Source organism: Streptomyces sp. NPDC001443 (assembly GCF_053597355.1).
Window position 1 is genome coordinate 1 of sequence record NZ_JBSFIA010000046.1, and the last position, 55734, is coordinate 55734.

Annotated in this window: 51 protein-coding genes and 2 pseudogenes (1 of these 53 only partly in view); 27 read left to right on the forward strand and 26 right to left on the reverse strand. The window is 72.3% G+C overall.

The window, feature by feature from the left end; genetic code table 11:
* Positions 1-94: 94 nt before the first annotated feature.
* On the reverse strand, positions 95-742 hold the full coding sequence (locus tag ACWC24_RS34980; RefSeq protein WP_450666927.1) for a TetR family transcriptional regulator: 648 nt from the start codon (positions 740-742) through the stop codon (positions 95-97).
* A 121-nt stretch (positions 743-863) separates the two neighbouring features.
* On the opposite strand from ACWC24_RS34980, the gene ACWC24_RS34985 reads away from it, so the two are divergent.
* Both ACWC24_RS34985 and ACWC24_RS34990 read left to right on the forward strand, forming a co-directional pair.
* Entirely contained in the window at positions 864-1598 is a 735-nt protein-coding gene (locus ACWC24_RS34985) for a VOC family protein (RefSeq protein ID WP_450666928.1), read from the forward strand.
* 188 nt (positions 1599-1786) lie between these two features.
* Entirely contained in the window at positions 1787-4129 is a 2343-nt protein-coding gene (locus tag ACWC24_RS34990; RefSeq protein ID WP_450666929.1) for an outer membrane protein assembly factor BamB family protein, read from the forward strand.
* Positions 4130-4231: 102 nt separating this feature from the next.
* On the opposite strand, the gene ACWC24_RS34995 is transcribed toward ACWC24_RS34990, so the two are convergent.
* The 3 genes from ACWC24_RS34995 to ACWC24_RS35005 are packed head-to-tail and all read right to left on the reverse strand — an operon-like array spanning position 4232 to position 6602.
* On the reverse strand, positions 4232-5005 hold the full coding sequence (locus tag ACWC24_RS34995; protein ID WP_450666930.1) for an enoyl-CoA hydratase/isomerase family protein: 774 nt from the start codon (positions 5003-5005) through the stop codon (positions 4232-4234).
* On the reverse strand, positions 5002-5418 hold the full coding sequence (locus ACWC24_RS35000; RefSeq protein WP_450666931.1) for a Zn-ribbon domain-containing OB-fold protein: 417 nt from the start codon (positions 5416-5418) through the stop codon (positions 5002-5004). The genes ACWC24_RS34995 and ACWC24_RS35000 overlap by 4 nt, the downstream gene beginning before the upstream one ends.
* 5 nt (positions 5419-5423) lie before the next feature.
* On the reverse strand, positions 5424-6602 hold the full coding sequence (locus tag ACWC24_RS35005) for a lipid-transfer protein (RefSeq protein ID WP_450666932.1): 1179 nt from the start codon (positions 6600-6602) through the stop codon (positions 5424-5426).
* A 117-nt stretch (positions 6603-6719) separates the two neighbouring features.
* Here ACWC24_RS35005 and ACWC24_RS35010 point away from each other — a divergent pair, with 117 nt between their 5' ends.
* On the forward strand, positions 6720-8306 hold the full coding sequence (locus ACWC24_RS35010; protein ID WP_450666991.1) for a FadD3 family acyl-CoA ligase: 1587 nt from the start codon (positions 6720-6722) through the stop codon (positions 8304-8306).
* Positions 8307-8320: 14 nt separating this feature from the next.
* Here ACWC24_RS35010 and ACWC24_RS35015 read toward each other — a convergent pair whose 3' ends face one another.
* From ACWC24_RS35015 to ACWC24_RS35030, 4 genes are all read right to left on the reverse strand, one after another.
* Entirely contained in the window at positions 8321-8590 is a 270-nt protein-coding gene (locus ACWC24_RS35015; RefSeq protein ID WP_450666933.1) for a hypothetical protein, read from the reverse strand.
* Positions 8583-8942, reverse strand: a complete 360-nt coding sequence (locus ACWC24_RS35020) for a DUF6247 family protein (RefSeq protein ID WP_450666934.1) — start codon at positions 8940-8942, stop codon at positions 8583-8585. Before ACWC24_RS35020 ends, ACWC24_RS35015 begins: the two co-directional genes overlap by 8 nt.
* 308 nt (positions 8943-9250) lie before the next feature.
* The gene (locus ACWC24_RS35025) at positions 9251-9442 is read right to left on the reverse strand and encodes a sigma-like protein (RefSeq protein ID WP_450666935.1); all 192 of its coding nucleotides are present in this window, start codon (positions 9440-9442) and stop codon (positions 9251-9253) included.
* Between the two features lie 199 nt (positions 9443-9641).
* Positions 9642-12593 carry a BTAD domain-containing putative transcriptional regulator gene (locus ACWC24_RS35030; RefSeq protein WP_450666936.1) on the reverse strand — a complete coding sequence of 984 codons (2952 nt, stop codon included), beginning with the start codon at positions 12591-12593 and terminating at the stop codon, positions 9642-9644.
* A 209-nt stretch (positions 12594-12802) separates the two neighbouring features.
* Here ACWC24_RS35030 and ACWC24_RS35035 point away from each other — a divergent pair, with 209 nt between their 5' ends.
* The 6 genes from ACWC24_RS35035 to ACWC24_RS35060 all read left to right on the forward strand — a co-directional run bounded on the left by ACWC24_RS35035 (position 12803) and on the right by ACWC24_RS35060 (position 20325).
* On the forward strand, positions 12803-14047 hold the full coding sequence (locus ACWC24_RS35035; protein ID WP_450666937.1) for an amidohydrolase family protein: 1245 nt from the start codon (positions 12803-12805) through the stop codon (positions 14045-14047).
* The gene (locus tag ACWC24_RS35040) at positions 14044-15006 is read left to right on the forward strand and encodes a TIGR03619 family F420-dependent LLM class oxidoreductase (protein ID WP_450666938.1); all 963 of its coding nucleotides are present in this window, start codon (positions 14044-14046) and stop codon (positions 15004-15006) included. The genes ACWC24_RS35035 and ACWC24_RS35040 overlap by 4 nt, the downstream gene beginning before the upstream one ends.
* A 12-nt stretch (positions 15007-15018) precedes the next feature.
* Positions 15019-15789, forward strand: coding sequence for an SDR family NAD(P)-dependent oxidoreductase (locus tag ACWC24_RS35045; protein ID WP_450666939.1), 771 nt, complete (start codon positions 15019-15021; stop codon positions 15787-15789).
* Between the two features lie 98 nt (positions 15790-15887).
* Positions 15888-17006, forward strand: coding sequence for an LLM class flavin-dependent oxidoreductase (locus ACWC24_RS35050; RefSeq protein ID WP_450666940.1), 1119 nt, complete (start codon positions 15888-15890; stop codon positions 17004-17006).
* Between the two features lie 119 nt (positions 17007-17125).
* Positions 17126-18856 (forward strand): N-acyl-D-amino-acid deacylase family protein, encoded by a 1731-nt coding sequence (locus tag ACWC24_RS35055; protein WP_450666941.1) that lies wholly within the window; start codon positions 17126-17128, stop codon positions 18854-18856.
* The gene (locus ACWC24_RS35060) at positions 18853-20325 is read left to right on the forward strand and encodes an aldehyde dehydrogenase family protein (protein WP_450666942.1); all 1473 of its coding nucleotides are present in this window, start codon (positions 18853-18855) and stop codon (positions 20323-20325) included. The genes ACWC24_RS35055 and ACWC24_RS35060 overlap by 4 nt, the downstream gene beginning before the upstream one ends.
* A 13-nt stretch (positions 20326-20338) precedes the next feature.
* Here ACWC24_RS35060 and ACWC24_RS35065 read toward each other — a convergent pair whose 3' ends face one another.
* On the reverse strand, positions 20339-20743 hold the full coding sequence (locus tag ACWC24_RS35065) for a nitroreductase/quinone reductase family protein (RefSeq protein WP_450666943.1): 405 nt from the start codon (positions 20741-20743) through the stop codon (positions 20339-20341).
* 92 nt (positions 20744-20835) lie between these two features.
* On the opposite strand from ACWC24_RS35065, the gene ACWC24_RS35070 reads away from it, so the two are divergent.
* Positions 20836-21681: an endonuclease/exonuclease/phosphatase family protein gene (locus tag ACWC24_RS35070; RefSeq protein ID WP_450666944.1), complete on the forward strand. Its 846-nt coding sequence runs from the start codon at positions 20836-20838 to the stop codon at positions 21679-21681.
* Here the strand turns inward: ACWC24_RS35070 and ACWC24_RS35075 are convergent.
* On the reverse strand, positions 21678-23180 hold the full coding sequence (locus ACWC24_RS35075; protein WP_450666945.1) for a CehA/McbA family metallohydrolase: 1503 nt from the start codon (positions 23178-23180) through the stop codon (positions 21678-21680). The genes ACWC24_RS35070 and ACWC24_RS35075 overlap by 4 nt on opposite strands.
* Positions 23181-23507: 327 nt before the next feature.
* Here ACWC24_RS35075 and ACWC24_RS35080 point away from each other — a divergent pair, with 327 nt between their 5' ends.
* The 3 genes from ACWC24_RS35080 to ACWC24_RS35090 all read left to right on the forward strand — a co-directional run bounded on the left by ACWC24_RS35080 (position 23508) and on the right by ACWC24_RS35090 (position 28112).
* Complete coding sequence (locus ACWC24_RS35080) at positions 23508-26102, forward strand: bifunctional FO biosynthesis protein CofGH (protein WP_450666946.1); 2595 nt, start codon at positions 23508-23510, stop codon at positions 26100-26102.
* A gap of 133 nt (positions 26103-26235) precedes the next feature.
* Positions 26236-26823: a hypothetical protein gene (locus ACWC24_RS35085; protein ID WP_450666947.1), complete on the forward strand. Its 588-nt coding sequence runs from the start codon at positions 26236-26238 to the stop codon at positions 26821-26823.
* A 170-nt stretch (positions 26824-26993) separates the two neighbouring features.
* The gene (locus ACWC24_RS35090) at positions 26994-28112 is read left to right on the forward strand and encodes an ADP-ribosylglycohydrolase family protein (protein ID WP_450666948.1); all 1119 of its coding nucleotides are present in this window, start codon (positions 26994-26996) and stop codon (positions 28110-28112) included.
* Between the two features lie 58 nt (positions 28113-28170).
* Here ACWC24_RS35090 and ACWC24_RS35095 read toward each other — a convergent pair whose 3' ends face one another.
* Positions 28171-29751: a sodium:solute symporter family protein gene (locus ACWC24_RS35095; RefSeq protein WP_450666949.1), complete on the reverse strand. Its 1581-nt coding sequence runs from the start codon at positions 29749-29751 to the stop codon at positions 28171-28173.
* Positions 29752-29968: 217 nt separating this feature from the next.
* Entirely contained in the window at positions 29969-30760 is a 792-nt protein-coding gene (locus ACWC24_RS35100; RefSeq protein ID WP_450666950.1) for an SDR family oxidoreductase, read from the reverse strand.
* Between the two features lie 120 nt (positions 30761-30880).
* Between ACWC24_RS35100 and ACWC24_RS35105 the strand changes: the two genes are divergently transcribed.
* Positions 30881-31726, forward strand: a complete 846-nt coding sequence (locus ACWC24_RS35105; RefSeq protein WP_450666951.1) for a hypothetical protein — start codon at positions 30881-30883, stop codon at positions 31724-31726.
* A 38-nt stretch (positions 31727-31764) separates the two neighbouring features.
* Here the strand turns inward: ACWC24_RS35105 and ACWC24_RS35110 are convergent, their stop codons facing one another.
* Together ACWC24_RS35110 and ACWC24_RS35115 are read right to left on the reverse strand one after the other, a co-directional pair.
* A complete protein-coding gene (locus ACWC24_RS35110) occupies positions 31765-33627 on the reverse strand; it encodes an MFS transporter (RefSeq protein ID WP_450666952.1) in 1863 nt (620 codons plus the stop codon).
* Positions 33628-33829: 202 nt separating this feature from the next.
* Complete coding sequence (locus ACWC24_RS35115; RefSeq protein WP_450666953.1) at positions 33830-36481, reverse strand: D-alanyl-D-alanine carboxypeptidase; 2652 nt, start codon at positions 36479-36481, stop codon at positions 33830-33832.
* Positions 36482-36719: 238 nt separating this feature from the next.
* Between ACWC24_RS35115 and ACWC24_RS35120 the strand changes: the two genes are divergently transcribed.
* The 3 genes from ACWC24_RS35120 to ACWC24_RS35130 all read left to right on the forward strand — a co-directional run bounded on the left by ACWC24_RS35120 (position 36720) and on the right by ACWC24_RS35130 (position 38995).
* A complete protein-coding gene (locus ACWC24_RS35120; protein ID WP_450666954.1) occupies positions 36720-37478 on the forward strand; it encodes a GOLPH3/VPS74 family protein in 759 nt (252 codons plus the stop codon).
* A gap of 230 nt (positions 37479-37708) precedes the next feature.
* Positions 37709-38566, forward strand: coding sequence for a Scr1 family TA system antitoxin-like transcriptional regulator (locus tag ACWC24_RS35125; protein WP_162470114.1), 858 nt, complete (start codon positions 37709-37711; stop codon positions 38564-38566).
* A 219-nt stretch (positions 38567-38785) separates the two neighbouring features.
* Positions 38786-38995 carry a DUF397 domain-containing protein gene (locus ACWC24_RS35130; RefSeq protein ID WP_450666955.1) on the forward strand — a complete coding sequence of 70 codons (210 nt, stop codon included), beginning with the start codon at positions 38786-38788 and terminating at the stop codon, positions 38993-38995.
* 116 nt (positions 38996-39111) lie between these two features.
* On the opposite strand, the gene ACWC24_RS35135 is transcribed toward ACWC24_RS35130, so the two are convergent.
* Both ACWC24_RS35135 and ACWC24_RS35140 read right to left on the reverse strand, forming a co-directional pair.
* Positions 39112-39672, reverse strand: coding sequence for a glutathione peroxidase (locus ACWC24_RS35135; protein WP_450666956.1), 561 nt, complete (start codon positions 39670-39672; stop codon positions 39112-39114).
* 106 nt (positions 39673-39778) lie between these two features.
* Positions 39779-40744 carry a helix-turn-helix domain-containing protein gene (locus ACWC24_RS35140; RefSeq protein ID WP_450666992.1) on the reverse strand — a complete coding sequence of 322 codons (966 nt, stop codon included), beginning with the start codon at positions 40742-40744 and terminating at the stop codon, positions 39779-39781.
* 93 nt (positions 40745-40837) lie between these two features.
* On the opposite strand from ACWC24_RS35140, the pseudogene ACWC24_RS35145 reads away from it, so the two are divergent.
* Together ACWC24_RS35145 and ACWC24_RS35150 are read left to right on the forward strand one after the other, a co-directional pair.
* A pseudogene (locus ACWC24_RS35145) lies at positions 40838-42019 on the forward strand (MFS transporter); the annotation flags it as partial.
* 136 nt (positions 42020-42155) lie between these two features.
* The gene (locus ACWC24_RS35150; RefSeq protein WP_450666957.1) at positions 42156-42827 is read left to right on the forward strand and encodes a hypothetical protein; all 672 of its coding nucleotides are present in this window, start codon (positions 42156-42158) and stop codon (positions 42825-42827) included.
* 10 nt (positions 42828-42837) lie between these two features.
* On the opposite strand, the gene ACWC24_RS35155 is transcribed toward ACWC24_RS35150, so the two are convergent.
* From ACWC24_RS35155 to ACWC24_RS35165, 3 genes are all read right to left on the reverse strand, one after another.
* Positions 42838-43767 (reverse strand): N-acetylmuramoyl-L-alanine amidase, encoded by a 930-nt coding sequence (locus tag ACWC24_RS35155; RefSeq protein WP_450666958.1) that lies wholly within the window; start codon positions 43765-43767, stop codon positions 42838-42840.
* 296 nt (positions 43768-44063) lie between these two features.
* Positions 44064-44708, reverse strand: coding sequence for a DUF4232 domain-containing protein (locus ACWC24_RS35160; protein ID WP_450666959.1), 645 nt, complete (start codon positions 44706-44708; stop codon positions 44064-44066).
* Positions 44709-44911: 203 nt separating this feature from the next.
* Entirely contained in the window at positions 44912-45178 is a 267-nt protein-coding gene (locus ACWC24_RS35165) for a hypothetical protein (RefSeq protein WP_450666960.1), read from the reverse strand.
* A gap of 288 nt (positions 45179-45466) precedes the next feature.
* Here ACWC24_RS35165 and ACWC24_RS35170 point away from each other — a divergent pair, with 288 nt between their 5' ends.
* Positions 45467-45967, forward strand: coding sequence for a CAP domain-containing protein (locus ACWC24_RS35170; protein WP_450666961.1), 501 nt, complete (start codon positions 45467-45469; stop codon positions 45965-45967).
* Positions 45968-46115: 148 nt separating this feature from the next.
* Positions 46116-46565, forward strand: coding sequence for a DUF7144 family membrane protein (locus ACWC24_RS35175; protein ID WP_450666962.1), 450 nt, complete (start codon positions 46116-46118; stop codon positions 46563-46565).
* A 38-nt stretch (positions 46566-46603) separates the two neighbouring features.
* Here the strand turns inward: ACWC24_RS35175 and ACWC24_RS35180 are convergent, their stop codons facing one another.
* Complete coding sequence (locus tag ACWC24_RS35180; RefSeq protein ID WP_450666963.1) at positions 46604-46921, reverse strand: GYD domain-containing protein; 318 nt, start codon at positions 46919-46921, stop codon at positions 46604-46606.
* 206 nt (positions 46922-47127) lie between these two features.
* Here ACWC24_RS35180 and ACWC24_RS35185 point away from each other — a divergent pair, with 206 nt between their 5' ends.
* Together ACWC24_RS35185 and ACWC24_RS35190 are read left to right on the forward strand one after the other, a co-directional pair.
* Positions 47128-47871, forward strand: coding sequence for a rhomboid family intramembrane serine protease (locus ACWC24_RS35185; RefSeq protein WP_450666964.1), 744 nt, complete (start codon positions 47128-47130; stop codon positions 47869-47871).
* Positions 47872-48203: 332 nt separating this feature from the next.
* Positions 48204-49613, forward strand: coding sequence for a phosphatase PAP2 family protein (locus tag ACWC24_RS35190; protein ID WP_450666965.1), 1410 nt, complete (start codon positions 48204-48206; stop codon positions 49611-49613).
* A 127-nt stretch (positions 49614-49740) separates the two neighbouring features.
* Here ACWC24_RS35190 and ACWC24_RS35195 read toward each other — a convergent pair whose 3' ends face one another.
* A complete protein-coding gene (locus ACWC24_RS35195) occupies positions 49741-50067 on the reverse strand; it encodes a plasmid stabilization protein (protein ID WP_450666966.1) in 327 nt (108 codons plus the stop codon).
* An 83-nt stretch (positions 50068-50150) separates the two neighbouring features.
* Positions 50151-50515: pseudogene (locus ACWC24_RS35200) on the reverse strand (aldehyde dehydrogenase); the annotation flags it as partial.
* Between the two features lie 276 nt (positions 50516-50791).
* Here ACWC24_RS35200 and ACWC24_RS35205 point away from each other — a divergent pair.
* From ACWC24_RS35205 to ACWC24_RS35215, 3 genes are read left to right on the forward strand one after another with little or no spacing between them, the layout of a single operon-like run.
* The gene (locus tag ACWC24_RS35205) at positions 50792-51478 is read left to right on the forward strand and encodes a HemK2/MTQ2 family protein methyltransferase (RefSeq protein ID WP_450666967.1); all 687 of its coding nucleotides are present in this window, start codon (positions 50792-50794) and stop codon (positions 51476-51478) included.
* On the forward strand, positions 51462-51674 hold the full coding sequence (locus ACWC24_RS35210) for a CDGSH iron-sulfur domain-containing protein (RefSeq protein ID WP_450666968.1): 213 nt from the start codon (positions 51462-51464) through the stop codon (positions 51672-51674). Before ACWC24_RS35205 ends, ACWC24_RS35210 begins: the two co-directional genes overlap by 17 nt.
* Complete coding sequence (locus ACWC24_RS35215; RefSeq protein ID WP_450666969.1) at positions 51671-52696, forward strand: iron-containing redox enzyme family protein; 1026 nt, start codon at positions 51671-51673, stop codon at positions 52694-52696. The genes ACWC24_RS35210 and ACWC24_RS35215 overlap by 4 nt, the downstream gene beginning before the upstream one ends.
* Here the strand turns inward: ACWC24_RS35215 and ACWC24_RS35220 are convergent.
* The 4 genes from ACWC24_RS35220 to ACWC24_RS35235 form a co-directional block, all read right to left on the reverse strand.
* Positions 52693-53883, reverse strand: coding sequence for a flotillin family protein (locus ACWC24_RS35220; protein WP_450666970.1), 1191 nt, complete (start codon positions 53881-53883; stop codon positions 52693-52695). The genes ACWC24_RS35215 and ACWC24_RS35220 overlap by 4 nt on opposite strands.
* Before the next feature lie 11 nt (positions 53884-53894).
* The gene (locus ACWC24_RS35225; protein WP_450666971.1) at positions 53895-54146 is read right to left on the reverse strand and encodes a hypothetical protein; all 252 of its coding nucleotides are present in this window, start codon (positions 54144-54146) and stop codon (positions 53895-53897) included.
* Positions 54147-54267: 121 nt separating this feature from the next.
* Complete coding sequence (locus ACWC24_RS35230; protein ID WP_450666972.1) at positions 54268-54450, reverse strand: hypothetical protein; 183 nt, start codon at positions 54448-54450, stop codon at positions 54268-54270.
* A gap of 116 nt (positions 54451-54566) precedes the next feature.
* Positions 54567-54713, reverse strand: a complete 147-nt coding sequence (locus ACWC24_RS35235; RefSeq protein WP_450666973.1) for a hypothetical protein — start codon at positions 54711-54713, stop codon at positions 54567-54569.
* Positions 54714-54817: 104 nt separating this feature from the next.
* Here ACWC24_RS35235 and ACWC24_RS35240 point away from each other — a divergent pair, with 104 nt between their 5' ends.
* A protein-coding gene (locus ACWC24_RS35240; protein WP_450666974.1) for a hypothetical protein crosses the window boundary here: on the forward strand, positions 54818-55734 show its 5' portion. It continues 22 nt past the right edge of the window; 917 of the gene's 939 nt are visible here — the first part of the coding sequence; its start codon is at positions 54818-54820; the stop codon falls past the right edge of the window.

The window sequence follows — 55734 nt, forward strand, 5'->3', positions numbered from 1 at the left end:
TACAGATCTCGCGCGCCCGGCCCCGCCCCCCCGGGGTGGGCCGTCGCCTGCCTGACAGGACTCGGTACCTGGAAACCGGAAAAAGGGACCGGGGCTATTTCGTCGGCTTCTTGCCGGTCACGCCCAGGTGTACCAACAGTGCGAGATTGGGCTTGAGTTCGGCCTGCTTGACGCCCCAGGACGTGAAGCCCTTCTGGTGGGAGGCGACCGCCGCGAGCATCGCGACCAGCGAACCGGCGACCGCGGCCGGATTGACGTCCTTGTCGACCTTGCCCTTGGACTGGAGCTCGGCGACCGCGTCGGACAGGGAGTTGTTCACCGAGTTCAGGATCTTCATCCGGAGCTTGTAGAACCGTTTGTCCCCCTCGGCCGCCCCGAGGTCGACGACCCTGAGGATCGCGTCGTTGCGGCGCCAGAACTCCAGGAAACCGTCGACGAGTTCCTGCGAGCTCTGCCAGCCCGCCTTGCCGACCCAGGAGCGTCCGGCGACCAGCTCGGCCAACTCGGCGCCTTCGGCGGCCATTTGCTCGGCGATCTCCAGGACGGCGCCTTCGACGTCCGGGAAGTACTGGTAGAAGGTGGCGGGCGAAGTGCCCGCCTTCCGGGCGACATCAATGACTTTGACGTCCCGGTAAGGGGAGGAGCTGAGCATCTCGCTGAGGCAGTCGAGCAGCTTCTGCCGGGTCGCCTGCCCACGCCGACCGGCCACGCGGCCGTCGACGGTACGCACTTGTCCTGTCATGCCGTCAGCTTACCGAGGGGTGATCGGAGCGCGATTCGGCCGACTGCAAATGGGGTGCACGAGGGTATGGGGGCTGATGTGCTGGTCTGCGGGGTGCGTGCGGCCCGGTTACTTTGGCGGTATGGCCGAAAACTGGGCACCGGGGTACGGAGGGGGCGTCCGGGAGGGTGTTCCCTGCTGGGTGGACGCGCAGCTTCCCGACGTGGAGGCGGGCAAGCGGTTCTACGGCGAGCTCTTCGGGTGGACGTACGAGGACGCGTACGGCTCCTCGGTGTGGGCCCGCAAGGACGGCGAGCCCGTCGCCGCGCTGTCGCACAAGTCGGACGGCCGGATGCCCACGGTGTGGACGGTGCACTTCTCGACCCCGGACGTGCGGGCGCTGCTGGGGCGGGTGGAGCAGGCCGGCGGGCAGGCCGTCAGGGCGCCGCTGCCGGACGGTGACCTGGGCGTCGCCGCGCTCGCCGCCGACCCCGAGGGCGCGGTCTTCGGTCTGTGGCAGCCCGGCACCTACCCGGGTTTCGGCACCCGCGGCACCCCCGGCACCTTCGCCTGGGTCCAGCTCTACGCCCGCGACACCGCCGCCGCGAACGCCTTCTACGGCGCTCTCTTCCACGAGGCCCTGTTCGGTACCGGGGCCGAGCCCGAGTTCGGCCGGGCCGCGGTGGCCGACGTCTTCCCGGCCGAGATGCCGCCGCACTTCCTCGTCCACTTCCGGGCCGAGGACTGCGCGGCCGCCACCGGCACCGTCCAGGGGCTCGGCGGCCGGGTCCAGGCGGGACCGTTCGACACCTCGTACGGGACGGTGGCCGTCGTCAGCGACAATCAGGGGGCGTCCTTCGCGCTGTTGGAACGCTGAACGCCTGAGGTTTGCCCTGATATCCCCCAATAACATGGCGGACATCCCGATTGTCCCCGGGTTCGCAACCTGTGGCCGGGCCAGGAAGAATCAGGGTGCGTGCCGCCACGGCGGTGCGGTGGTGAGACGCTGCACGGGGTCGCTGCACACGTGGGTGGTGCGGCCCGTACGGGGAGGTGGCAGGGCAAGTGGTGGATCAGCTGACGCAGCACGATCCGCGGCGTATCGGGCCGTTCGAGGTGCTGGGACGGCTGGGTGCCGGCGGCATGGGGCTGGTCTATCTCGCGCGCTCGGCGTCCGGCCGGCGCGTGGCGATCAAGACGGTCCGCACCGAGCTCGCCGAGGACCAGCTCTTCCGGGTCCGCTTCACCCGCGAGGTGGAGGCGGCACGGGCCGTCTCCGGCTTCTACACGGCCGCGGTCGTGGACGCCGATCCGCGCGCCGCGGTGCCGTGGCTGGCCACCGCGTACGTCCCCGCGCCCTCGCTCGAGGAGATAGTGAACGACTGCGGGCCGCTCCCGGCCCAGGCGGTGCGCTGGCTCGCCGCGGGCGTCGCGGAGGCGCTCCAGTCCATCCACGGCGCCGGGCTGGTCCACCGTGACCTCAAGCCCTCGAACGTCCTCGTGGTCGAGGACGGCCCCCGGGTGATCGACTTCGGCATCGCCTCCGGCGTTTCGAACACCCGTCTGACGATGACGAACGTGGCGGTCGGCACGCCCGCCTACATGTCCCCCGAGCAGGCGAAGGACTCCCGCAGCGTCACCGGCGCCAGCGACGTGTTCTCGCTGGGCTCGATGCTGGTCTTCGCCGCCACCGGACATCCGCCCTTCCACGGCGCGAACCCGGTCGAGACGGTCTTCATGCTGCTGCGCGAGGGCCCGGACCTCGAAGGACTCCCCGACGAGCTGCGTCCGCTCATCGAGTCCTGTATGCAGATGGAGGCCACCGGCCGCCCCAACCCGGCCGACCTCCAGGCCCAGCTCGCCCCCCACCTCTTCGGCTCCGGCTCCGACGACAGCGGCACCGCGTCCGCCTGGCTGCCCGAGAAGGCGGTGACCCTGATCGAGACCCGGCGCGGCGGCCGCCCGCCGGTGAAGCAGACGGTGAGCGGCCCCCGCAGCGCGGGCCGCGCCCCGGTGCCGCCGCCGCCCTCGCGCGACCCGGCCGTCCCGGCGCTGCCGCCCGGCCCCGCCCCCGTGGGCACCCCCGACAACGGTCCGGTCCGGCTGGCCGGGGCCGCGGTGCCGATCGGGCCCGGACCGCGCGTCGCCGACGCCCGTGCCGCCGCGGTCAAGGCGCCCCCGCCGGAGGCCGGCCTGGTCGCGTCCTGGGCCAGACCCCGCCCCGGCGTCAACGGCGCCGACCTCGTCGTACCCGCGCCGCCCGCGCCCCCGGAGGCGGCCGGCTGGCGCCCCTGGCGGTTCCGCATGTCCAACGACGTGTGGGGCACCCCGGAGGTCTCCGGCGACCTGGTCTACGTCACCTCCTTCGAGGTGCACGCCCTGGACGTGGCGACCGGCAGACGCCGCTTCAAGACCCGGGACGTGGCCTGGTCGATGGCGGTCGCCGACGGCCGCGTGCACGCTTCCGACGGCCCCACCCTGTTCGCCCTGGACGCCCGCGAGGGCGGCGACCTGTGGCGGCTGTCCACGGACGCCTGGGTGTACTCCCTGAAGGCCGAGCGGGGCACGGTCGTCACCGGCACGCGCGGCGGCGGGGTGCAGGCCTGGGAGGCCTCCACCGGACAGCGGCTGTGGGAGATCAACGGCTGCCAGAGCGACTTCGAGTCGCCGGAGGCGGGCCCCGCGCTGCACGACGGCACGGTGTACGTCTGGCAGGACGCCCGGCTGCGCGCCCTGGACGCGCGCACCGGCGAGGAGCGCTGGTCGTACCCGATCGGCGACGCCGCCTCCTGCGGCGGAGTGCCGGTGCGCCTCGCCCCCGCCCCCGACGGCCATGTGTACCTCTGCGCCGGCACCCGGGTGCTGGCCGTCGAGGTGGCCACCGGAAGGGTGCGCTGGCACTTCGAGGCCCCGGCCGCGTTCCTCTCGCCGCCCGCCTTCGTGCCCGGCCCCGCGGTCACCGGCGGCGGGGTGTACCTGGCCGACTACCTCGGCACGGTCTACGCGCTCGACGCCACCGACGGCCGCGACCGCTGGCGCATCGCCACCGAGGCCCGGTCCTCGATCGATCCGGTCCTGGTGGCCGCGGGCCATGTCCACGTCGGCAGCGGCAAGGGCCTCTACACCCTGGACGCGGTCACCGGCACGCCCAAGTGGCGCTTCCAGGCGGGCGGCGACATCGTGGGCGCCCCCGCCGTGGCCGAGGGCCGTATCCACTTCGGCTCCACCGACCACCTGCTCTACACCCTGAAGGCCGACGACGGCCGGCTGCGCTGGAAGCTCGCCACGGGCGGCGAGATCACCGGCTCGCCGGTGGTGAAGGACGGCGTGGTGTACGCGTGCAGCAAGGACCGCTGCGTGTACGCGCTGGACGCGGAGAAGGGCACGGGCACGGCCCGCACGAGCTGACCCGGTCCGGCACCGCCCACCCCGGGCGGGCCGCGCCGGACCGGGCCCGGGCGCCGGCTTCGGTGGCTCGGGCGACGGCGGTGGCTCCGACGGCTCGGGTGCTCAGCGGGTCCGGTGCGTGCGCCGCCGGGCCCGGAACAGCCCCTTCTGCCGCTCGGCCGGCAGGTTCCCGAGCGCGATCAGGTGCGGCGCCTGGGCGAACCCCTGCGTCCGGGCGGCCTCCTTGGCCGCCCACAGCGCCCGCACCGTCCCCTGCACCCCCTCCGTCGGGAACCCGGCGATGACGCCCGCGCAGCGCACGGCCGCCGCCAACGCCTGCCCCGGCGGGGTGAGTTCGCTGACCAGCCCGATCTCGTACGCCCGTCGCGCCCCGATCCGTTCGGCGTTCCCCATCAGCGCCATCCGGGCGACCTCCCCGTACGGCATCCGCTGTGCCATGAGGACGGACTCGTAGGCGCTGACCATGCCGTACGCGGTGTGCGGGTCGAAGAACGCGGCGGTCGTGTCGGCGACCACGAACTCGCTCTCCCCGAGCAGGTAGAAGGCCCCGCCGCAGGCCATCCCGCGCACCGCGGCGACGACCGGCTTCCACAGGTCGTTGGCCTTCGGCCCGATCCGCAGCAGCGGATCGTCCTGCATGTACGGCGACCCGGGCTGCGGCACGACCGCGTCCCGGTCCAGCCCCGTGCAGAACGCCCGCTCGCCGGCCCCGGTGAGCACGATCGCCCGTACGGTGTCGTCGTACCGGAACTCCTGCCACACGGCGGCGAGTCCGGCGGCCATGCCGAGGTCGACGGCGTTCAGCCGGTCGGGCCGGTCGAGGGTGACGACGGCGACGCCGGTGTCCTTGTCCGCGCCGACCCGCACCCCGCTCACGGCCGCTCCAGGACCCACTGCGGAAGCCCGTCGTCGCGGAAGACGACCTGTACCCGTGCGCCGATGCGGACCCGGTCGGCGGGGAGGGAGTCCAGCGGCGCGCCCGCCCGGGCGACCAGGTTGCCGACCAGCCGGATCCGGGGGGCGTCGGCCAGTTCGACGAGGACGACGTTGTACGGCGCCTGCTCGGCGTAGCCGGGCAGCAGCGGCGGATGGGCGACGACGTAGGACCAGATCCGCCCGCGTCCCGGGACCTCGCGCCAGAGCGTGCCGAAGGACTGGCAGTGGGGGCAGCAGGGGCGGGGCGGGAAGCGGAGCTCGCCGCAGTCGGCGCAGGCCTGGACCCGCAGCTCGCCCTGGGCCGCGTGGCGCCAGAAGGGGGCGCCGTCGGGGTCGATGACGGGAGACAGCATGTCGGTCAGCTCCTCAGCAGCAACGCGGACGTGGGGACTCCCTCGCCGGCGGTGACCAGGCAGGTGGCGGCGCCCGGGACCTGTGCGGTACTGGTGCCGCGCAGCTGCTTGACGCCCTCGTTGATCAGGTTGAAGCCGTGCACGTACGCCTCGCTGAGCCCGCCGCCACCGGTGTTCAGCGGCAGCCGCCCGCCGGTCTCCAGGGCGCCGCCTTCCGTGAACGCCCCGCCCTCGCCGCGCCCGCAGAAGCCGTACCCCTCCAGGGAGAGCAGCACGAGCGGGGTGAACGCGTCGTAGATCTGGGCGACGTCCACGTCCTGCGGGGTGAGGTCGGCGTTCTTCCACAGATGCCGGGCGGCGGTCCAGGCGGGACCGGTGAGCGGGTCGTCGTTCCAGTAGTTGACCATGCCGTGGTGCTGGGCGGGCAGGCCCTGGGCGGCGGAGTGGACGTAGACGGGCTTGCGGCGGCAGTCGCGGGCCCGCTCGCGCGAGACGACCACGCAGGCCAGCGCGCCGTCCGTCTCCAGGCAGTTGTCGTAGAGGCAGAGCGGTTCGCTGATCCACCGGGAGGTCATGTACATCTCGCGGGTGAGCGGGCGGTCGTACATGATCGCGGCCGGGTTCTGGTTGGCCCGGTTGCGGCAGGCGAGGGCGACGTTGAAGAGGTGGTCGCGGCCGGCCCCGTACTCGTGCAGATAGCGGCGGGCCAGCATGGCTATCTCGTCGACGGGCCGCAGCAGCCCGAAGGGCCGGGTCCACTGGGCCGGGGTGGGGAGCTGGACGGTCGTGTTCCGCCAGGGCCGGGGCCCGGAGCCGCGTTTGCGCGAGCGCCAGGCCACCCCGACGCTCGCCTGTCCGCAGGCGATCGCGGCGGCGAGGTGGGCGACGGTGGCGCACGAACCCCCGCCGCCGAAGCCGACCTTGCTGAAGAAGGTGAGGTCGCCGAACCCGACCGCCTTGGCCAGCTCCACCTCGTCGGTCTCCTCCATGGTGTAGGAGGCGAGCGCGTCGACCTCGCCGGGGGCGATCCCGGCGTCGTCGAGGGCGGCGAGCACCGCACGGCAGGCGAGGGTCCGCTCGTCCTCCGGGAGCTGTCTGGCGAAGGCGGTCTCACCGATCCCGACGATCGCGGTGGCGTCCTTGAGCCCGGCCCCCGCCCCGCCCGGCCTGCCTCTTCCCGTCATGCCGCACGCACCTCCGCACCGGGACCGACCTGCTGACAGAGCGTCAGGTTACAACTAATCTGACGGGTAGTCAGCTACGCGGCTCGGGTGGGGAGGACGGTCGTGACGCACGACGAGGTGGAGTGGGGCAGCATCCCGGGCCTGGTCCGCACGGCGGCCGAACGGTACGCGGACACCGAGGCGGTGGTCGACGGCCGGACGAGGATCTCGTACGCCGAACTGGGCGCCCGCGTCGAACGGGCCGCGGCCGCTTGCGTGGCGAACGGCGTCCGCGCCGGCGACCGGGTGGCCGTCTGGGCCCCCAACTCCCTCGACTGGATCGTCTCGGCGCTGGGCGCGGTGTCGGCGGGCGGGGTCCTGGTCCCGCTGAACACCCGCTTCAAGGGTGCCGAGGCGGCGGACGTGCTGCGGCGCAGCGGCGCGCGGCTGCTGTTCGTCACCGGGACGTTCCTGGGCACCTCGTACGTGGCGTCGCTGCGCGGGGCGGCGGGGGCGGGTCCGGGTCCCGGGCCGCTGGGCGGGCTGCCCGCCCTGGGGCAGGTGGTGGTGCTCGCGGACGACGCCCCGGCCGACTTCCGCACCTGGAAGGACTTCCTGGCGGACGGGGAGGGCGTCGGGGCGGCCGAGGTGCGGGCCAGGGCGGACGCGGTGACCCCCGTCACGCCCTCCGACATCGTCTTCACCTCCGGCACCACGGGCCGCTCCAAGGGCGTGGTGATCACCCACGCGCAGACGCTTCGGGGCTACGAGATCTGGGCCGACCTGGCGGGCCTGCGCCGCGACGACCGCTATCTGATCGTGAACCCGTTCTTCCACACCTTCGGCTACAAGGCGGGCGTGATCGCCTGCCTGACCCGGGGTGCGACGATGGTCCCCCAACCGGTGTTCGACGTGGACACGGTCCTGGCGAACATCGCCGCGGAACGGATCTCGGTCCTCCCCGGCCCGCCGACCCTGCACCAGTCCCTCCTGGACCACGCCTCCCGCGACGCCCACGACCTGTCCGCGCTGCGGCTCGTGGTGACCGGCGCGGCGGTGGTGCCGCTGCGCCTGGTGGAACGGCTGCGGGGCGAGCTCGGCGTGGACACGGTCCTGACCGCGTACGGGCTGTCCGAGGCCAGCGGCATCGTCACCATGTGCCGCCGCGGCGACGAGCCGTCGGTGATCGCGTCGACGTCGGGCCGGGCGATACCCGGCACGGAGGTCCGGATCGCCGACGGGGCGGGGACGCCGCTGGGGCCGGGAGCGCCGGGCGAGGTGCTGGTCCGCGGCTTCAACGTGATGCGCGGCTACTACGAGGACGAGGCCGCGACCGCGGAGGTCCTCACGGCGGACGGCTGGCTGCGCACCGGTGACGTGGGCGTCCTGGACGAGGCGGGCAACCTGCGCATCACCGACCGCCTCAAGGACATGTTCGTCGTCGGCGGCTTCAACGCCTACCCGGCGGAGATCGAGCAACTGCTGGGCCTGCACCCCGAGATCGCGGACGTCGCGGTGATCGGCGTCCCGGACACCCGGCTGGGCGAGGTAGGCAAGGCCTTCGTGGTCCGCCGCCCCGACACACACCTCACGGCCGACGACCTGATCGCCTGGTCCCGCCGCGAGATGGCGAACTACAAGGTCCCGAGATCGGTCGAATTCGTCCCCCACCTGCCCCGCAACGCGAGCGGCAAGGTGGTGAAGGGGGAGCTGCGGGGGCGGTGACGGACCGGAGGTGGTCAGGCGGGCCAGACGGTGACCTGGAGGATGTGGACGCACTCGTGCCGGGGGACGGTCAAGTAGAGGAACATCCCGCCGGGAACGTATGCGGTCTGTACGCCTTCGCCCGCGCCTTGATAGCCGGTTCCGTCGAGGTGCAGTGCCTCTGCCGCGCGGACCAGTTCGTCGGCACGCTTCTCGACCTCCGCGACGAACGCAGGCTGCGCGGGCGTCTCACCGCCTACGACATGGGATTCGTCCGGGTCGTACTCCCAACGCCAGTCAGTCACGGGCGAGCGACTCCCGGGCCCAGACATGGAGGGTGTGGATCTCGTCCATGGCGTCGCGCCAGGCCGGGTCGTCCCGGTCCACGCTCTGCGCGGTGTACTCCGCCGCGCGCAGTCGTGCGACAGCCGAGGGGGTCCTCGCGATCTCGATCGCGACGGCCCATGTCTCAAGGAACTGGGTGATCGGTCCGAGGCTGCCGGTCCGCGCCGCCAGGGCGATGGCCTCGTCCTTCTGCCGTTCCATGGCGGGCAGTCGGTGAGGGGCCACTTGCGCGAGCGCGACGCGCAGGGCGACGGGCGTCCGCTCGGGTCGAGGGACGACCGGGCCGCCGGGTTCGATGCGCTGTGCGGTCATCCTGCTCCCTCCGCGGACCGTGCCATGGCTACGGGTACGACAGGGGCTGGTGATTACGCAGGGTGTTCGGAAACGGCGTGCTGGTGAGCGGAAGGGAAGTCGGCCGGGATCCGGCGGGCCCACCCTTCGGCCCGGAGGGCTCGGCTCAGCCGACGTGGAGACCAGCCGGCGCTGGGGCTGCTGACCGTGCCGCCTGTGGATGACCCCCGAAAAACGGCTTGGATCATCCTTCGGCCCCGGACGTACCTCGGCTGCGGCGGCTTCCCCTCCGCGCCGCCGCAGCCGATCCCCCCGTGAGACGGGTTCTGCTACTTGCCGTCCAGGTCCAGCGCCGGAGGGGCGGGCATGTGGCTGTCCATGGTGGTGACGGTGCCTTCGGCGGGCGGTGCCGGCATGTGGCTGTCCATCGTGGTGACGATGCCATCGGCGGGCGGTACCGGCATGTGGCTGTCGAGGGTCGTGATGTCCTCGGCGATCTCGGCCTTCTCGGTGTCGCTCATGTCTGTGAACTCCCCTGTGATGGTGCTTGATCGGCAGTGCCCGCCCGGCAACTCCCCCGTGGGTTGCCGACCGGGCGCGCCAGGGCGTTCACCCTATCCGGGTGATCCACCCGATCCGCCCCTCCCCCGAGACGGCGGATCGATGACCTGAGACTGACAGCCGGTCATAAACGTTCGATGAACGCCCCGCTCGGCCGTGTCAGGCCACCGCGGCCGGAGCCAGGAGGTGGCGCAGTTCGGCGGCTTCGGGCGCACCCGCCCCTTCGTGGATGGTGAGCGCCTCGCGCCAGCACGCGCGCGCCCGGTCCAGCTGGCCCAGCCCCTGGAGGGAGCGCCCGAGCAGCGTCAGGATGTTGGCGCGCATCCACTCCCCGCCGATGCACCCGGTCGTCAGCGCCTGCTCCGCGAGCTGCGCGGCCTGGGCCGGGCGACGGGCGGAGAGATGGACCTGCGCGATCCGGAAGTACGTGGTCCCCTCCCACAGGCGCTGGCGGTTCACCACGAACATCTCCAGCGACTGGGTGAGTTCGGTCAGTGCCTCGTCCTGCCGTCCCGCATGGCCGAGGGCTATCCCGAGGGCGTACCGCGCGTTGGCGAGACGGAACGTGAGCCCGAGTTCGTCGTAGATGGCGATGCCCTCGCGGACCAGGTCGATGGCGGTGGAGACGCGTTCCAGGGAGACGAGCACCCGGGAGAGGTTGCACAGTGCGCTGGCCTCGCCCGGCCGGTTGCCGTCGGCCCGGAAGGCGTCGATCGCCTCCAGGAGATGCGCCTCGCTGAGGCTGCGCCGGTTGAGGCAGTTGGCGATGATCCCCTGTTCGTTGTGGGCGTTGCCGTTCGTCCAGGGGTCGCCGGTCCGGCGCCCGAGCTCGATGGCCGCCTCCGACTCGACACCGGCCTCGTCGAAGCGCCCGGCCCGGCTGAGGACCTGGGCCAGCGTGGTGCGTGCGCGCCCTTCCGCGTGCGCGTCGCCCAGCGCGGCCGCGGTGTCCCGGGCCGCGAGGGTCGCGGCCTCGTAGCGCAGGGAGCTTGCTCCGGATTCCGCCAGGTCCTTGGCGGCGAGCAGCAGGTCGACCGCGCGGTGCAGGGTGCGTGGGGCGAGGGACTGCTGGACGCAGGCGAGGATGCAGGCAGCCTCGGCGTGCAGCCAGTCCAGCGCTTTCGTGTCGTCGCTGAACTCCTGCCCGGCGTACTCGGTCGATTCCAGATGGTTTACCGTCCGGTCCCCCGGCCGTTCGATCGCGTAGACCCGGGTTGCCGTCGCCAGGTAGAAGTCCAGCAGCCGAGACATCGCCGCGTCCCTTTCGCTGGGCGGCTGTTCGTCGCGTTCGGCGCACGCACGCGCGTAGAGCCGGACCAGGTCGTGGTAGCGGTAGCGGCCCGGCGCCGCCGACTCCAGCAGGGACGTGTCGATCAGGGACTCCAGCAGGTCCTCCGTGTCCTGCGGGGGCAGGTCCAGCACCGCGGCCGCCGCGGCCAGCGAGATGTCCGGCCCGTCGGCCAGCCCCAGCAACCGGAACGCCCGCGCCTGGGCCGGTTCCAACTGTCCGTAACCCAGTTCGAAGGTGGCCTTGACCGCCAGGTCGCCCGCCTGGAGCTCGTCCAGGCGGCGTCGCTCGTCGGCCAGCTTGGCCGCCAGGACGGAGACCGTCCAGGTGCGGCGGGCCGCCAGGCGGGAGGCCGCGATGCGGATCGCCAGCGGCAGGAAGCCGCAGGCCGCGACCACGTCCAGGGCGGCCTCGCGCTCCGCCGTCACCCGCTCCTCGCCCACGATCTTCGTGAACAGCGACAGCGCCTCGTCGGGGGACATGACGTCCAGGTCGACCAGGTGCGCGCCGGCCAGGTCCACCATGCGCACCCGGGACGTCACCAGCGCCGCGCAGCCCTCCGTGCCCGGCAGCAGGGGCCGTACCTGGGCCGCGTCGCGGGCGTTGTCCAGCAGCACCAGGACCCGGCGGCCGTCCAGGACCGAGCGGTACAGCGCCGCGCGTTCCTCCAGGGAGTCCGGTATCGCGGAGTCGGCCGTGCCCAGGGCCCGCAGGAAGGAGCCCAGGACCGTCTCGGGTTCCGCCGCCCGGGGTCCCGCGCCCTGGAGGTCGACGTAGAGCTGTCCGTCCGGGAAGGCCGACCGGGCCCGGTGGGCCACGTGCACGGCCAGCGTCGTCTTGCCGACGCCGCCGATCCCGGCCAGCGCCGACACCGCCATCACCCGGCCCTCGGCGGAGGCGAGCACCTCGCCGAGCTCCGCGACGAAGGAGGCGCGGCCGGTGAAGTCGGGCACGGTCGCAGGGAGCTGGGCGGGGCGCACCGCCGCCGAGGCGGGGTCCGCCATCGGGGCCGACGGCTCGGCGAGGCCCGGATCGGCCTGCAGGATCCGCTGCTGGAGGTCGCGCAGACCGGGCCGGGGGTCGACGCCCAGCTCCTCGGCGAGCAGCCGACGGGTGTCCGCGTACACCGCCAGCGCCTCCGCCTGCCGCCCGCTGCGGTACAGCGCCAGCATCAGCAGCTCACGCAGCCGCTCGCGCAGCGGGTGGGCCGCGGTCAGGGCGGTCAGTTCCGAGACCGCCTCGGCGTGGCAGCCCTGCTCCAGGTCCATGTCGAGCCGCGATTCGAGGAGCTGCAGCCGCCATTCCTCCAGGCGGACCCGCTGCGCCTCCGCGTACGGACCCGGCACCCCCGCCAGCGTCTCCCCGTCCCACAGGGCCAGCGCCCGGTCCAGCGTCTCGCGCGCCCGGCCCAGGTCGCCGGCGCTCCGTGCCTTCTCGGCCCGGGCCGCCAGGTCCTGTGCCACCGCCAGGTCGAGCGTCCCCGCGCCCGGCGAGCGGATCGCGTAGCCGCCGGACTCGCTGGCCAGGACGCCGGGGTCGAGCGCCTTGCGCAGCCGGGAGGCGTACGTCCGTACCGCCGCCAGCGCCTGCGAGGGCGGTTCCTCGCCCCACAGCGCGTCGATCAGCTCGGCCGCCGTCGCCGTACGGCCCTCCCGCAGCAGCAGGGCGGCCAGCAGCGCACGCTGCTGGGGCGAGCCCGTGGCGAGCGGTTCCTCGCCGCGCCAGGCGCGCACCGGTCCGAGCAGACCGAAGCGCAGCGCCGCCGGTTGTGCGGCGGAGCCGGGTAGCCGCTGCTCCGGCACGCGCGGTACGCCGTCGTCCATCGGGGTCTCCCTAGGCAGCCTCAACAACCAGGCCAGTTTGCCTTGTTCATGGTGGATGCGTCAGCCGCGCGAGACGCCGATCACAGAGACGCGACCGCCTTGCGCGGGGGTTCCCGCACGACCCTCACAACCTCTCCACGCGATCGCGGGTGACCGGGCCCCGTACCACATAGCTGACGGGTCGTCAGATCAGCGCTACCGTGGGCGGCATGGACACCCACGACAGCACGTTTCCGCTGATCATCTCCGTGGACGACCACACCGTGGAGCCCGCCGACGTCTGGCAGGACCGGCTCCCGAAGAAGTTCCTGGACACCGGGCCGAGGATCGTGCGCGCGCCGCTGAAGGAGATGTCCTTCCTCGGCGGACGCTTCAAGCCCGTCATGGGCGAGCGCGGCGACGACGGGCCGCTCGGCGACTGGTGGATCTACGAGGACCTGCACCGCCCGCTCACCCGCCTGGACACCGCCGTCGGCTACAGCAGGGACGAGATCAAGCTGGAGGTGATCACCTACGAGCAGATGCGGCCCGGCTCGTACGACGTGCCTCAGCGCCTGGCCGACATGGACGTCAACCACGTCCAGTCCGCGCTGTGCTTCCCCACCTTCCCGCGTTTCTGCGGGCAGACCTTCACCGAGGCCCGGGACCACGAGCTGGGCCTGCTGTGCGTACGTGCCTACAACGACTGGATGGTGGAGGAGTGGTGCGGGCCGCAGGCGCGCGGCCGGCTGATCCCGCTCACCCTCATCCCGCTGTGGGACGCCGAACTCGCCGCCGCCGAGGTACGGCGCAACGCCGCCCGCGGGGTGCGGGCCGTCGCCTTCTCCGAGATACCCCCGCACCTCGGCCTGCCCTCCGTGCACACCGACGACTGGGACCCGTTCCTCGCGGCCTGCGACGAGACCGGCACGGTCGTCGCGATGCACATCGGCTCCTCCAGCCGGATGCCGTCCACCTCCGCCGACGCCCCGCCCGCCGTCGGCTCCACCATCACCTTCGCCAACTGCTGCTTCTCGATGGTCGACTGGCTGCTGAGCGGCAAGTTCGAGCGCTTCCCGAACCTGAAGGTGATGTACGCCGAGGGCCAGATCGGCTGGATCCCCTACATCCTCGAACGCGCCGACGTGGTGTGGGAGGAGAACCGGGGCTGGGGCGGAGTCGCCGACAAGGTCCACCGTCCGCCGTCCGAGCTGTTCGCCGAGCACGTCCACGGCTGCTTCTTCGACGACGCCTTCGGGCTCAGGAACCTGGACGCGATCGGGGTCGGGAACGTCCTGTACGAGACGGACTACCCGCACTCCGACTCCACCTGGCCGAAGTCGAGGCAGGTCGGCGAGGCGCAGATGGGGCACCTGGCGGCGGACGTCGTCGAGCGGATCGTCCGGCGCAACGCGATCGAGCTGCTGGGGCTGACGGACGCCGGGCTGTGGCAGGGTCCGGGCGGCGCCGTATGACGCCCCAGGGCGGCCGCGCGGCCCCGGACGGGGACGCGGTCCTGGCGTACGGCATCCAGTTGCCCGTCCAGTCCCAGAGCACCCTCTACGCCGAACCCTGGGAGGCGGACGCCGGGCCCGAGGACCTGATCGCCCTCGCCCGCGCCGCCGAGGGCGCCGGTTTCGCCTACCTCGCGACCTGCGACCACGTCGCCGTCCCGCGCCGGCTGGCCCCGGCGATGGGCACGGTCTGGTACGACCCGGTCGCCACCCTCGCCTACCTGGCCGCCGCCACGACCCGCGTCCGGCTGCTCAGCCATGTCGCGATCGTCGGCCTGCGCCACCCGCTGCTGACCGCCAAGCAGTACGCGACCCTCGACCACCTCTCGGGCGGCCGCCTGATCCTCGGGGTCGGCGCCGGACACGTACGGGAGGAGTTCGAGGCGCTCGGGGTGGACTTCGGGCAGCGCGGAGCGGTGCTCGACGAGGCGATCGACGCGCTCCGGACGGCCCTGGGGCCTGACGAATTCCCCTCCCACCACGGGAAGTTCCACGACTTCGAGGGACTCGGCCAGCGCCCCCGGCCCGCACAGGAGCGGGTGCCGGTGTGGGTCGGCGGTTCGTCGCCCGCGGCCGTGCGCCGGGCCGCGCTCAAGGGCGACGGCTGGCTGCCGCAGGGCGACCCGAGGGACCGGCTGCCGGCCCGGATCGACCGGCTGCGGCGGCTGCGCGCGGAGGCCGGGATCGCACAGCCGCTCACCGTCGGCGCGATCACCGAGCCGCTGTACGTCGGCACGCCCGGCTGGGAGGTCGGCCGCCGCACCCTCACCGGCGGCCCCGACGCCCTCGCCGAGTCGCTGCGGGCCTACCCGGCGATGGGCGTGCACCAGATCCAGGTGCGGTTCCGCAGCCGGAGCCGGACCGAACTCGTCGACCAGATGCAGGCGTTCGGGGCCGAGGTCGCGCCCCACCTGACCTGAGGAGTGCGTGGCATGGGCAAGCTGGACGGGCGGGTCGTCATCGTCACCGGGGCGGCCCGCGGACAGGGCGAGCAGGAGGCGCGGCTCTTCGTGGCGGAGGGCGCGAGCGTGGTCGTGGCGGATGTGCTGGACGACCTGGGCGAGGCGCTCGCCAAGGAGATAGGGGCGCGCTACGTCCACCTCGACGTGGGTGTGGAGGAGGAGTGGCAGGCCGTCGTCGCCGCCGCGAAGCAGGCGTACGGCCGCCTCGACGGGCTGGTGAACAACGCGGGCATCCTGCGTTTCAACGCCCTCGTGGACACGCCCCTCGACGAGTTCATGCAGGTCGTGCAGGTGAACCAGGTCGGCTGCTTCCTGGGCATGAAGACGGTGGCGCCGGAGCTGGCCGACGGCGGGACCATCGTCAACACGGCGTCCTACACCGCGCTGACCGGGATGGCGGCGGTGGGGACGTACTCCGCGACCAAGCACGCCGTGCTCGGACTCACCCGGGTCGCCGCGCTGGAGCTCGCCGGCCGGGGGATCCGGGTCAACGCGATCTGCCCCGGCGCCATCGACACCGCGATGTCCAACCCGGCGCGGCTGGACCCGGGCGCGGATCCGGCGGAGACGAGCCGCGCCCTGGACGAGCTGTACCGCAAGCTCGTGCCGCTCGGGCGGATCGGGCGGGCCGAGGAGGTGGCCCGGCTGGCGCTGTTCCTGACCTCGGACGACTCCTCGTACATCACCGGACAGCCGTTCGTGATCGACGGGGGCTGGCTGGCCGGGGTCAGTGTTATCTGACGCCTCGTCAGCTATTGACGGTGGAAGCGGCCGGTGCGAGAGTCGGCCAACGAACGGTATCTGACGGAGCGTCAGGAAAATTGGGACGGTGGACCGCCGTGGAATTCGGGCTCTTTGTACAGGGATACGTCGGCAAGCGCGCCGAGACCGACCCGCTCGCCGAGCACAAGGCACTGATGGAGGAGACCGAGTACGTCATCCAGGCGGACCGGTCCGGCTTCAAGTACGCCTGGGCCTCCGAGCACCACTTCCTCGACGAGTACTCCCACCTCTCCGCCAACGACGTCTATCTGGGCTACCTCGCCCACGCCACCGAACGGATCCACCTCGGCTCCGGGATCTTCAACCCGCTCGCCCAGGTCAACCACCCGGTGAAGGTGGCCGAGAAGGTCGCCATGCTCGACCATCTCACCGGCAACCGCTTCGAGTTCGGCAGCGGGCGCGGCGCCGGCTCCCACGAGATCCTCGGGTTCATCCCCGGTGTGACCGACATGAACTACACCAAGGAGATCTGGGAGGAGACCATCGCCGAGTTCCCCAAGATGTGGCTCCAGGACGAGTACGTCGGCTTCCAGGGCAAACACTGGCAGCTGCCGCCGCGCAAGGTGCTGCCGAAGCCGTACGGCAAGTCGCACCCCGCGATGTGGTACGCCGCCGGATCCCCGCCGTCGTACGCCATGGCGGCGAAGAAGGGGCTGGGCGTCCTGGGGTTCAGCATCCAGAAGGTCTCCGACATGGAGTGGGTGCTCGAGCAGTACAAGACCGCGATCGTGAACGCCGAGCCGGTCGGGGACTTCGTCAACGACAACGTCATGGTGACGACGACGGCGATCTGCGCACCCACGCACGACGAGGCGATCCGGATCGCCGCGTCCGGCGGGCTGCACTACCTGCCGTCCCTGGTGTTCCGGTACCACGACACCTTCCCTCGGCCCGAGGGGTTCCCGGTGTGGCCGGAGACGCTGCCGGAGTACACGCCGGAGTTCGTGGAGCTGCTGATCGAGGAGGAGCTGCTGATCTGCGGCGACCCCGACGAGGTGCTGCGGCAGTGCAAGCGGTGGGAGCAGGCGGGGGCGGACCAGCTGAGCTTCGGGCTGCCGGTGGGGGTGCCGAAGGAGGAGACGTTGCAGACGATCCGGCTGATCGGGGAGCACGTTGTTCCGAAGATCGACACGGATCCTGTTCATCGGACGACCCGGTTCCGGGATGCCGCGTAATCGCCGTTGCGGGGTGCGGGTGCGTTGTGGCTGGTCGCACCCACGCGGCGGAGCCGCACATCGACACAGCCCCGCGCCCCTTCAGGCAGGGCGGGTGCCCGCATCGGAAAGGGAGCCCCATGCTTGATCATGTAATCAAGGGCGCGACCGTCGTGGACGGGACCGGCGCGCCCGCCTTCGCCGCCGACGTCGGTATTCGCGACGGTCGTATCGCTGCCATCGGCGCTGTCACCGAGGAATCCCGGACCGGCGAGGACGCCACCGGGCTCGTCCTCGCTCCCGGGTTCGTCGATCCGCACACCCACTACGACGCCCAGCTGTTCTGGGACCCGTACGCGACCCCGTCCCTCAACCACGGGGTGACCACGGTCGCGGCCGGGAACTGCGGGTTCACGCTCGCGCCGCTGAACCCGGGCCGCCCCGAGGACGCCGACTACACCCGCCGCATGATGTCCAAGGTCGAGGGCATGTCCCTGGTCGCCCTGGAGGAGGGGGCGCCCTGGAACTGGCACACCTTCGGCGAGTACCTGGACGCCCTGGAGGGCCGGATCGCCGTCAACGCGGGCTTCATGGTCGGCCACTGCGCGCTGCGGCGGTACGTCATGGGGGCGGACGCGGTGGGCGGGCAGCCGTCGGCCGAGCAGCTCGACGCGATGCTGCGGATCTTCCACGAGGCGATGGACGCCGGTGCCTGGGGCTTCTCGACCACCCAGTCCACCACGCACTCGGACGGCGACGGGAAGCCGGTCGCGTCGCGGCACGCGCTGCCCGCCGAGCTGCTCGCCCTGAGCAAGGCCGTCGGCGAGCACGGGGGCACCCAGATCGAGGCGATCGTCGCGGGCTGTCTGGACCGGTTCAGCGATGCCGAGATCGATCTGCTCGTGGAGCTGAGCGCGGCCGCCGGGCGCCCCCTGAACTGGAACGTCCTCACCGTCGACGCGGCGGTCCCGGAGCGGGTGCCGCGGCAGCTCACGGCGAGCGAGCGGGCCCGCAAGGCGGGCGGCCGGGTGGTCGCCCTGACCATGCCGATCCTCACGCCGATGAACATGTCGCTGGGCACGTTCTGCGCGCTGAACCTGATCCCCGGCTGGGGCCCGGTGCTGGGCCTGCCCGTGCCCGAGCGGATCACGCGGCTCGGGGACCCCGGCGTGCGGGCCGAGCTGGTGCGGCGCGCGAACTCCCCGGAGGCCGGGGTCTTCCGGCGGCTGGTGAACTTCGGCCGGTACGTCATCGGCGACACCTACAGCCCGGCCAACGAGGGCCTGACCGGCCGGGTGGTGCGGGACATCGCCGCCGAACGCGGCCAGGACCCCTTCACCTGCCTGGTGGAGATCTGCGCCGCCGACGAGCTCCGTACCGTCCTGTGGCCCATGCCCACCGACAACGACCCCGCCTCCTGGGCCCTGCGGGTCGAGACCTGGCAGCACGAGGACGTCCTGCTCGGCGGCTCCGACGCGGGCGCGCACCTGGACCGCATGTGCGGAGCCCCGTACACCACCCGCTTCCTCGGGGACTGCCTGCGCGGCCGGAAGCTGGCGGGCCTGGAGCAGGCGGTGAAGATGCTGACCGACGACCCGGCGCGGCTGTTCGGACTGCGCGAGCGGGGCCGGGTGCGGGAGGGCTGGCATGCGGACCTGGTGCTCTTCGACCCGGAGCGGATCGACGCGGGCAAGGCCACCTTGGTGCACGACCTGCCGGGAGACAGCCCGCGGCTGGACTCCCGGGCGATCGGGGTGCGGGCGGTCTGGGTCAACGGGACCGCGGTGATCCGGGACGACGTGGTGACCGGCTCCGTGCCGGGCCGCGTCCTGCGCTCGGGACGGGACACCCGGACGGTGGGCACGAGGTGAGCGACGGCGGGAAGCAGGAGGGCGACGGCGGCAAGCTGTTCGTCGGCGGCGCCTGGGTGGAGCCGGACGGCGGGTGCTACGAGGTGACCGACCCGGCGACCGAGGGCACGGTCGGCTCGGCGCCGGAGGCCTCGCCGGAGCAGGTGCGCGCGGCCTGCGCGGCGGCCCGTGAGGCGTTCGGGCCCTGGTCGCGCACCGCGCCCGAGGAGCGGGCGGCGATCCTGGCCCGTGCGGCGGACATCGTCCGCGCCCGGCTGGTGCCGTACGCGGAGCTGGCGCGGGCGGAGACCGGCGCCACCACGGCCACCGCGCGGGCGATGCAGGTGGGCGTGGCCGCGGCCCGCTTCCGCCGCTACGCGCGCGTGGAGCCGGCCGAGTGGCCGGTGCAACCGCAGATCAACGAGGCCGGGCCGATGGGCAAGGCGGCGGTCATGGGCGCGCTCGCCGCCCGTCGGCCGGTCGGGGTGGTCGCCTGCGTCACCTCGTACAACAACCCCTGGGCGAACCCGGCCGGGAAGATCGCCCCCGCCCTGGCCATGGGCAACACGGTGGTGGTCAAACCGGCCCCGCAGGACCCGTTGTCCGTCTACCGGATGGCGCGGGCGCTGGAGGAGGCGGGGGTGCCGCGCGGGGTCGTGAACGTCGTCTCCGGCCGCTCGGTCGCGGTCGGCGAGGCGGCCGTGGAGTCACCGGACGTCGACATGGTCAGCTTCACCGGTTCCACGGCGGTCGGGCAGCGCATCGCCGAGGTGTGCGGGCGGCACATGAAGCGCCAGCTGATGGAGCTGGGCGGCAAGGGCGCGGCGCTGGTCCTCGACGACGCGGACCTCGACTCGGCGGTGGCCGGCATCGGCACCACCTTCTCCTTCTACAGCGGGCAGATCTGCACGGCCCCGACCCGGGTGCTGGCCCAGCGCGGGGTGTACGGGCGTCTGGTGGACCGACTGGCCGCCTACGCGCGCCGGTTGAAGGTCGGCGACCCGCGGGAGCCGGACACGGTCGTCGGGCCGGTGATCTCGGCGGCGCACCGCGACCGGGTCGAGTCGTACGTCGAACTGGGCCGCAAGGAGGGCGCGGTGGTCGTGGCGGGCGGCGAACGCCCGCCCCTGGAGCGGGGGTTCTACGTCGCCCCGACGCTCCTCGCCGACTGCACCAACGACCTGCGGGTGGCCCGCGAGGAGATCTTCGGCCCGGTGGTCGTCGTCATCCCCTTCGACGAGGAGGACGAGGGGGTGGCCCTCGCCAACGACTGCGACTACGGGCTGATCGACTACGTCTGGTCCGCGGACGTGGCCCGCGCCTTCCGGGTGGCACGACAACTGCGCACCGGCGGGGTCGGCGTCAACACCGTCGGCCGCAACATGGAGGCCCCCTTCGGCGGGTTCCGCAGGAGCGGCGTCGGCCGCGACGTCGGCTCCTACGCCCTGCACGCCTACAGCGAGGTCCAGTCGATCGTCTGGCCGGGGTGACCGGGACCCTCCGTCATGACCGGCCCCCGCCCAGATCCACCCGCACCGTCAGCAGCCGCGTCCCCAGCAGGCGTACCGCCGTGCTGTTGCCGCGGGGCAGGGTGCGCAGCCGGGCCACCGGGTCGTCGTCGGGCAGGAGATGCGCCGTGCCCTCGTGCCAGCGGCCCCGGATGCGCACCCGCACCCGTGGGTCCGCCTGGATGTTGCGGACGTACTGCGAGCGGTCCCCGAACTCCGAGACCAGCCAGAAGGAGTCGCCGACCCGGCGGCCGCCGAGCGGGGTGCGCCGGGGCAGGCCGGAGACGCGGCCGGTGGTCTCCAGGAGCGTCTGGAACGGCAGCCGGCGCACGAGCGGGTTGGCGACGTGCCGCTGGAAGGCCGTCGTCGCGCGGAATCTGAGGTCGGTGTGACGGGACATTGCCTGTGAGGCTCCTGTCAGGTCTGGTGTGTGGCACAAGGGAGTTGCTTCAATGGTCCCCGATGTCGCGCGACGAGAGCTGGTGACTGCGGATGCGGGTCGTGACCTGGAACCTCTGGTGGCGGTTCGGCCCCTGGCAGGAGCGGCAGAAGGCGATCCTGGCCGTGCTCAGAGAGCTGCGGCCCGATGTCGTCGGACTCCAGGAGGTGTGGGAGTGCGGCGGTGAGAACCTCGCGCAGTGGCTGGCGGCCGACCTCGGGATGCACTGGGCCTGGGCCCCGTCCGACGCCTCGGACCGCTGGCAGCGGCGGATAGGCGACCCGACGGTCGAGATCGGCAACGCCGTGCTCAGCCGCTGGCCGATCGTGGCCCAGGAGGTGCTGCGGCTGCCGGCCCCCGACGACCTGTACGACGGACGGCTCGCCCTGCACACCCGGATCGCCACCCCCGCCCACGAGGTGCCCTTCTTCACCGTCCATCTCACCTCGGCCATCGACGCCTCGGCCGTACGGGTCGAGCAGGTCACCGCGCTCGCGGAGTTCGTCGCCGCGCACCGGGACGGCACCGACTTCCCGCCGGTCGTGACGGGTGACTTCAACGCCTGGCCGGACTCCGACGAGATCCGGCGGTTCGGGGGCTGCAAGACGGCTCCGGCCGCCCCCGGACAGGTCTTCCTCGACGCCTGGGAGTACGCCGACCCGGCGGCCCCCTGGGCCACCTGGGACCCGGCCAACGGCTTCGTCGGCCCCCAGAGCCCGCCCGTGCGCATCGACTACGTCCACGTCGGCCCGCCCGGCCCCGACGGCCTCGGCCATGTGAAGGCCGTACGGCGGGCCGGGGACGGGCCGGTCGACGGGATGTGGCCCTCGGACCACGCGGCGGTCGTCGCGGACCTGGCCCTGGGACCTGTCCAGGAGCAGGTGGCCCAGGCGGGCTAGCGGCCCAGGAAGATCGGGTTGGTGAACGCCGCCAGCGCCCCGGGCAGCGGCCCCGCCGCCTCGTGCCGCAGTTCCGCCCGTACGTAGGTCGCGTACTGCGGTGTCGTGGCCCACTCGACCGTGCCCGTGCCGGACACCGGCAGCGGGTCGGCGGTGAACAGGACCCCCTGGTCGGTGACGAGGCGGACCGTGCAGCGCGGGGCGCCGGTCACCTCCAGCCGGACCGAGACCGGGGCGTCCCGGGACACCGCCAGGCGGCCGCCGATGCCCGCGTGCTCGCCCCGGGGCCCGGTCGCCGTGAAGGACAGCGAGAGCCGGTTCGACTCGGCCACGTAGGAGCGGCCCGCCCGGATGCCCTCCTGGACCGCCTCCCGGGTCAGGTCGTCGGCCAGCACCACCGTCTGCGGGGAGCCCACCACGTCCGGGTCCCGGTGGGCGTCGCTGTTGCCCATCGCCGGGATCCAGCCCCGGCCGCCCTCCCGCACCGACGCGACGAGCATGTTGTCCCAGTCGGCCAGCGTCACCTCGTCGTCCGGGGTGTACGGACCGTTCCACACCTCCACCGCGTCCGCGTCCCCGAAGCCGAACTTCCAGCCGCAGCCGACACAGGTGGCGTGCGGGTGGGCGGGGACGACCAGGCCCCCCGCACCGCGGATCCGGCGGGCGAACCGGCCGAAGCGGTTGTCGCGGGCCCGGTAGCGCCAGTCGACGAAGGTCCCGGGTTCCGTGCCGAGCGCCAGGACGTGGCCGTTGCGCGTGGTGACCTCCTCGCCCAGCATGACCAGCAGGTCGTCGCCGGCCGCGTCCGCCCAGTGCGCGTGCGCCGAGTGGGTGTTGTGGTCGGAGGAGTTGATGAAGTCCAGGCCCGCCGCGCGCGCCAGCGCCGCGATCTCCGCCGGGGTGCGGCGGCCGTCGGAGTGCCAGGAGTGCAGATGGCAGTCGCCCCGGTACCAGGCCCGCCCCCGCCCCTTGGCCCGGGCGGGCGGGTGGACCGGCTCCGGCGTGACGCCCGGCTCCCCGTACGTCAGCGTGACGGTGATCTCGTAGTTCAGTCCCTGCGGCGCCACCGTGTAGGGGCCGAGGGCGATGTGCCAGGTGCCCTCGCGCACCGGACCCGGGAGGTAGCCGGGCGTCGCGTCGTCCGCCCGGACGAAGAACTCCGAGCGCGCCCCGCCCGACCAGCCGCGAAAGCCCCGGCCGCCGAGCTCGGTGCCGTGCTCGTCGAAGACGCCGATGTCCAGGGCGTTGCCCGCGGTGCCGGCCGGGACGGACGGCTTGTCGTAGCTGTACGCGACCTTGAGCTCCCGCACTCCGGCGGGCACTTCGAGCGGGACGTACACGAAGTCCGGCGAGCCGGTGGGCAGCGTGCCGCGCACCGTCCTCGTCTCCTGGTCCCGGCCGTCCGCCGCGGCGAAGCTCACGCTTCCCAACGTAAGGGCGGCGGCCGCTCCCGTCACGAACAGGGCGCGTCTTGCGATTCCGGCGTGTTCCTCGCACATGCTGCGGCTCCCCAGGTGTCGTCGATGACATGGCACGGGTGGTGCGGAGGTGGTGCGGGGTGGTGTCCGCCAGCTTTCTGCCCGGACGTGAACTCCCGTGCAAGGGAAGGGGAGCGCGGGCTTTCGGAGAGGGACAGGCCGTGCGGAGCGCCCGGTCCGACGCCCACGCGGGACGGCCGGGAGCGAACGCGGGACGGCCGGCCGGAAGCGCACCCGGGACGCCTGGCCGGAAGGGCCGTCCGAGGTGACGTCGTGTCACCGCCCGTGGTGCGGAGCGTTTCGGACATGACTCGTCAGACCTGATCAGCGCGATCGTATGCTCGAAGGATGACGACTCCCGCGACCTCCGGAACCGGCCCCGCCGGCCCCACCGAGAACTCCATGCGTCGCGCCCTCAGACGTGCCCGGGACGGCGTCGCCCTCGACGCCGGCGAGGCGGCGGTGCTGCTCCAGGCCCGCGGCGAGGCCCTCGACGACCTCGCCGCGTCCGCCGCCCGGGTGCGGGACGCGGGCCTCGAGGCGGCCGGCCGCCCCGGCGTCATCACCTACTCCAAGAGCGTCTTCATCCCGCTCACCCGGCTGTGCCGGGACAAGTGCCACTACTGCACCTTCGTCACCGTCCCGGGCAAGCTGCGCCGCGCCGGGCACGGGATGTTCATGTCGCCCGACGAGGTCCTCGACATCGCCCGCAAGGGCGCCGCGCTCGGCTGCAAGGAAGCCCTCATCACCCTCGGCGACAAGCCCGAGGACCGCTGGCCCGAGGCCCGCGAATGGCTCGACGCGCACGGCTACGACGACACCATCGCCTACGTCCGGGCGATCTCCGTCCGCATCCTGGAGGAGACGGGCCTGCTCCCGCACCTCAACCCGGGCGTCGTGACGTGGACGGACTTCCAGCGCCTGAAGCCGGTCGCGCCCAGCATGGGCATGATGCTGGAGACCACCGCCACCCGGCTGTGGTCCGAGCCCGGCGGCCCGCACCACGGCTCCCCGGACAAGGAGCCGGCCGTCCGGCTGAGGGTCCTCCAGGACGCGGGGCGCTCCTCGGTCCCGTTCACGTCCGGCATCCTGATCGGGATCGGCGAGACCTACGAGGAGCGCGCGGACTCCCTGTTCGCGCTGCGCCGCACCGCCCGCGCCTACCACGGCATCCAGGAACTGATCATCCAGAACTTCCGCGCCAAGCCGGACACGGCGATGCGCGGCATGCCGGACGCCGAACTGGACGAGCTCGTCGCCACCGTGGCCGTGGCCCGGCTCATCATGGGCCCCTCCGCCTGTCTCCAGGCCCCGCCCAACCTCGTGGACTCGGAGTACGAGCGGCTCATCGGCGCCGGCATCGACGACTGGGGCGGGGTCTCCCCGCTCACCATCGACCACGTCAACCCCGAGCGCCCCTGGCCGCAGATCGAGGAACTCGCGGCGCGTTCCGCGGCGGCGGGCTTCGAACTGCGCGAACGCCTCTGCGTCTACCCGGAGTTCGTCCGCCGCGGCGAACCCTGGCTGGACCCGCGGCTGCTGCCGCACGTACGGGCGCTCGCGGACCCGGAGACCGGCCTGGCCCTGCCGGACGCGGTGGTCGAGGGCAGGCCGTGGCAGGAGCCGGAGGAGGCGTTCACCGCCACCGGCCGCACCGACCTGCACCGCACCATCGACACCGACGGCCGTACGTCCGACCGGCGCGACGACTTCGACGAGGTGTACGGCGACTGGGGCGCCCTGCGCGAGGCGGCCGCGCCCGGCATGGCGCCGGAGCGCATCGACACGGACGTCCGCGCGGCCCTGGCGACGGCGGCCGACGACCCGACGAAGCTGACCGACGACGAGGCGCTGGCCCTGCTGCACGCGGACGGCCCGGCGCTGGACGCGCTGTGCGCGGTCGCGGACGACGTCCGCAGATCCGCGGTCGGCGACGAGGTCACGTACATCGTCACCCGCAACATCAACTTCACCAACGTCTGCTACACCGGCTGCCGCTTCTGCGCCTTCGCTCAGCGCCGCACCGACGCGGACGCCTACACGCTCTCCCTGGACCAGGTCGCCGACCGCGCCCAGCAGGCGTGGGAGGTGGGCGCGGTGGAGGTCTGCATGCAGGGCGGCATCCACCCGGACCTGCCCGGCACGGCGTACTTCGACATCGCGCGGGCGGTCAAGGAACGCGTCCCCGGCATGCACGTGCACGCCTTCTCGCCCATGGAGGTCGTCAACGGCGCGACCCGGACCGGCCTGTCGATCCGCGAGTGGCTGACGGCGGCGAAGGAGGCCGGGCTGGACTCGATCCCGGGGACGGCGGCGGAGATCCTCGACGACGAGGTCCGCTGGGTGCTGACCAAGGGCAAGCTGCCGGCCGCGACCTGGATCGAGGTGGTGACCACGGCGCACGAGCTGGGCATCCGCTCGTCCTCGACGATGATGTACGGACATGTGGACCAGCCCCGCCACTGGCTGGGCCATCTGCGCACGCTGGCGGGGATCCAGCAGCGGACGGGCGGTTTCACGGAGTTCGTGACGCTGCCGTTCATCCACACCAACGCGCCGGTCTACCTGGCGGGCATCGCGCGTCCCGGCCCCTCGACCCGGGACAACCGCGCGGTGACGGCGATGGCGCGGCTGCTGCTGCACCCGTACATCCCGAACATCCAGACCAGCTGGGTGAAGCTGGGCACGGAGGGTGCGGCGGAGATGCTCCGCTCCGGGGCGAACGACCTGGGCGGCACGCTGATGGAGGAGACGATCTCGCGGATGGCGGGCTCGTCGTACGGCTCCTACAAGTCGGTCAAGGACCTGGTCGCGGTGGCGGAGGCGGCCGGCCGGCCGGCGAGGCCGCGCACCACGCTGTACGGCGAGGTGCCGCAGGAGCGGCAGCGGGCGGCGCGGGCGTCGGACGGACATCTGCCGGAGCTGCTGCCGGTACTGGACTGAGACCGCGCGGGGCGGGCGCCGGACGGGCCGAGGGTGCCCGGCCGGGCGCCCGGACCGCGGGGCCGGGCCGCCGAGGGCTCGCAGTACGATGATCCGGCCCCATGTTCGATGGGGCCTGGAGCGGAGGAGACGCGTGCCCGTGCCTGCCAGACGGCTTCCCTCGTCGGTCTGGGTCACCGGCCTGACGGTCGGGGCCATCGCCGTGGTCACCACCCTGGCCGTGCAGGCGGACCAGGGCGCGCGCCCCGTGGCCTCGGCCACCGGCCGGCCCGCCCCCACGGCGTCGGCCTCGGCGTCCGCCTCGGCGAGCCCCCGCCCCGCGCCCACCGCGAAGAAGCCCGCGGCGGTGCCCGACGGCTCGGGCGCCGGCCGCCGGATCGTCTACTCCCTCGGGCAGCACCGCGTCTGGCTGGTCGACGCGAGCGACGCCACGAGCCGCACCTTCACGGTCTGGCCCGGCACGGTGAGTCCGGCCGCGGGCAAGTACACGGTCTCGCTCCGCAAGGACGCCACCACCGGCTCCGACGGCGTCGCGATCGAGCACATCATGTACTTCGCCACCGCCTCCGGCGTCAACATCGCCTTCTCCAACGCGGTGAACGGCGCCTCGCCCCCGCCCGCCTCGGGCAGCCCCACCGGCGGCATCCGGATGCCCAAGGCGGACGGTACGGCGCTGTGGGCCTTCGGTTCGACGGGCACGAAGGTCACCGTCGTCGACTGACCGCCCGCTCCCCGTGCACCGAGTCCCGGGTCGCCATTTCTGGCCGAAAACTGACCACAAGCGACCACTCGGGTTACTCGACGCATACCGATCCACTGCCTGAAGTGCTCGTTCCGGGTCCATTACAGTGCTGCCCTGTCGTACGACGGACGGTGCCACGGGAGGTCTTGGTGGGTGCGACGACCGGCGCTGTCTGGGGCCGTGCCGAGCAGCAGGACTTCCGCGGGCGGGTGCGCGGCACGCTGCTCGGCGTGGCGCTCGGGGACGCGCTGGGCGCGCCCGTCGACGGGCTCGGCATCGACGCGATCCGCGAGGCCCACGGGGCGGACGGCGTCGTCGAGCCGGTGCCCGCGTACGGGCGGCGCGGGGCCGTCACCCATCTCACCCAGCTCACGCTGTTCACGGTGGACGGACTGATACGGGCGCAGGTGCGGCGCGACACGGGCGTCTGGCATCCGCCGACCGACCTGCACCGGGCGTATCTGCGCTGGGCCGCCACCCAGCGCGACTGGGGGCCCGACGAGCGCCGCAAGGACGACGGGTGGCTCGCCCGCGAGGAGTGGCTGTACGCGCGCCGGGACCCCACCCGGGCCCTGCTGCTCGGCCTCGCCGACGACACCATGGGCACGCTGGAGGCGCCGAAGAACCCAGGCGAGGCCGGTCCGCAGGCTGCGGCCCGGTCGGCGCCCTTCGGGCTGCTGGTGGGCTGGGAGCCGCTGCTGGTCGTGCAGCTCGCCGTGGAGTGCGCGGCGCAGACCCACGGACATCCGAACGCCTGTCTCGCGGCCGGCGCGTACGCGGTGATCGTGCACGGGCTCGCCCGGGGCGAGAGCCTCGAAGGAGCCGTGCAGTACGCGCTCGCGCTGCTCGCCTCCCGCCCGGGACACCAGGCGGTCTCCGACGCACTCCAGTACGCGCTGGCCGCGGCCCGGCCGGGATCGCCGACGCCGGAGCGGGTGGCGGAGATGTCCGCGTCCGGCACGGCGGAGGGCCTGCTGGCCGCCGCCGTCTACTGTGCGCTGGCGGGCGAGGACGTGCGGCACGGACTGCGGCTCGCCGTGAACCACGGAGGTCCTTCCGCCCCCACGGGCGCCATGGCCGGCGGGCTCCTCGGCGCGCTGTACGGCGAGACGGCCCTGCCCCCGGCCTGGCTGGCCGAGCTGGAGGGCCGTCCCACGATCCTGGAACTCGCCGACGACTTCGCGATGGAGATGACCCAGGGGGCCGCGCTGCACAGTCCTGCGGGGGCGTCCCCGGGATGGCTGGCGCGCTACCCGCGAGGGACCTGAGCCCCGCCGCCCGGCGTGGTCGGCCCGGCGGCCGACCGCCCCCCTCGGGCCGCCGGGCTCACCGGCCGACGTCGTCCTTCACCGCCGCGTCGGTACCCCCGGCCATCGGAGCGGGTACGGCCGCCGTGGCCGCCGCCCCGTCCCCGTCGGAGTTGATCCGCTCGATGACGGCCAGCCGCTCCGGGGTGTCCTCGGGCCTGAGGAAGCCGATCAGGACGTAGAGGACCAGGGAGACCGCCAGCGGGATCGACACCTGGTACTGCAACGGCACCCCGCCGTCGACGTTCCAGTTGATCGGGTAGTTGACCAGCCAGAAGGCCAGCAGGCCCATCGCCCAGCTCGTGAGCGCGGCCGTCGGGCCGGACCGGCGGAAGGGCCGCAGCAGGCCGAGCATCATCGGGATCGCGATCGGCCCCATCAGTCCGGCCACCCACTTGATGACGACCGTGATGATGTCCTTGAACGTCGGCGAGTTGACCTGGGTCGCCACCGACATCGACAGGGCGAGGAAGACGACCGTGGTGATCCGGGCCGCGACCAGCCCGGACCGCGCGTTCCAGGACCGGGCCCGCTCGGACAGGACCGGGGCCACGTCCCGGGTGAACACCGCCGCGATCGCGTTGGCGTCGGAGGAGCACATGGCCATGGTGTGCGAGAAGAAGCCGACGACGACCAGGCCCAGCAGACCGTGCGGCAGGAGCTGTTCGGTCATCAGGCCGTAGGAGTCGGAGCCGTCCGGCTTCTGGGCGTGCACCAGCAGCGGTGACATCCACATGGGGAAGAACAGGACCACCGGCCACACCAGCCACAGCGCGGCGGACAGCCGGGCCGAGCGCTCGGCCTCGCGCGGCCCGGCCGTGGCCATGTAGCGCTGGGCCTGGTTGAGCATCCCGCCGTTGTACTCGAAGAGCTTGATGAAAAGGAAGGCGAGCAGGAACACCGTGCCGTACGGGCCGGCCAGCCCGTCGCCGTGGCCGTGCAGCGCGGGCTCGTCCCACGCGTCGAAGAACCCGATCCCCTTGTCGTCGAGCTTCAGCACCACCGCGACGAACATCGAGACGCCCGCCAGCAACTGGATGACGAACTGGCCGAGTTCGGTCAGCGCGTCGGCCCACAGCCCGCCGATGGTGCAGTACACGGCGGTGATGCCGCCGGTGATCAGGATGCCCTGGTTCAGGGAGACCCCGGTGAACACGGACAGCAGGGTCGCGATCGCGGCCCACTTCGCGCCGACGTCCACGATCTTCAGCAGCATGCCGGACCAGGCCAGCGCCTGCTGGGTGGGGAGGTTGTAGCGGTTCTTCAGGTACTCCAGCGGCGAGGCCACGTGCAGCCGGGAGCGCAGCCGGTTGATCCGCGGCGCGAACAGCTTCGACCCGATGGCGATGCCGAGCGCGATGGGGAAGGACCAGGTCACGAACGACGTCACGCCGTAGGTGTAGGCGATGCCCGCGTACCCGGTGAACATCACCGCGCTGTAGCCCGACATGTGGTGCGAGATGCCGGACAGCCACCACGGCATCTTCCCGCCGGCGGTGAAGAAGTCGCTGACGTCGTCCACGCGCTTGTGCGACCAGACGCCGATCGCGACCATCACGCCGAAGTACCCGATGAGCACGGCCCAGTCGAGACTGTTCATGAGCCCCCTTCCAGGGTCCGCCTTGTGAACTCCGCTCAGCTGGTGGGCACTTCGCCTGAGCGGGGAGTGGGCTCCTCAGGCCGCGAAGTGCCCGCTCATCGTGGGTGGTTGTGCGTGGGCACGACAAGCGAGCGGGAGGTCAAGAGCAAGCAAAATAGTTCTGCTAGCTGACCTTGGTTCACCTATATGAACAGTCTGTGGGAGGTGCGGACAGGGCTCAGCGCATCAGCTCCCCGGCGTTGACCAGCAGCGACTGTCCCGTGATCGCCCGCGCCCGGTCGGACGCCAGGAACACCGCCGCGTCCGCCACGTCCCCGTCCGTCGCCAGCTCCGGCAGTGCCATGCGCTCGGTCAGCCGGGACAGCACCTCCCCCTCCGGCACCCCCTCGGTGTGCGCGGTGAACTGCACGTACGCCTGCACCGGCGGCCCCCACATCCAGCCCGGCAGTACGGTGTTGACCCGGATCCGGTACGGCCCCAGCTCCCGCGCCAGCGAGTACATCGCGCTCGTCAGCGCCCCCTTCGACGCCGCGTACGCCGCCTGCCGCACCTGCGAGGGGGCGGCCACCGCCGACTGGGTCCCGATGAACACCACCGACCCGCCGCCGGGGGCCGCCTTCAGCCCCGGCAGGCACGCCCGCGTCATCCGCAGCGAGCCCAGCAGGTTCACGTCGAGCACCGACCGCCAGGTCGTGAAGTCCGCGTCCTCCAGGCCGCCGAAGTAGGAGTCCCAGGCCGCCACGTGCACCACCGCGTCGATCCCGCCGAACCGCTCCGCGGCCAGCCCCGCCAGCGCCGCGCACTGCCCCTCGTCGGTGATGTCGGTCGCCCGGTACGCGGTGCGCGCGCCGTCCGGGTCGATCTCCGCGGCGCTCTTGGCGAGGTTCGCCTCCGTCCGCGCCCCCAGCACGGCGTTCCCGCCGTCCCGCACCACCGCCGCCGCCACCTGATGACCGAGCCCGGCCCCGACCCCCGAGACGACGACGGTCTTGCCGTCCAGCAGTGACATCGCGTACCTCCCGGGTATGGCGCATTGTCTGACGGACCGTCAGAGTATGGGCGTCCGGGAGAGGACGGAAGAGGACGGAAGAGGCCGGAGGCGGCCGCAGGAACGAGGAAGGGGAACGGCATGAGCGAGGAGACCCGCCGTGACGTGGACGCGTACGCCGAACTGGCCGCCACCGGTCCCTACGGCGTCCGCCCCGGCCACGCCCTGATCACCATGGTCGAGCCGCACCCGGGCCACGAGTACGCCTACAACCGCTGGTACGAGGACGACCACTACTACGCCGGCGCGATGGCCATGCCCTGGATGTACGCGGGCCGCCGCTGGGTCGCCACCCGGGACCTGCAACTCCTGCGCTACCCGGAGAAGTCGGCGGTCGCCCAGCCGGTGACCGCGGGCTGCTACCTCTCGACGTACTGGATCACCGAGGGCCGCTACGACGAGCACATGAAGTGGACCGTCGCGATCAACAAGCGGCTCAACCGGGACGCCCGCGTCTACCACGACCGCACCCACGTCCTCACCGCGTTCCAGGACCACGAGACGACCGTCTACCGCGACGGCGCGGCCGGCCCGAGGGACCGGCACGCCCTCGACCACCCTTACCAGGGCCTGGTGCTGGAGGTCGTCGACGCGGAGTCCGGCGCCGGGCGCGCCGAGCTCCTCGACTGGCTCCGCGCCCGCCATCTGCCCCGGCGTCTCGCGGGCTCCCCGACCGCCCTGGTGACCGTCTTCCGCCCGACGCCCCTGCCCGGCGACCGCATGACCTACGTACGGCAGGTCGAGGGCGTCGACACCCGGCTGACCCTGCTGTGGTTCCTGGAGAGGGACCCGCGGGAGTGCTGGGAGGAGCACTTCACCGGACTCGACACGGCCCTCGCCGAGTCCGGTCTGGGCCGGGTGGAGCTGGTGGCCCCGTTCGTCCCCACGGTGCCGGGCACCGACCGGTACGTCGACCGGCTGCGCTGAGCGGTCCGGGCTCCCTTCCGCTCAGGCGCCGGGAACGGTCACTTCCACTCGTCCGGGCAGGGCGTCCCGCGCGGCACCGTGTACGGCGCGGCCAGCCGGTAGGTCCCCGCCTTCGGCGCCAGCAGCACCGTCCACCGGTCGCCCTCGGAGTCCTCCTCCGTCTCCAGCAGACAGCCGTTGACGTTGTGGTACGCCTTGGGCTCGCCCTCGGCCCGGTGCTTGGACGCCTTGGTCTCCTGCGGCGGCTCCAGCTTCTTGCCGTCGGCGTCCACGATGCTCAGCCACGGCGAGTACGGGATCCGGATGGTGATGCGCCCCGGCCTGCTCACCTCCATGGTCAGCTCGCCCTGCTCGGCCCGGTCCACGACCGCGTTCGGCTCGGCGAGCGACGCCGGGTCGGTCACCTGGAACAGCTGCCAGTTGTCGTCGCCCCACACCTGCTTCAGATACGGCAGCCCGCGCCGCAGGAGCTGCCGCTCACGCTGACCGCCGTCCCCGTCGGGCTCGTCCTTGGGCAGCACCACGTAGTGCACGGCCCACCGCTGGAGCCACTCGTGATAGTTGGCGGAGTTGAGCGTGTCGTCGTAGAAGACGGGGTTGCGCTCCATGTCGGCCTGACGGTTCCAGCCGCGGGCCAGGTTGACGTACGGGGCGAGGGCGGAGGCCTCGCGGTGCGAGCGGGCCGGGACGACCTCCACCCGGCCCTTCTCGGCACCGGCCACCTGGAGCTGGTTGACCAGCGGCGCCAGCTCGCGCGCCCAGGACGCGGCCGGGGTGGTGTGGATGATGTCGTCGACGGTCTTGAAGCCGATCCAGCCGGTGAAGGAGGCCAGCGCCAGCACGAGCGCGTACCACTTGCGTGAGCGCCGGACCGTGAAGGGCAGCGCGGCCACCAGGACGACCCCGGCGAACAGCATCGCCAGCCGGGTGATGTTGGAGCCGATCTGCGAGCTGATCAGCCACACCAGCAGCACCGAGAGCCCGTACACCGCGGCGGTGATCCGGACGGTCTTCCACTCGGTCGGTACGACGGCGAAGGCGACCCCCGCGCACAGCAGCGGCAGGATCACCGACCCGAACGACATCGGCTGGGTACCGGAGAACGGGAACAGCCAGGCCGACACCGCGACCACGGCGGTCGGGCCGAGGCCCAGCGCCCAGGCGCCCGGGCGCCGCTTCTGGAGGAACAGCGCGGCCGCCACCAGCCCCACGAACAGGCCCGCGACCGGCGACGACATGGTGGCCAGCGCGGCCAGCGGGGCCGCGCAGCAGGCCTTCGCCCACCGTTTGTGGCGCCAGCGGTACGGCCAGCAGAACACGGAGGCGACCGCGGCCAGCGCGAACATCGTGCCGAGCCCGAAGGTCACCCGGCCCGAGATGGCGTTGCACAGGAAGGCGAGGACACCGGCCAGCGAGGCCCACAGGGGGTTCCGCACCGACCGGCTGCGCAGCAGGACCAGGGTCAGCAGCCCGGCCGACGCCGTCCCGGCGATCATCATCGTCGTCCGGACGCCGAGCACCGACATCAGATACGGCGACACCACGCTGTAGGACACCGCGTGCATACCGCCGTACCAGGCGAGGTTGTACGCCGAGTCCGGGTGCCGGCCGACGAACTCGGCCCACGCGTCCTGCGCCGCGAGGTCCCCGCCACTGTTCGCGAACGTGAAGAACCAGACGACGTGCAGGATCCCGGCCAGGGCGGTGACGTACAGCACGGGGTGCTGGAGCAGCCGCTGCCGCAGCAGGACGAAGGCCGTCCGCGCCCGACCGTCGCCGTCGCCCCCGGAGCCGGCCCTACCGGATTCGGACAGCGGTATTCGCGGGTCGGTGTCCGAGCCCGGGGCGTCGTCCGCTCCCGGACCGGTGTCGTCGGCGCGTGTCGGCTCCGCTGTGGCCACCTGAAGGCACTCCCCGTGTCCTGTCTTCCGTTCCCGTCCGCTGGCCGTTCTCCTCGGCTTCACGGCGGCGTTTCCACGACAGGCGACCTGTCCTGTTTCGCGACGCTAGCACGCACCCCGCCGACGGGCTCCCGGGTGGGGCCGTGCGACGAGGTGCGCGGGCGTACGGCAGACGTGCGGCCGGCCGTCCGGCCGGGCGGGATCAGCCGAGACGTGTCACCTTGTCCATGAAGCCCGGCTCGGCCAGGTCCGTCTGGAGGGCCACGGGAACCCGCACCCCGACCGAGTCGCCGGAGCCGTCGCCGACGGTGAGCGAGCCGACCTCGGTGCCTGCCTTCGCGGAGTGCGGCACGTCACCGGAGTCGAAGGTCAGCTTCACCTTCAGCCCGGCCCAGCCGACCGCCGAGACGTCCTTGGTGACGACGACCGGGGTGTGGTTGCCGAGCTGGTCGTCGACGTACCCGACGACATCGCCCTTCTTCAGGATCTTCGCCGACGTCATCGCCTTCTGCGCGGCGAGCAGCGCGGTCTTGCTGACCGCGTTGACCGTGTCGATGATCGGCGCCTTGTGCTGGCCGAGGACCGCGCCGACCAGGGTGACGGTCTCGCCGCCGACCTCCTCGGTGGCGGCGAAGAGCAGGTTGCCGCCGGCCGCGCTGGTGGAGCCGGTCTTGATGCCGAGGGCGTTGTTGTAGGGGACGAGCGTGTTGTAGTTGCGGTGCTTCTGGCCCGACGGGTCCGTCCAGCTCGGCAGTTTGGTGATGTCCATCAGCGCCTGGATCTTCACCAGCTCGTGGCCCAGCTTCACCTGGTCCTGCGCGGTGGAGACGGTGGACTCCTTCAGGCCGGAGGCGTCGGTGTACGTGGTGTTCGTCATCCCGAGCTGCTTCGCGGTGTCGTTCATCTTCTTGATGAACTCCGGCTCGCTGCCCGCGTCCCAGCGGGCCAGCAGCCGCGCGATGTTGTTCGCCGACGGGATCATGACAGCCGAAAGAGCCTGCTTCTGGGAGAGCTTGTCGCCTTCCTTGACGGTGTTGAGCGTGGACTCGCCGTCCTTGTCGTAACCGCCCTCCTTCTCGGCGGTGGCGTCGACGGGGATGCTCGCGCCCTCCTCGCCCGGCTTCATCGGGTGGTCCTTGAGCACGACGTACGCCGTCATCGCCTTGGCGACCGAGCCGATGGCGACCGGCGTCTGCTTGCCGAAGTCGTCCATCGAGCCGATGCCGTTGACGTCCATCCAGCCCTGGCCCTCGCTCGGCCACGGCAGGTCGACCTGGTCGCCGTCGAAGCTGTACGAGTCCTCGGCGGTGAGCGTCAGGGACGCGGCCGGCAGCGGGCGTACGGCCTGCACGATCGCAAACACGATCACCAGCAGGATGACCAGCGGGGTCCAGATCTTCACCCGGCGGAAGGTCGTCCGCAGGGCCGTCTCCGGCGGTGGCGGAGTGTTCGTCAGCTCGGCCAGCAGATCCAGCGGCGGCTTCGGCGGCAGCGGCTGCTGCGTGGTCCGCTCCGGTCCGACCTGCGGCACGACGGTGGTCACGTCCGCGGGCCTGGGCCTACGGGTCTCCGTGTCGTCCAGCGGCTTGAGCGCGACGAACCTGCTGGTGCGCTCGGGGTCGGCCGCGGGGGCCTTGGCGGCGGGCTTCTCGGCGGCCTTCTCCGGAGCCTTCTCCGGAGCCTTCTCCGGGGCCTTCGCGGCAGCCTTCTCGGGAGCCTCGGCGGCCGGCTTCTCCGGGGCCGTGCCCGGCTCGGGGCGCTTGGTGGCGCCGCCCAGCTTCAGCATGGTCGTGGGCTGGTCGACGGCGGGCCGCGCGGGGCGCATGGCCTTGAAGACGGCGGTGGGCTGGTCGACGAAGCGCCCGGCGGCGGGCTCAGCCTCGGTGTCGGTGTCGGTGTCGGTGTCGGCGTCGGCGTCCGGCTCGGCGTCCGGGGTCCGTTCGTCGGTCTCCCCGTCGTCCGTGTCGGCGACCGCATCGGTGGTGCCGTCGGTTTCGTCCGTGTCGTCGGTCTCGTCCGTGTCGGCGTCCTGCGCGGCTTCCTCGGCCGCACCGTCGGTGCCCGCGTCCTCGGCGTCCTCGGCGGCGTCCCGGGGGGCGTCCTCGGGGCTCTCGGCGCCCTCGTCGGCGCCTTCCGCGTCCTTGGCGTCCTCGGTGTCCGCGGCCGCGTCGGTTTCGGCACCGGCCGGCCGGTCGGCGGAGCCGACCCAGGCGGCCACGGCGGCCCGCAGGCGCGCGTCACCCTTCAAGGTGGGGCTGTTCTCGATATCGGCGCCCTTGGTGTTCTCGGCGTCCACGACCGCGTCCGCGGCCTCTCCGGTCGCCTCGGAGCCCGGCTCCTCGGCCGCGCGACCGGCCGACTCGTCGTCAGCCGCGCCGTCGGCCGCCGCGGCCGTCTCCGCGTCCGCGTCGTCCTCCGCGCCCTCGTCCAGGCCGCCGTCCGCGTCCGTGCCGTCGGCGTCCGTGCCGTCGGCGTCGGTGTCGTCGTCCGCGTCGGAAGAGGCACCGTCGGCCGCCGCGTCGTCGTCGGCGCTCCGGGCGCCCTCCTCGGCCGCGTCGCTCTCGGCGGCCGTGTCCTCGGTCACTTCGGCGGCCGTGTCCTCGGCAGCCGTGTCCTCGGTCACCTCGTCGGCCGGTTCCGCCGCGCCCGTCTCCTCGGCGTCGGCGGCCGACTTCCTCACGGAGAAGACCCTCGTCGCGGTGTCGACCCCACCGCGGGACGACGACTCCCGCGCCACCGCGAGCCGGGGGTCGCGCACCGCGCCCCGGGCCTCGGGAACCGCGCCCGCGCTCCCCGACGTCGGATCTGCCGACGACTCGCGCTGCTTCGACCTGTCGGGGGACTCGCCCGCCACCGATGCCTCCTCCATAAGCCGCGCGCCCGTCGCGCGGCTGCCGAACCGTGTGAACCGCCGTCCGTGACAGCGCTCGACACACTGCCGGGACCATGTACCAGTGTCCTGTGTGAGGGCTCGGCTTCTGCGGTAGACGAGAACGACATACCTGCCGGTTCCCTCACGAACCGGTCACGCACCCTCGACAGACCAATGTGAGAGGGGTCACCCTGTCATTCATCCACGCGGGGAGGCATGGATGGGCAGGAGCCGCAGAACAATTCCGGAGGAGCTTCTGCTGCTGGCACTGGACCCGGCCACGGGTACCACTGCACAGCCGCAGTCGCTCGACCTCGGTCTGGCCGGAGCACAGCTAGTGGAGCTGGCGCTGGCCGGACGGATAGCCCCAGACGGGGATCGTATCGCCGTGGTGGTACCACGGCCGACTGGAGATCCAACTTTGGACTGTGCGTTGGAGCTGCTGCGCAGGCGCGGCGCTCCCGTGCGGGCGGTCAACTGGATTGGCGGGCCACGGCTGGGGCTCCGTCAGACCTACCTCTCGCATCTGGAACGGTGCGGCATGGTGCATGCCGTGGCCGGTCAGATGTGCGGGGTGCTGCCGACGACTCGCTACCAGGCGACGGACACCGACATCAGCCGGGAGATCAGGGCCCGGCTGGACTCCGCGATCCGCACCGGCGTGCCGCCGGACCCGCGGACCGCGGCGCTCGCCGCGCTGGCGCACGCGGTCGGCCTCGGCAAGCACCTGTATCCGGGCAACGAGGGACGTTCGTCCCGCTCCCGGCTGCGGGACCTGATCAGGCACGACCCCATGGGCGGTCTCGTGGCGCACGCCGTGATGGACGTCCAGAACGGCGTGGGAGCGCAGCCGCGCCGCAACGGCCCTGTCCCGGCCGGCCGCCAGGCCGGAGCGGGAGCCAGGTCAGCGCCGGAACCTGCTCGTGGTGTTCCGTCGCAACCGCGTCATGGCTCGATGGCGCGCGCCGTGGCCCACTGAGCCGCAGCCCACGGCACTCCAGACCCGTTCGGGAGCCGCTGATGAAGCGGGGTGGTGAGACCTCTCGGTCGCACCACCCCGCTTCATCGCATCCGGAACCGAGCGCAACTGGCGCGTACCTGCCGCATATCCACCGTTTGCCAGCGGTAAGAAGCACCTTGGTGGCAATCTGCTCAACAGCAGATACGCAAAGTGGCAAGTAGAGGTATGCAGCCGGAGGTGCACGTCCCGTGGTGTCCAACGTCAATCCCACTGTCAGGCGACGCCGGTTGGGCCAGGAGCTTCGCCGGCTGCGGGAGCTCAAGGGCATGACGGCCGAGGAAGTGGCCGAGCGGCTGCTGGTGTCGCAGTCGAAGATCAGCCGGCTGGAGAACGGCCGGCGCAGCATCAGCCAGCGCGACGTCCGCGACCTGTGCGGGGTCTACGAGGTGGAGGACCACCGGATCGTGGACTCGCTGATGCAGATGGCCAAGGACTCGCGCCAGCAGGGCTGGTGGCACTCGTTCGGGGACATCCCGTACAGCGTCTACATCGGTCTGGAGACGGACGCGGCGAGCCTGCGCGTGTACGACCCGCAGGTGGTCCCTGGGCTGCTCCAGACCCGGCAGTACGCCGAGTCGCTGATCGCGGGCGCGCTGCCCGAGACGGCGGCGGCGGACATCGAGAAGCGGGTGCAGGTGCGGCTGCGCCGACAGGAACGAATCTCCACCCCCGACAACCCGCTGCGGCTGTGGACGGTCCTGGACGAGGCGGCGCTGAAGCGGGTGGTCGGCAACAAGTCCGTGATGCGGGACCAGTTGGAGCACCTGGTCGAGCAGTCCCAGCACCCGCACGTCACCGTGCAGGTGATCCCCTTCGACATGGGCGCGCACCCGGGTCTGAACGGCCAGTACGCGATCCTGGAGTTCCCCGACGCGGCGGACTCCAGCGTGGTCTACATCGAGGGCGTCACCAGCGACCTCTACCTGGAGAAGGCGAACGACGTCCAGAAGTACAGCGTGATGTACGAGCACCTGCGGGCGCAGGCCCTGAACGTCGAACAGTCGCGCCAATTCATCGCGGACATTGCGAAGGAGTACGCGCGCTGAGCAGAAAGTGGCGCACGGTACACCTTCCACCGTGCGAGATGGAAGACCCCAATGGAATATGCCATCCAGTCGAGTGAATAGTCGCTTCGCAAGCCGATGTTGGCGAGTAGCGTCGATCACGCCATCAAGTAACAAGGTTGGCGCAAACCGCGCTGTGGGTCCGGAGTCGGACGTGTCGTGCGGTGACAGCAACTCAACAACTGGCAATTCGGAGCAGAAATGGCAATTCGTCAGGGCGTCACGGACACGTGGACCAAGTCCTCCTACTCCACGGGGAACGGCGCATGCGTCGAGGTCAAGTCACCGGTCGCCGCGGCCATGTCCGTACGTGACTCCAAGGTCCTCGAGGGTCCCGTGCTGGCGTTTCCCGCACAGTCGTGGAACGCCTTCGTCACCGAGGTCGGCAGGGGAGTTCTCGGCCTCGGCTGACGCGGGACACCGCTCGAAATTTCATAAGCACCAACGGAGCCCTCTCGACCAGCTCGCCGTCCTAGCCGAGAGGGCTCGGCTTATTCCCGGCCCCCGCCCGTACCGGGGGCCGGGAGTCAGCCGCCGAGCTGGGCCTCCACCGCCGCGACGACCTCGGCCGCCTCCGGCTCGGTCTGCGGCGAGAACCGGGCGGCGACCCGCCCGTCCCGCCCGATCAGGAACTTCTCGAAGTTCCACCGGATGTCCCCGGTGTGCCCCTCGGCGTCGGCGAAGCCGACCAGGCCCGCGTACAGCGGGTGCCGGGCCTCCCCGTTCACCTCGACCTTCTCGGTCATCGGGAAGGTCACGCCGTACGTGGCCGAGCAGAACTCGGCGATCTCCTCGGCGGAGCCGGGCTCCTGGCCGAGGAACTGGTTGCAGGGCACGCCCAGCACGGTGAAGCCCTGCTCCGCGTAGCGCGCGTGCAGTCGCTCCAGGCCGGTGTACTGCGGGGTGAGGCCGCACTTGGAGGCCACGTTCACCACGAGCACCGCCTGGCCGGCGTACTGCGCGAGGTTCGCCGGACCACCCTGGAGGGCGTCGATGGCGACATCGTAGAAAGCCACGGAGGCCACGGAGGCCACGGAGGCCACGGGGGATTCGGGGGATTCGGGGGAGTTGTGAGCGTCAGCAGTCATGCCTGCGATGCTAACCAGCGTGGAGCGGGTGTTCGAGGAAGCCCTCCCGGACACCGCCCCCCGCATCCGGGCCGCCCCCGCCTCCTCCAGGTCGCCCCGGTCCGCGTCAGCCCGTCCGGGCCGCCTCCAGCAGGGTCTCGCCGGCTGCCGTCCGTGAGTACAGCACCGAGCGCCCGGCCCGCCGACGCCGGACCAGTCCGGCGTCCAGCAGGACCCGCAGATGCCGCCCGACCGACCCGAGCCCCTGTCCGGTCACCGCGACCAGCTGGGTGGTGCTCATCGGATCGCCGAGCAGCACCAGCACCCCCGCGCGCCCGGCCCCCAGCAGCGCGCCCAGGCTCGCGGGCACGGGCGGCCGGCCGGGGCCGTCGGCCAGGACGCCCGCGCACGGGTAGACCACCGCGTACCGGTCCGCCTCCCACGCCACCCAGCCGGCCTGCGGGGTGACCGGGACGAACACCAGCTCCGCCCCGGAGACCGCGCGCGGCGGGTATGCGTGCAGATTGATCTGGAGCCGGCTCTCGCCGAGCCAGCGCGTCCCGGGCCGCAGCCCGTCCAGCACGGCCGCCCAGCCTCCCTGGCTGACCTGTGCGGTCCGCGCCACCACATCGGCCTCCAGGACCCGTCTGCGCCGTCCCCAGTAGGGCCGTACGGACTCCTCCCAGACCTGTTCCAGCAGCCTCGCCGCCCGTTCGGGCAGATCGTCCCGCTCCAGTGCGGCGGGCAGCGAGCCCGCGAGGGAGAGCCGCAGATGCGCGCGGGCGGCGGCGGACGGAACCGCCCGCACCCGGGCGACCCCCGCCTCGAAGGTCTCCCCGTCCCGCGGGGTCGGGGTGAGGAAGTCGGCGATCCAGTGCCGCCCGAGCCCGGCCCGCACCAGCAGCGCGGTGACCGGGTCGGCCGCGAGCCGTTCCCGGTACGCGGGCAGATGCGCCCGCAGCCAGGCCCGTTCACCGGGATGCCGGCCCGTGCCCGCGTGCAGCAGTTTCAGGCTCGCGAAGGTCTCGGCGAGCGGGGAGAGGACGAACCGGCTGCGCGCGAGGGTGTCGGCGTCGACCTGCCACCAGCCCACGGCTCCCGCCCCCCTGATCCCGGCGCGCACCCCACCTTTCGCGCCCGCGCGAAACAGTACCGGCCGCCTCCGGCCCCGGCCGAGACTCCGTCCATGACCACAGACGGCGGCTACCGAGCCCTCTTCCGCACCCCGGAGTTCACCCCGCTCTTCCTCGCCTCCGCCGCGGGCATCGCGGCCCAGACGGTGGGCGGCCTGGCGCTGGGCACCCTGGTGTACCGGGCGACGGGCTCCCCGCTCCTTTCGGCCGTGAGCATGTTCGGCCCCACCCTCGCCCAGGTGCTCGGCGCCACCCTGCTGCTCTCCGGCGCCGACCGGCTGCCCCCGCGCACCACGCTCGCGGGCATCGCCCTGGCCTTCTCGGTGGCGACGGTACTGCTGGCCGTGCCCGGCCTGCCGATGTGGGCAGTCCTCGCCGTCCTCCTCGCCGAGGGGCTGATCGCCTCGCTCGGCGGCGGGGTCCGCTGGGGACTGCTGAACGAGATCCTTCCCGAGGGCGGCTATCTGCCGGGGCGTTCGGTGTTCAACATGATGGTCGGGATCATGCAGATCACCGGCTACGGCGCGGGCGGCCTGCTGATCGCCGCCCTCTCCCCCCGCCCCGCGATCCTGCTCGCGGCGGCGCTGTACGCCGTGTCGGCCGCGGGCCTGCGCCTGGGTCTGACCCACCGCCCGCCGCGCGGCACCGGCCGCCCCTCCGTCGCCGCGACCTGGCGGACCAATGCCCTGCTGTGGTCCTCCCGCCCCCGCCGCCTGCTCTACCTCGGCCTGTGGCTCCCCAACGGCCTGGTCGTGGGCTGCGAGTCCCTGTACGTGTCCTACGCCCCGGACGCGGCCGGACCGCTGTTCGCCTGTGCGGCGCTGGGCATGCTGGCGGGCGACGCGACGGCCGGCCGGCTCCTGCCGCCCGCAGTCCGTCCCCGTCTGATCACCCCGCTGCTGCTCCTGCTGGCCACGCCGTACGTGCTCTTCGCCCTGCGTCCTGCCCTGCCCGTGGCGGCGGCGCTGGTGACCGTGGCCTCCGTGGGCTTCGCCGCGAGCCTGCTCCAGCAGGAGCGGCTGATGGCCCTCGTCCCGGACGAACTGAGCGGACACGCGCTGGGGTTGCACTCCGCCGGAATGCTCACCCTGCAGGGCCTGAGCGCCACCCTGGCGGGCGCGGTCGCCCAACTCACCTCACCCGCGACGGCGATGACCGTACTGGCCACGGCGTCGATCGCGGTGACTGTGACCCTGGCCCTGTCGTCCCGGACGACCCCGACTGCCCCGGCTGCCCTGACGGATGCGGAGCGTCATCTTCGCGGTGAGGGCGCGAAAAGGCCCGGGGCTCGCCGACAATGGTCCGGTCGAACGTCGTCGTGGAGTGGGGGACGCGATTCAGTCGGTGCTGGTGAACATCGCGCTCGGGCTGGTGACCAGCCTGCTCGGCGGCGGCTTCGTATGGCTGGGGGAGCGGGCCAAGCGCGCCCGGGAGCTGAACCGGAGGGCCGAGTTCTTCGGCGTCCGCCCCGGTGAGACCTGTCTGGTCGTGCTGGGCGGCAAGCACGACGCGCCGGGCAGCGCGCACTACGCGGACGTCCGGGCGGTCGTGGAGTTCTCCCTGCTCGTGGGGGAACTGGGGTGCGAGGCGGAACTGGAGTCGGGCGACTTCCGGGGCGGCAACGGCGACCGCACCGAGTTCTGCCTCGGCGGGCCGCTGGGCTCCAACGTCCGTACGGGCGGCCATCTCGCCGCGCACCTGCCCGGGGTGACCGTCCACCCGTACCGGGCCGGGAGTCCGGAGTCGGTCGCCATCGAGGTCGGCGGGGAGAAGTTCCTCTACAGCCGCCGCGACCAGGAGTACGCCCTCGTCGCGAAGTTCACGCCGAGGGAGTCCGCCAGGCCGGTGTTCCTGGTGTGCGGGCAGTCCGCGACGGGCAACCTGGCCGCGGTCCACTTCCTGCGCCGGGAGTTCGGCCAGGTGGCCCGGCGGCTGCCCTCCGTCGAACGCTTCTGCCTCCTGATCAAGGTCTCCGACATCGGTACGTACGACCACCACCGGGCGGAACTGGAACGGGACTTCTCCGCGGCCGCGTTCGGCTGACCGGTGCCCGTCAGGCGCCGACGGTGAACAGGCTGCTCGCCTCGCCGAGCCGGGTGAGGGAGACCTTGCCGGGGACACCGTTGGCGTCGGCTCCGGTGTAGCCGAGGTGGCGCTGCCACTTGGCGTAGGCGGCGACGGTCGTGGAGCCGAAGGAGCCGTCGCCCGCGAAGGCCCGGCCGAGGTAGCCCAGCCCGACCAGGGCCGCCTCGACGAGATTCGTGCCCGCCAAGTAGGTGACATGGCCCTGCCTGGCACCGGGATCGGTCTTCGCGGCCCGCACCAGACGGGACAGGTCGACGCGCGGCCTGGACGCCGTGCCCGTGCCGGGCGCGGCCGGGCCGGGCTTCGTGCGGACCGCCGCGAGCTCCTTCTTCACATCGGCCCGGAAGTCGTCCATGTCGAAGCTCGGGTCGATCTTTCCCGGCTGGACCTCCTTGTGCCCGGCGACCGACTTCTCCGACCAGCCGTGCGCCCGGCACAGGGCCGCGGCCCACAGCACGGCCTGCCGGTACTGCGCGTCCGGGTAGGGGTCCCGGCCGTTGCCGAGGTTCTCGATCTCGAGGCCGTACAGACAGTCGTTGCCGTCGGCGTCGGCCTCGTCGTCGTGCGGAAGCCGGGTCTCCGCACGCAGCGCGTGGAGGACGTCGAGGTCGACGGCCCCCGCGTGGTTGGCACGGCCGTGGCCGATCATCCACAGACCCTCGGTCCTGCCGAGCCAGGCATGGCACAGCGGCCCGGGGAGGTCCGGCCTGCCCCTGAAGCAGAGCTCCTTGTCGCCGTGCCCGGCGGTGTGGTGGATCAGCACGCCGATCACGGGACCGAACTGCCTGCCGGTCGCCGCGTCACGGTTGTGGGTCGTCCAGCCGGCGTGCTCGTGCACGGTGAGGCCCTCGGCCTTCAGCACGGCGAGGGTCTTCGCGGCGGACAGCGGGGTGGCCATGGGCTTGCGGTCCTTTCGTCGGCCCGGCGCGGTGGGCGAGCACGTCTGACGAGGGAGGGGAGGCGGAGCGGGCCGTCCCCGTCTCGGCGCGACCGTCTCCGTCCCGGCGCGGCCGACCCGATGGCGGGGCGGTCGCCGTCGTACCGGGCGGTCGTCCGTTCAACCAAGAATCCCGGAACCGTCTGCCGCGCGGGGCGAAATCGTCTTATTGCCCGCGCAAACGGGCGGCGCCGGTACCACCGGCGCCGCCCGTTCGCGCATCCGTCCTCATCCTGTCGCCGGGGCGTCCGGCCCGGTCAGGAGAGCTTGGTCCTCGATACCGGAGTGACCGTCACCTGGTTGTCGCACTCGACGATCTCGCCGTTGTCCAGGGCGACCTGGTGGGACCCCGCCCCCGGCAGCCCGATCACGAGCGTGGGGTAGATCGCGGGATCGGCGCCGGACGCGCAGTAGCCGTCGGCCTCGCCCTGCACCTGGACGAAGTTCAGCTTCGCCCAGGCGCTGCCGCCCGGGGCCACCCGGACCGCGGTCGCCGAGCCGAAGCGCATCGCCTTCAAGGGGGTGTTGTGCTGCGGGGAGCCGTTGGCCGCGCCCGCCACCGTCGGATGGCCCTTGAGCTCGCAGGGCCGGTCGGAGGTGTTGGTGAACCGGACGACCACCGCCCCGGTTCCGGTGCCTGCGGAGCGCTGGGCCGCCTGACGCACGGTCACCTTCAGCGCGTCGGCCGCACACGGCTTGGCCGGGCTGCCGGTCTCGGCGGGCTCGCTCGCCACCGGTGGCAAGGAGGGGCCGTCCGCGGCGGACGCCGGGGAATTCGGCCGGGCCGAGTTCGACCCGCTCGCGCCGGAGTCGCCGCCCGACTGGCACGCGGTCGCCAGCAGGACCGTCGAGGCCGCGGCCAGCACCAGCAGCGTGGTACGGATGCCGTTCCTGTGTTGCATGTCGTCCCCCGAAGTCGGAGCGCACCGGGCGCCGGTCGCGCCGACCGTCGCCGGGGGCCGCCCGGCCTGGGACCATCACCCTGCCGCGACGCAGATCGGACGGTCGGCAGACACGCCGCGACGTCCTCCGTCGCGGTGGTGGAGCCCCCGGGGCGTACCGGGGGCGGGTACTGCAGGTGGCGTAGCGGCGTCCGGCGGGGCGCTCAGCCGGGGGCCTGGCGGCAGGCCTCGACCGCCGCGGGGTGCGTCACGCCCGCCTCGGTCAGTCCACTGACGCAGCCGCTCATGTCTCCCACCAGGCCGTGGTAACAGGCCATCCGGACCGGGTCCGTGACCTCGGAGCCCTGGTCCTGGACATGGTTCTCGCACGCCCGGAGGTCGGCGTGGGCCGCCGGGGCGGCCAGGACGCCGCCGCCCAGGGCGAGGGCCAGACCGGCGAGAACGCCGGGTATACGAGCCGACGGACGCATGGGGATACACCTGCTCTCTCGGTCGGGGCACGCGTATTTCGACGCTAGAACACTCTCCGGGGGCATGCACTTCCGGCTTCCTGGGGCCGTCCCGGGGGCCTCCCGAGACCCGTCCATGGGGCTTCGGGCCCGGAAACAGGCCCCGCGTGCACAAATGGCCCAATACGGTCAGCATGGAGGGCAGATCGAGGACAGGGGTGCGCGGCAGCGGGTGGGCGGAGCGGGCCGCGGGGGACGGGAGGCACTCTGTCGATATGCCGGACGAATGACGAAAGGTCTGTCATGCCCATGAATACTCGTCGTATGTGCCGGACGGCCGTCGCGGTCTGCGCGGTCCCGCTGCTGACGTTCGGCGGCACCGCTGCCGCCGGCGCCGCCACCATGGCCGCCGCCTCGCACGTCTCCGCCGTGCAGCAGGTCACCCCTGGTGAGATCCTCAACCTCGTCAACGCGGAGCGCGCCAAGGCCGGTTGTCCGGCCCTGCGGATGAATCCGCTGCTCCAGCGGATCGCCCAGTCCCATGCCGACGACGAGGAGAGGAACAACTTCTCCAGTCATACGGGCTCGGACGGCTCCAGTATGGAGAGCCGGTTCGCCGCGGTGGGCTACGGGTACAGCCTCGCGGGCGAGCTCATCTCCGGACCGGGCCCGGGAACCGCGGCGGCCCATGTGCAGAACTGGCTGAACAATGCCCAGGTCAAGGCAGGCGTGCTGAAGTGCTCGTACGTCGACACCGGCGTCGGCGTGGCCGGCGACCGGGTGGTCCAGGACTTCGGCATCCCGGGCTGACCGGACCGACGGCCGGGCCCCCAGGCCCCGGACGGAGGGGTGCCCCCGGTGCGGGGTGCCCCTCCGTCCGGCACTCGACGAGATGCTGCCCGACAAACCGGGCGATAAGCTGATCAAAATGCCATACTCTGGCAGGACGGAGACCGAAATGACCACTCACTCCGCCCGGCCGGGATCGGCCGGAGCTGCCCCCTCCGCTCATCGCGGGCAGCTGTCCGGAACCACCCTCTTCGGGGCGGTGCTGATGCTCTTCGGCGGGGTGATGGCGATCCTCGAAGGGATCGCCGCCATCGCCCGCAACAGCGTCTTCGTCGTGACGCGGCATTACGTGTTCGAGTTCAGCCTGCGAGGCTGGGGCTGGGTCCACCTGATCCTGGGCATCGCCCTGGTCGCCGCGGGAAGCGCCCTGTTCCTCGGCGGCGCGCTGTGGGCGCGCTATTTCGGCGTGTTCGTGGCCAGCCTGGGCGCCATCGCCAACTTCCTCTGGGTGCCGTACTACCCCCTGTGGGCGACGATCCTGATCGCCATCAACATCCTCGTCGTCTGGGCGCTGTGCACCGGCATGCACAAAGAGGTCGGCCCCGCCCGGACGCCCTGACGGCGGGCGTCCGGACAGCGCGTTCCGCGCCCCGTCGCTCACGCCGGGGCGCGGAAGGCGACCTGCCGACGGGCCGCCTCGTCGATCTCGTCGAGGGTGAGGAGGGGAGTGGCCCGGGTGCGCAGGGCCCCGCTGGCCTTGACGGCGAGACTGATGGCGGCCATCGAGACCGGGTCGGGAAGGTCGACGACGAGCACGATGTCGTCCTCCCCGAAGGCGAAGTACATCGCCTCGACCTGCCCGCCGAAGTCGGTGACGACCTGGTCGACGGCGGCACGGCGGCCGCTTCCCCCTTCCTTGAGCAGACCCCTTGTGCCCTCGGGCGTGTAGCTGGCCTGGATGAGGAACTTCGCCATCGGGACGCTCCCTGCTGATCGCCGGTCCGGTACGGACGAGGACCTTCCCGCTGCGGCACGGACCGCCTCCCGGTGGACGGCCGGATTCACTCGTTGGCAGCCGCCGGCCGTCGACTGTCGGCCGTACCCTCCCCTGGGCGAATCAGGCGGGAATGCCTAGAGTTCATCGGGTGCGGAAGCGGATCCGCCGGGGAGGGGGAGCGGCAGTGGGTGGAGCGGACCGGGACCGGGCGGGCGGCGGGCCGGCCGGACCCGAGGAGATGATCGCGGAGGCGCGGAAGGCGTTCTTCGTGATGTTCGGGTTCCTCGCGTTCGTCTGGCTGGCGCAACTGACCAACTACGCCGACCACTACGCCCTCTCACGGGAGTACGGCGTGGTCTCCGGCGACCTGGGCACCCTGCCGGACATCCTCACCGCACCCTTCCTGCACTGGAGTTGGGAGCACATCGAGAGCAACTCGGGCCCGCTGTTCGTCTTCGGGTTCCTCGCCGCCTACCGAGGCGTGGTCCGCTTCCTCGGGCTGAGCCTGCTCGTGGCGGTGACCAGCGGGCTCGCGGTGTGGTTCCTGGAGCGAGGGGGCGCGGAGACGGTGGGCGCCAGCGGTCTGATCTTCGGATACTTCGGCTACGTCGTGGTCCGCGGGCTCTTCGACCGGCATCTGATCGACACGCTGATCGGTGTCGTCATGGCGGCCTCCTTCGCCTATCTGCTCACCGTCGCCGTGCCCGGGACGCCCGGGGTGAGCTGGCTCGCGCATCTCGGCGGCCTGATCGGCGGCCTGGCCGGCGCCTGGATCTTCCGGGACCGGAGATCACGCAGCCGCCCGGCCCGCCGACCCGACGGCGCGCCCGCCGCCCCCGGGACGGCCGCCCGCGGCGCTCTGCCGAACCGCGCCGATCACCCCCGGGCCGACCTGCACAAGGAGCTCGGCGACCTCGGCCTCCTCTAGGCGGCCCCGGCCTCCTCCGGGCCCTGCGTCATTCGGACCCCGCCCCTTTCGGGACCCGCTCACTCTTCGTGTCCGCAGGGCGACTGTGATCACAATAATGTGACAAACCTTCATTCAATAGCCATCTATCTTCACGGTTCATTCACGCCCTGACATGCTGCTTCAGCGAATGCCCCGGGCCGTGCCGAAAGGGAGGCCGGAACGCCGGCGGCGGGCTTTTCGTCTTCCCCCGTCGAGCGGGTCGCTCTGCATACAGGAGAATGCGGCCAGATCGGAAGGTGATGAACGAAATCCGCCCTGACCCCAACCGGAATCTAACAAATCGGCCAAAATTGAGACATAAGATATCGCAGGCTTTTTCGCGAACAGACCTCAGAATCATTTACTCCGTGCGGCGTCATCCGCGGGCGGGACTCTGGACCGCGGCGGGTGTCGTGACCCTTGCGTTCCTCGTCGCGCTGGAGATCGTCGGGCGCCACTACGACCTGCCCGGGCCGCCGATCACCACCGGGCTGCGCGAATTCGTGTTCCCACCCAAGTCGGGCGCCCTGCTGTACGCCGGACTGGCGCTGACGGCGCTGGTGCTCACCTGGCGGCAACGGTTCATCGCGTTCGGCGCGGCGATAGCCATCGACCTCGTCATCGCGGCGGTCCGCTGGGCGGCCGGCGTCCAGGTGACCGAGGGGCACCCCTTCGGCAACGGCGCGCTGTGGGCGCTCATGGGGTGCGCGGTCGTCGCCGTCACCCGCCGCACCGGCCGGGAACGCGTCCTGCTGCTCAAGGGCGTCGGGCTGGGAGTGCTGCTGGTGGCCGGCCGCAAGACCGGCGACATCTGGCTGCACATCACCGCGAAGACCCGCCCGATGGTGCTCGACCAGTACGTGGCGACCGCCGATCACGCGCTGGGCAACCCGTCCTGGCTCATGGGCCGGCTCGTCACGGCCAGCGGCCCGATCGGCTTCACGCTCCTCGACTTCGTCTACGGCCAGCTCGCGGTGGCCGCGGTCCTCGTCGCGCTGTACCAGCTGCGCCATGTCGCGGTCGAGCGCCGCTTCCCGCGCCATCACCTGGTGCGCACCTTCCTGGTGATCGGCCTGCTCGGGCCCGCCTTCTACATGATCTTCCCGGTGGTCGGCCCGGTCTTCGCCTACGGCACCGGCGCCGGACACTGGTCGGACCTCAGCCTGTGGTGGCACACGGACCCCGACGCGCAGTGGGCGGTGGCCGACCTGTGGCCGCGCACCACGATCCAGGTCGCCGCTCCGCACCCCATGCCGTTCGACGGCCTCACCCCGCGCAACTGCATGCCCAGCCTGCACACGGCCTGGGCCACCGCGATCTTCATCCACTCCCGGAAGGGACCGCGGGGCGTGCGCTGGGCCGGCACGTTCTGGCTGGCGGCCACGCTCTGCGCCACCCTCGGATTCGGCTACCACTACGGCGTGGACCTCATCGCCGGCGTGGTGTTCACGCTCACGATCGAGGCGGCCCTGCGGGCGTTCGACCGCGGCTGGGACCCCGCGGGGATGCGGCTGGCGGCGTTCGGCGCGACGGTCTTCACCGCGCTCCTGCTGTCGTACCGCTTCCTGCCGTTGCAGATGGCCGAACACCCCTGGCAGGCCGGACCGCTGCTCCTGCTGGCGTTGCTCTCGGTGATCTACGGCTACGTCCGCACGACGGCACAGTGGGAACCGGGCGTCGCGTCGGCGCGGCAGCCGCGACCGCAGCCCGAACTCGTCTGAACCGGGTCGCGGCCGACTCGCGCCGGGGCGTGGTCGTACCGGCTCCGGACGGCGCCGGGCCCCGGACCCGTGCCGGGGCCCGGGAAGCCCGCCGCCGTCCCCGCGCGGGCCGCGGCGGCCCGGGCGGTCAACGCCCGAGGGCGTTCTCCAGCTCCTCCTTGTTCATCGAGGAGCGGCCGTGGATGTTGCGCTTCCTCGCCTCCTCGTAGAGCTGGTCCCTGGTCGGTCCCTCCGCTCCGCTGTGCGAGCGCTGCCCGCCGCGCTGGGAGGCCGACTTGGGGTCGCGGAGCGAGGCCTTGCTCGCGGTCTTCGACTCGCCCGCCCTCGCGCGTTCCTTGTTGACCGTCCGGGCGGCGATCTCCTCGGCCCGCTCGGTGGACTCGCCCCGGTCCTCGGCGCTCTCCTTGATGTGCTCGTACTGTCGTTCCCGCTTGGGACTCGATCCGGCAGGCATTCCGTTCCTCCTCGCTGGTCCTATCCGCACTGCACGGCTTCCGTGCGGCGGGTTCCCCGCGGCGGGCCGCCGACGCGTCGGGCTCAGCCGTGTCCGTCGGGGTGCAGGATCACCTTGGTCCAGCCCTCGTCCCGGTTGTCGAAGTGCTCGTAGGCCGACGGCGCCTCGTCGAGGGCCAGTTCGTGCGAGACGACGAATCCGGGCTCGGCCCGGCCGGAGGCGATCAGGTCGCGCAGGGCGCGGTTGTACCGCTTCACCGGTGCTTGTCCGGTCCCCATGCGCCGGCCCTTGAACCACATCAGGCCGTAGTCGAACGGCACCTTGCCCCGGGCCTCCAGCTCGCCCTGTGCCTCGGCGCCGCCGGGGTCCTCGGGAGGGACACCCCGACCACGCCCAGCGAGCCGGTGAAGCGGACGCAGTCGATCAGCCCGTTCAGGGTGAGGGTGCTCGATCCTCGCGTCCGGCACGTCCTTGACCGTCACCGTGCGCGGTCCTTCGCAAACTGCGGCCTTCACGGTCACCTCTTCCACGCCGCTCCGGTCCGGCCGGCCGACGGGCGGCTGAGTGTGCTGTTGCTCGTCTGCGCCGCCGCTTGTTCGTAGGTGCCGGGTCCCCGTGCGCGATTCAGGTGAAACCGCGCGAAAGGGTCTGTCGCTGTCGTGACGCCCGATGCGGTCGTTACGGCTGTTGCGCAGGGGGTACGCGGGGGACGCGAGGCACCAAGATGACCGACGAAACCCTCAACCTCATCGCCGCACCCCGGTTCCGGGGCTGGATCCCGCCGGGGGTCTACCGTCCGGACACCGACACCGCGCTGCTCGGCCGGGCGCTGCTCCAGGAGCGGATCACCGGCCGTACCGAGGTGCTGGACCTGGGCACCGGCAGCGGGGCGCTCGCGGTGGCGGCGGCCCGCCGGGGCGCCCGGGTGACGGCCGTGGACATCTCCTGGACGGCACTGGCCACCGCCTGGTGCAACGCGCTGCGGAACGGGCGGCTGGTGCGCGTGCGGCACGGCGATCTGGTCTCCGCCGTGCCCGGCCGCCACTTCGACCTGGTGATCACCAATCCGCCGTACGTCCCCGCCCCGCCCGGCGACGGCCCGCCCCGGGGCCGGGCCCGGTCCTGGGACGCGGGACCGGACGGCCGGCTGCTGATCGACCGCATCTGCACGACGACCCCGGCGGTGCTGCGCCCGGCGGGCAGGCTGCTGATGGTGCACTCCCGGCTGAGCGGCGTGGAGGAGACACTGGCCCGTCTCGGGGCGGCCGGGATGAACGCGGAGATCGTCGACCGGGCCCTGCTGCCCCTCGGCCCGGTGCTGCGCTCCCGGCTCGACTGGCTGCGCGAACGCGGACTGGTCGCCGACCGTACGACGGAGGAGCTGGTGGTGATCCGTGCCGAACACGCCTGAACGCCCTCGCCGCATCCGGGTCCAGCGCGACGGCCCGCTCCTGGTCGAGGGGCCGGTCGAAGTCGTGGGCGAGGACGGCGAGGTGACGGTGTCACGCCGCTTCCAGGTCGCCGTCTGCACCTGCCGCCGTACCCGCACCCCGCCCTGGTGCGACACCAGCCACCGCCGTCGTACCCGACCGGACGAGCCGTCGTGACCGAGGCGCGCCTGCCCGACCCGCGTGGTCCGCTCTCGGACGCGCTCGTCGCCGTACTGCGCGGCGCGGACCACCCGGACCACGGCCTCCGGCCGCTCGCCGCCGAGGCCTACGGCGACGACCTCCAGCTCGCCCTGTACGTCCTGTACGAGCTGCACTACCTGGGCTTCGACGGCGTACCCGACGACAGGGAATGGGACCCCCGGCTCCTCGCCCTGCGCCGCGAGGCGGAGGCCCGCTTCCTGGACGTGCTGCGCGCGGACGCGCCGGTCGGCCCGTCCGACACCGCCGAACGGGCCCTGGACGGGCTCCAGCTCGAACCCGCGGGCGAGGTCGAAGGCAGCCTCTCCCACTTCCTGCGGGACCACGGCACGCTCGACCAGTTCCGCGAGTACGCGGCGCTGCGGTCGCTGTACCACCTCAAGGAGGCGGACCCGCACGCCTGGGTGATCCCGAGGCTGCGCGGACGGGCCAAGGCCGCCATGGTCGCGGTGGAGTTCGACGAGTTCGGCGCGGGCCGCGCGGAGGACATCCACGCCGAACTGTTCGCCGACCTGATGGCCGGCCTGGGCCTGGACACCTCCTACGGCCACTACCTCGACGCCGCCCCGGCCGAGGTACTGGCCACCGTCAACCTGATGTCCCTGTTCGGTCTGCACCGGGCCCTTCGCGGGGCGCTCGTCGGCCACTTCGCGACCGTCGAGGTCACCTCGTCCCCGGCCTCCCGCCGTCTGGCCCAGGCGCTGCGCCGGCTGGACGCCGGCCCCGCGGCCGTCAGGTTCTACGACGAACACGTCGAGGCGGACGCCGTGCACGAACAGGTCGTACGCCACGAGGTCGTCGCCGGTCTGCTGGCGGACGAGCCGTGGCTGGAGGCCGACGTGGTGTTCGGGATCCGCGCGACCGGCCGGCTGGAGGAGCGGCTGGCCGACCGGCTGCTGTCGTCGTGGCGAGTCGGCCGGTCGGCGCTGCGTACGGGGAGCGTTCCCTGGTCCGAGCGGTTCCTAGTGCCGCGGCACTAGTCGACGTCCACCGGGCCGTCGTCCGACTTGTTCCGCTTGCTGCTGGGCAGCTGGAGCAGGCGGTCGGCCGTGCTCTGCGCGGAGCGGTCGCCGTCGGAGTCCTGGTCCTTCCCGTTCAGGTTCTGCCGGACCGAATCGAGGATCGTCAGGCCCTGGGACACCAGCCCGGCGGCGATCTCGCCGAGGCCGTCCGCACCGTTGAGGACGTTGACGTTGGCGCCCGCGAGGCCGCCGGCGGCCTCCTTGACGATCTGCGGGAGCTGGTCGATCAGCATCCGGTCCAGCGCGACCCTGTCGTACGAGGCGGCCGCCTCCGCCTGGATCTTCATCCGCTGCGCCTCGGCGGCCGCGAGGATCCTGACCCGCTCGGCCTCGGCCTCGGCGGGCTTCACGACCTCGGCCACCAGCTGCTGCTGGCGCAGCTTGGCCTGGCGCTGGGCCAGCTCCGTCTGGGCGGCGAGCACCTCCTGCTGGGCGTGCGCCTGCGCCAGCGGTCCGGCCTGTCCGGCCTGCGCCTGGGCGCGGTCCACCTCGGCCGAGTACTCGGCCTTGACGATGGCGGTCTGCCGGGCGTACTCGGCCTGCTTGCGGGCCGCCGCCTGCTCTGCCTCGACCGAGGCCTGGGTGGCCTGCGCCTGGGCGATCTGTGCCTGCCGCTGGATGGCCGCCTTGTGCGGTGCGGACATCGCGTCGATGTAACCGGTGTCGCCGTCGTCGATCGACTGGATCTGGAGCGAGTCGACGGTCAGCCCGATCTTCGCCATCTCGGTCTTGGAGGTGTCCAGGACCTCCGCGGCGAGCTTCTGCCGCTCGGTGACGATCTCCTCGACCGTCATCGAGCCGATGATGGCCCGCAGGTGACCGGCGAAGATCCGGCCGGTGAGCACCGACATCTGCTCCTGGTCGGACAGGAACCGCTGGCCGGCGTTGATGATGCTCTCGTGGTCGTTGCCGACCTTGAAGGCGATGACCGCGCGGACGTGCAACGCGATGCCCTGTCTGGTCACACAGGTCTCGGTGACCTCGGACTCGCACATGGAGAGAGTGAGGAACCGGACCTTCCGGAACACCGGCAGCACGAACTTCCCGTGCCCCGTGACCACTCGGAACGGCGCGCCCCCCAGTCCCCGCCTGCCTCCCGAGATCAACATCGCCTCGTCGGGGGCGGGTACGCGGTATCCGAACATGCCTGAACTCCTCAGCCGGCGCCGGCGGTGTCCCCGTCCAGCGCGTCCAATGGATCCACCCACTCGATGACGCCGACCTCACGGCATCCACGAGATTCGATCACGAGCACGGACGTGCCCACCGGGAGGGGGGAGTCCGACCAGGCGAGGAAAGTCTCGGACCCGCCCCGGACGCGTACGAGCACCTCGCCGGGGCCGGTGGAACCGCGAGTTCCGATGAGTACCTTCCCCGTGCAGCCGATCACGGCCTCGTCCTGCGGCATCACCGGCCGTCCTCCTCCCGCTGGCCCCATGATTCCGACGATAGACCCAGTCCGCCCTGGACCCAACGGGCGGGAGGGCCCTGGCTGAGCGGCCGGGACACGGGGAACTCCGGAGGGGGCGCTACCGCTTCCGCCACATCCGCCGGGTCCCGAACACGGCCAGCCAGATCAGCAGCGTGAAGCAGCACATGACGCTCACGGTGGTCCAGGACTCGCCGTCCCACCGATGGGCCCCCGCGGCAGCGAGCCCGAGTGTCAATGCGCCCGTGACCAGGGCGGCCGCTCTCCGTGTTGTGCGTGACATGCCACCTGTCTACACGCCCTCGCGCACACCGGGGGAGCGAACGACGAAAGAAGATCGCCGACGCCCGCTTCCGTCTCCGGCGTCTCCGGCGTCTTCGGCGTCTCCGGCAGAAGGGTCTAGCAGTCCTCGACGGGGAGCCCGACGAGCTCGCACACCGCGGCACTCTCCTTGTCGTCACCCGGCTCGCTCCGCGATCCGGTCTGCCGCGGATACGTCGCCGCCGCACGGGTCCCGGCGCCGAAACAGGCCGGGTTCTGCTCCACGATCAGACCGAGGATCCGGGCCCTCGCCGATCTCGCGTACACATCCGCGGTGGAGTGGTCGTCCGCGAAGGAGTCCCCGTCGGCGGAACCCCTACGGCACGGCGGTGGTCGCGCGCGACGCCGGGAAGCCGCACAGGGGCGACGTACTGGTCGGCAACTTCAGCAACGGCCAGAACCAGCGGGGCACGGGCACGACCCTGGTCCAGATCAGCCCGCGCGGCAAGGCCACGCTGTTCGCCCGGATCGACCCGGACCGCCTGCCCGGCCCCTGCCCCGGCGGGGTGGGTCCCACCACCGCCCTGAGCATCCTGCCCGGCGGGTGGGTCGTGGTCGGCAGCCTGCCGACCGCCGACGGCACCTCCGACACCGCGAAGGCGGGCTGTCTGCTGGTGCCGGACAGCCACGGCGAGGTCCGGGAGACGCTCGCCGGAGGCGGCGTCAACGGACCGTGGGACATGACCGCCACGAGCCGCGGCGACCGTACGGACCTCTTCGTCACCAACGTGCTCAACGGCACCGTGGCGGGCGGCGGCGACGAAGTGGACCGGGGCACCGTCCTGCGCATCAGCCTCAAGCGGTACGACGACCGGCCGCCGCAGCGGCTGAGGACCACCACGATCGGCTCGGGCTTCGCGCAGAAGACCGAGCCCGCCGCCCTGGTGATCGGCCCGACCGGTGTCGGCCTCGCCAAGGACGGCTCGCTCTACGTCGCCGACACGGTCAAGAACCGGATCAACGTGGTCCCGCGCGCGGTGACCAGGGACTCCAGCGCCGGCACCGGCAAGGTCGTCGGCAGCGGCGGCAGGCTCAACGGCCCCCTCGGGCCGGCCATCGCGCCCAACGGCCACATCCTGACCGTCAACAGCGGTGACGGGTTCATCGTCGAGACCACGCCGGCGGGCCGCCAGGTGGCCTTCCGCCGGCTCGACGACAGCGGCTCACCGCCCGGCGCGGGCGCGCTCTTCGGCCTGGCGGTGGATCTGGACCGCGACGCCGTGTACTTCGTCGACGACGCCACGAA

What these genes read in the sequence shown, in the direction of transcription:
- ACWC24_RS34980 (WP_450666927.1), bottom strand. Translation starts at nt 742, where the DNA reads ATGACAGGACAAGTGCGTACCGTCGACGGCCGCGTGGCCGGTCGGCGT.
- ACWC24_RS35170 (WP_450666961.1), top strand. Translation starts at nt 45,467, where the DNA reads ATGAATACTCGTCGTATGTGCCGGACGGCCGTCGCGGTCTGCGCGGTC.
- ACWC24_RS35225 (WP_450666971.1), bottom strand. Translation starts at nt 54,146, where the DNA reads ATGCCGCAGGACGAGGCCGTGATCGGCTGCACGGGGAAGGTACTCATC.
- ACWC24_RS35065 (WP_450666943.1), bottom strand. Translation starts at nt 20,743, where the DNA reads ATGTCCCGTCACACCGACCTCAGATTCCGCGCGACGACGGCCTTCCAG.
- ACWC24_RS35100 (WP_450666950.1), bottom strand. Translation starts at nt 30,760, where the DNA reads ATGTCACTGCTGGACGGCAAGACCGTCGTCGTCTCGGGGGTCGGGGCC.
- ACWC24_RS35020 (WP_450666934.1), bottom strand. Translation starts at nt 8,942, where the DNA reads ATGACCGCACAGCGCATCGAACCCGGCGGCCCGGTCGTCCCTCGACCC.
- ACWC24_RS35075 (WP_450666945.1), bottom strand. Translation starts at nt 23,180, where the DNA reads ATGTGCGAGGAACACGCCGGAATCGCAAGACGCGCCCTGTTCGTGACG.
- ACWC24_RS35120 (WP_450666954.1), top strand. Translation starts at nt 36,720, where the DNA reads ATGGGCAGGAGCCGCAGAACAATTCCGGAGGAGCTTCTGCTGCTGGCA.
- ACWC24_RS35135 (WP_450666956.1), bottom strand. Translation starts at nt 39,672, where the DNA reads ATGACTGCTGACGCTCACAACTCCCCCGAATCCCCCGAATCCCCCGTG.
- ACWC24_RS35105 (WP_450666951.1), top strand. Translation starts at nt 30,881, where the DNA reads ATGAGCGAGGAGACCCGCCGTGACGTGGACGCGTACGCCGAACTGGCC.
- ACWC24_RS35005 (WP_450666932.1), bottom strand. Translation starts at nt 6,602, where the DNA reads ATGACGGGAAGAGGCAGGCCGGGCGGGGCGGGGGCCGGGCTCAAGGAC.
- ACWC24_RS35070 (WP_450666944.1), top strand. Translation starts at nt 20,836, where the DNA reads ATGCGGGTCGTGACCTGGAACCTCTGGTGGCGGTTCGGCCCCTGGCAG.
- ACWC24_RS35130 (WP_450666955.1), top strand. Translation starts at nt 38,786, where the DNA reads ATGGCAATTCGTCAGGGCGTCACGGACACGTGGACCAAGTCCTCCTAC.
- ACWC24_RS35035 (WP_450666937.1), top strand. Translation starts at nt 12,803, where the DNA reads ATGGACACCCACGACAGCACGTTTCCGCTGATCATCTCCGTGGACGAC.
- ACWC24_RS35045 (WP_450666939.1), top strand. Translation starts at nt 15,019, where the DNA reads ATGGGCAAGCTGGACGGGCGGGTCGTCATCGTCACCGGGGCGGCCCGC.
- ACWC24_RS35195 (WP_450666966.1), bottom strand. Translation starts at nt 50,067, where the DNA reads ATGCCTGCCGGATCGAGTCCCAAGCGGGAACGACAGTACGAGCACATC.
- ACWC24_RS35175 (WP_450666962.1), top strand. Translation starts at nt 46,116, where the DNA reads ATGACCACTCACTCCGCCCGGCCGGGATCGGCCGGAGCTGCCCCCTCC.
- ACWC24_RS35220 (WP_450666970.1), bottom strand. Translation starts at nt 53,883, where the DNA reads ATGTTCGGATACCGCGTACCCGCCCCCGACGAGGCGATGTTGATCTCG.
- ACWC24_RS35095 (WP_450666949.1), bottom strand. Translation starts at nt 29,751, where the DNA reads ATGAACAGTCTCGACTGGGCCGTGCTCATCGGGTACTTCGGCGTGATG.
- ACWC24_RS35040 (WP_450666938.1), top strand. Translation starts at nt 14,044, where the DNA reads ATGACGCCCCAGGGCGGCCGCGCGGCCCCGGACGGGGACGCGGTCCTG.
- ACWC24_RS35230 (WP_450666972.1), bottom strand. Translation starts at nt 54,450, where the DNA reads ATGTCACGCACAACACGGAGAGCGGCCGCCCTGGTCACGGGCGCATTG.
- ACWC24_RS35160 (WP_450666959.1), bottom strand. Translation starts at nt 44,708, where the DNA reads ATGCAACACAGGAACGGCATCCGTACCACGCTGCTGGTGCTGGCCGCG.
- ACWC24_RS35030 (WP_450666936.1), bottom strand. Translation starts at nt 12,593, where the DNA reads ATGGACGACGGCGTACCGCGCGTGCCGGAGCAGCGGCTACCCGGCTCC.
- ACWC24_RS35025 (WP_450666935.1), bottom strand. Translation starts at nt 9,442, where the DNA reads ATGAGCGACACCGAGAAGGCCGAGATCGCCGAGGACATCACGACCCTC.
- ACWC24_RS35055 (WP_450666941.1), top strand. Translation starts at nt 17,126, where the DNA reads ATGCTTGATCATGTAATCAAGGGCGCGACCGTCGTGGACGGGACCGGC.
- ACWC24_RS35165 (WP_450666960.1), bottom strand. Translation starts at nt 45,178, where the DNA reads ATGCGTCCGTCGGCTCGTATACCCGGCGTTCTCGCCGGTCTGGCCCTC.
- ACWC24_RS34985 (WP_450666928.1), top strand. Translation starts at nt 864, where the DNA reads ATGGCCGAAAACTGGGCACCGGGGTACGGAGGGGGCGTCCGGGAGGGT.
- ACWC24_RS35080 (WP_450666946.1), top strand. Translation starts at nt 23,508, where the DNA reads ATGACGACTCCCGCGACCTCCGGAACCGGCCCCGCCGGCCCCACCGAG.
- ACWC24_RS35205 (WP_450666967.1), top strand. Translation starts at nt 50,792, where the DNA reads ATGACCGACGAAACCCTCAACCTCATCGCCGCACCCCGGTTCCGGGGC.
- ACWC24_RS35000 (WP_450666931.1), bottom strand. Translation starts at nt 5,418, where the DNA reads ATGCTGTCTCCCGTCATCGACCCCGACGGCGCCCCCTTCTGGCGCCAC.
- ACWC24_RS35180 (WP_450666963.1), bottom strand. Translation starts at nt 46,921, where the DNA reads ATGGCGAAGTTCCTCATCCAGGCCAGCTACACGCCCGAGGGCACAAGG.
- ACWC24_RS35155 (WP_450666958.1), bottom strand. Translation starts at nt 43,767, where the DNA reads ATGGCCACCCCGCTGTCCGCCGCGAAGACCCTCGCCGTGCTGAAGGCC.